This is a genomic window from Brevundimonas sp. (assembly GCF_036400995.1).
In the GTDB taxonomy this organism is placed as follows: Bacteria; Pseudomonadota; Alphaproteobacteria; order Caulobacterales; family Caulobacteraceae; genus Brevundimonas.
The window spans coordinates 1-54,526 of sequence record NZ_DASWWG010000038.1 but is presented as its reverse complement, the minus strand read 5'-3'; the positions used below and the strand labels follow the sequence as shown (position 1 = coordinate 54,526).

The 54,526-nt window shown below is 68.4% G+C and carries 61 protein-coding genes (1 of these 61 cut by a window edge); 39 read left to right on the top strand and 22 right to left on the bottom strand.

What is annotated here, in order from left to right; genetic code table 11:
• Positions 1 to 355, bottom strand: the 5' portion of a protein-coding gene (locus VGE03_RS05305; RefSeq protein WP_331045430.1) for a hypothetical protein. 176 nt of this gene lie to the left of the window's left edge; 355 of the gene's 531 nt are visible here — the first part of the coding sequence; the start codon lies at positions 353 to 355; its stop codon lies beyond the left edge, outside the window.
• Between the two features lie 212 nt (positions 356 to 567).
• Here VGE03_RS05305 and rpsB point away from each other — a divergent pair, with 212 nt between their 5' ends.
• Together rpsB and tsf are read left to right on the top strand one after the other, a co-directional pair.
• The gene (rpsB, locus tag VGE03_RS05300; RefSeq protein ID WP_331045429.1) at positions 568 to 1,407 is read left to right on the top strand and encodes a 30S ribosomal protein S2; all 840 of its coding nucleotides are present in this window, start codon (positions 568 to 570) and stop codon (positions 1,405 to 1,407) included.
• 106 nt (positions 1,408 to 1,513) lie between these two features.
• Positions 1,514 to 2,455, top strand: coding sequence for a translation elongation factor Ts (gene tsf, locus VGE03_RS05295; protein ID WP_331045428.1), 942 nt, complete (start codon positions 1,514 to 1,516; stop codon positions 2,453 to 2,455).
• Between the two features lie 64 nt (positions 2,456 to 2,519).
• Here the strand turns inward: tsf and VGE03_RS05290 are convergent, their stop codons facing one another.
• Positions 2,520 to 3,008 carry a hypothetical protein gene (locus VGE03_RS05290; RefSeq protein ID WP_331045427.1) on the bottom strand — a complete coding sequence of 163 codons (489 nt, stop codon included), beginning with the start codon at positions 3,006 to 3,008 and terminating at the stop codon, positions 2,520 to 2,522.
• A gap of 67 nt (positions 3,009 to 3,075) precedes the next feature.
• On the opposite strand from VGE03_RS05290, the gene VGE03_RS05285 reads away from it, so the two are divergent.
• The 12 genes from VGE03_RS05285 (at position 3,076) to VGE03_RS05230 (ending at position 15,771) form a co-directional block, all read left to right on the top strand.
• Positions 3,076 to 3,489 carry a hypothetical protein gene (locus VGE03_RS05285; protein ID WP_331045426.1) on the top strand — a complete coding sequence of 138 codons (414 nt, stop codon included), beginning with the start codon at positions 3,076 to 3,078 and terminating at the stop codon, positions 3,487 to 3,489.
• Between the two features lie 81 nt (positions 3,490 to 3,570).
• Complete coding sequence (locus tag VGE03_RS05280) at positions 3,571 to 5,187, top strand: M20/M25/M40 family metallo-hydrolase (RefSeq protein WP_331045425.1); 1,617 nt, start codon at positions 3,571 to 3,573, stop codon at positions 5,185 to 5,187.
• Positions 5,188 to 5,281: 94 nt separating this feature from the next.
• Complete coding sequence (mce, locus tag VGE03_RS05275; protein WP_331045424.1) at positions 5,282 to 5,707, top strand: methylmalonyl-CoA epimerase; 426 nt, start codon at positions 5,282 to 5,284, stop codon at positions 5,705 to 5,707.
• Positions 5,707 to 5,967, top strand: coding sequence for a DUF1467 family protein (locus VGE03_RS05270; RefSeq protein WP_331045423.1), 261 nt, complete (start codon positions 5,707 to 5,709; stop codon positions 5,965 to 5,967). The genes mce and VGE03_RS05270 overlap by 1 nt, the downstream gene beginning before the upstream one ends.
• Positions 5,968 to 5,977: 10 nt before the next feature.
• Positions 5,978 to 6,316, top strand: coding sequence for a DUF3088 family protein (locus VGE03_RS05265; RefSeq protein ID WP_331045422.1), 339 nt, complete (start codon positions 5,978 to 5,980; stop codon positions 6,314 to 6,316).
• A 183-nt stretch (positions 6,317 to 6,499) separates the two neighbouring features.
• Positions 6,500 to 7,816, top strand: a complete 1,317-nt coding sequence (gene proS / locus VGE03_RS05260) for a proline--tRNA ligase (protein WP_331045421.1) — start codon at positions 6,500 to 6,502, stop codon at positions 7,814 to 7,816.
• Positions 7,813 to 9,132, top strand: a complete 1,320-nt coding sequence (locus VGE03_RS05255) for a lipoprotein-releasing ABC transporter permease subunit (protein WP_331045420.1) — start codon at positions 7,813 to 7,815, stop codon at positions 9,130 to 9,132. Before proS ends, VGE03_RS05255 begins: the two co-directional genes overlap by 4 nt.
• Entirely contained in the window at positions 9,125 to 9,853 is a 729-nt protein-coding gene (locus VGE03_RS05250; RefSeq protein WP_414644892.1) for an ABC transporter ATP-binding protein, read from the top strand. The genes VGE03_RS05255 and VGE03_RS05250 overlap by 8 nt, the downstream gene beginning before the upstream one ends.
• A 183-nt stretch (positions 9,854 to 10,036) precedes the next feature.
• Entirely contained in the window at positions 10,037 to 10,477 is a 441-nt protein-coding gene (locus VGE03_RS05245; protein ID WP_331045418.1) for a hypothetical protein, read from the top strand.
• Between the two features lie 83 nt (positions 10,478 to 10,560).
• Positions 10,561 to 11,433, top strand: a complete 873-nt coding sequence (locus VGE03_RS05240; RefSeq protein ID WP_331045417.1) for a hypothetical protein — start codon at positions 10,561 to 10,563, stop codon at positions 11,431 to 11,433.
• A 412-nt stretch (positions 11,434 to 11,845) separates the two neighbouring features.
• Positions 11,846 to 15,316 (top strand): DNA polymerase III subunit alpha, encoded by a 3,471-nt coding sequence (dnaE, locus tag VGE03_RS05235; RefSeq protein ID WP_331045416.1) that lies wholly within the window; start codon positions 11,846 to 11,848, stop codon positions 15,314 to 15,316.
• Complete coding sequence (locus tag VGE03_RS05230) at positions 15,316 to 15,771, top strand: DUF3224 domain-containing protein (RefSeq protein WP_331045415.1); 456 nt, start codon at positions 15,316 to 15,318, stop codon at positions 15,769 to 15,771. The genes dnaE and VGE03_RS05230 overlap by 1 nt, the downstream gene beginning before the upstream one ends.
• On the opposite strand, the gene VGE03_RS05225 is transcribed toward VGE03_RS05230, so the two are convergent.
• The 4 genes from VGE03_RS05225 to VGE03_RS05210 all read right to left on the bottom strand — a co-directional run bounded on the left by VGE03_RS05225 (position 15,772) and on the right by VGE03_RS05210 (position 20,076).
• Positions 15,772 to 16,926, bottom strand: a complete 1,155-nt coding sequence (locus VGE03_RS05225) for a PDZ domain-containing protein (RefSeq protein WP_331045414.1) — start codon at positions 16,924 to 16,926, stop codon at positions 15,772 to 15,774.
• Positions 16,927 to 16,992: 66 nt separating this feature from the next.
• The gene (locus tag VGE03_RS05220) at positions 16,993 to 17,790 is read right to left on the bottom strand and encodes an RNA methyltransferase (protein ID WP_331045413.1); all 798 of its coding nucleotides are present in this window, start codon (positions 17,788 to 17,790) and stop codon (positions 16,993 to 16,995) included.
• Positions 17,787 to 18,686, bottom strand: a complete 900-nt coding sequence (locus VGE03_RS05215) for a class I SAM-dependent methyltransferase (RefSeq protein WP_331045412.1) — start codon at positions 18,684 to 18,686, stop codon at positions 17,787 to 17,789. The genes VGE03_RS05220 and VGE03_RS05215 overlap by 4 nt, the downstream gene beginning before the upstream one ends.
• Positions 18,592 to 20,076: a glycosyltransferase family 2 protein gene (locus VGE03_RS05210; RefSeq protein WP_331045411.1), complete on the bottom strand. Its 1,485-nt coding sequence runs from the start codon at positions 20,074 to 20,076 to the stop codon at positions 18,592 to 18,594. Before VGE03_RS05210 ends, VGE03_RS05215 begins: the two co-directional genes overlap by 95 nt.
• Before the next feature lie 151 nt (positions 20,077 to 20,227).
• Between VGE03_RS05210 and VGE03_RS05205 the strand changes: the two genes are divergently transcribed.
• From VGE03_RS05205 to VGE03_RS05190, 4 genes are read left to right on the top strand one after another with little or no spacing between them, the layout of a single operon-like run.
• A complete protein-coding gene (locus VGE03_RS05205; protein WP_331045410.1) occupies positions 20,228 to 20,857 on the top strand; it encodes a TetR/AcrR family transcriptional regulator in 630 nt (209 codons plus the stop codon).
• Positions 20,858 to 20,898: 41 nt separating this feature from the next.
• Entirely contained in the window at positions 20,899 to 21,657 is a 759-nt protein-coding gene (locus VGE03_RS05200) for an ABC transporter substrate-binding protein (RefSeq protein WP_331045409.1), read from the top strand.
• A complete protein-coding gene (locus tag VGE03_RS05195) occupies positions 21,654 to 22,634 on the top strand; it encodes an iron ABC transporter permease (protein WP_331045408.1) in 981 nt (326 codons plus the stop codon). Before VGE03_RS05200 ends, VGE03_RS05195 begins: the two co-directional genes overlap by 4 nt.
• Entirely contained in the window at positions 22,622 to 23,410 is a 789-nt protein-coding gene (locus VGE03_RS05190) for an ABC transporter ATP-binding protein (protein ID WP_331045407.1), read from the top strand. Before VGE03_RS05195 ends, VGE03_RS05190 begins: the two co-directional genes overlap by 13 nt.
• Here VGE03_RS05190 and VGE03_RS05185 read toward each other — a convergent pair.
• A complete protein-coding gene (locus VGE03_RS05185; RefSeq protein ID WP_331045406.1) occupies positions 23,377 to 25,470 on the bottom strand; it encodes a transglycosylase SLT domain-containing protein in 2,094 nt (697 codons plus the stop codon). The two genes, VGE03_RS05190 and VGE03_RS05185, sit on opposite strands and share 34 nt — an antisense overlap.
• A 112-nt stretch (positions 25,471 to 25,582) precedes the next feature.
• Here VGE03_RS05185 and dapA point away from each other — a divergent pair, with 112 nt between their 5' ends.
• Together dapA and smpB are read left to right on the top strand one after the other, a co-directional pair.
• Positions 25,583 to 26,464 carry a 4-hydroxy-tetrahydrodipicolinate synthase gene (dapA, locus tag VGE03_RS05180; RefSeq protein ID WP_331045405.1) on the top strand — a complete coding sequence of 294 codons (882 nt, stop codon included), beginning with the start codon at positions 25,583 to 25,585 and terminating at the stop codon, positions 26,462 to 26,464.
• Between the two features lie 16 nt (positions 26,465 to 26,480).
• Entirely contained in the window at positions 26,481 to 26,951 is a 471-nt protein-coding gene (gene smpB, locus VGE03_RS05175) for an SsrA-binding protein SmpB (protein ID WP_331045404.1), read from the top strand.
• A gap of 19 nt (positions 26,952 to 26,970) precedes the next feature.
• Here the strand turns inward: smpB and VGE03_RS05170 are convergent, their stop codons facing one another.
• Entirely contained in the window at positions 26,971 to 27,168 is a 198-nt protein-coding gene (locus VGE03_RS05170; protein ID WP_331045403.1) for a hypothetical protein, read from the bottom strand.
• Positions 27,169 to 27,382: 214 nt separating this feature from the next.
• On the opposite strand from VGE03_RS05170, the gene VGE03_RS05165 reads away from it, so the two are divergent.
• On the top strand, positions 27,383 to 27,832 hold the full coding sequence (locus VGE03_RS05165) for a surface-adhesin E family protein (RefSeq protein ID WP_331045402.1): 450 nt from the start codon (positions 27,383 to 27,385) through the stop codon (positions 27,830 to 27,832).
• A gap of 24 nt (positions 27,833 to 27,856) precedes the next feature.
• Here the strand turns inward: VGE03_RS05165 and VGE03_RS05160 are convergent, their stop codons facing one another.
• Entirely contained in the window at positions 27,857 to 28,423 is a 567-nt protein-coding gene (locus VGE03_RS05160; protein WP_331045401.1) for an NYN domain-containing protein, read from the bottom strand.
• Here VGE03_RS05160 and folK point away from each other — a divergent pair.
• The 7 genes from folK to acpS all read left to right on the top strand — a co-directional run bounded on the left by folK (position 28,422) and on the right by acpS (position 34,362).
• The gene (folK, locus tag VGE03_RS05155) at positions 28,422 to 28,991 is read left to right on the top strand and encodes a 2-amino-4-hydroxy-6-hydroxymethyldihydropteridine diphosphokinase (RefSeq protein ID WP_331045400.1); all 570 of its coding nucleotides are present in this window, start codon (positions 28,422 to 28,424) and stop codon (positions 28,989 to 28,991) included. The genes VGE03_RS05160 and folK overlap by 2 nt on opposite strands.
• 171 nt (positions 28,992 to 29,162) lie before the next feature.
• Positions 29,163 to 29,522 carry a DNA-directed RNA polymerase subunit omega gene (gene rpoZ / locus VGE03_RS05150; protein ID WP_331045399.1) on the top strand — a complete coding sequence of 120 codons (360 nt, stop codon included), beginning with the start codon at positions 29,163 to 29,165 and terminating at the stop codon, positions 29,520 to 29,522.
• Positions 29,523 to 29,740: 218 nt separating this feature from the next.
• Positions 29,741 to 31,807: a RelA/SpoT family protein gene (locus tag VGE03_RS05145; protein WP_414644893.1), complete on the top strand. Its 2,067-nt coding sequence runs from the start codon at positions 29,741 to 29,743 to the stop codon at positions 31,805 to 31,807.
• A complete protein-coding gene (locus VGE03_RS05140) occupies positions 31,804 to 32,622 on the top strand; it encodes a TIGR00730 family Rossman fold protein (RefSeq protein WP_331045397.1) in 819 nt (272 codons plus the stop codon). The genes VGE03_RS05145 and VGE03_RS05140 overlap by 4 nt, the downstream gene beginning before the upstream one ends.
• Positions 32,623 to 32,631: 9 nt before the next feature.
• Positions 32,632 to 33,216, top strand: coding sequence for an orotate phosphoribosyltransferase (pyrE, locus tag VGE03_RS05135; protein ID WP_331045396.1), 585 nt, complete (start codon positions 32,632 to 32,634; stop codon positions 33,214 to 33,216).
• Positions 33,217 to 33,226: 10 nt separating this feature from the next.
• The gene (locus VGE03_RS05130; RefSeq protein WP_331045395.1) at positions 33,227 to 33,964 is read left to right on the top strand and encodes a pyridoxine 5'-phosphate synthase; all 738 of its coding nucleotides are present in this window, start codon (positions 33,227 to 33,229) and stop codon (positions 33,962 to 33,964) included.
• Positions 33,961 to 34,362, top strand: coding sequence for a holo-ACP synthase (gene acpS, locus VGE03_RS05125; RefSeq protein WP_331045394.1), 402 nt, complete (start codon positions 33,961 to 33,963; stop codon positions 34,360 to 34,362). The genes VGE03_RS05130 and acpS overlap by 4 nt, the downstream gene beginning before the upstream one ends.
• On the opposite strand, the gene VGE03_RS05120 is transcribed toward acpS, so the two are convergent.
• Positions 34,363 to 34,884: a hypothetical protein gene (locus VGE03_RS05120; RefSeq protein WP_331045393.1), complete on the bottom strand. Its 522-nt coding sequence runs from the start codon at positions 34,882 to 34,884 to the stop codon at positions 34,363 to 34,365. It abuts the gene before it with no gap.
• A 45-nt stretch (positions 34,885 to 34,929) separates the two neighbouring features.
• On the opposite strand from VGE03_RS05120, the gene lepB reads away from it, so the two are divergent.
• The 4 genes from lepB to VGE03_RS05100 are packed head-to-tail and all read left to right on the top strand — an operon-like array spanning position 34,930 to position 38,717.
• The gene (gene lepB / locus VGE03_RS05115; protein WP_331045392.1) at positions 34,930 to 35,811 is read left to right on the top strand and encodes a signal peptidase I; all 882 of its coding nucleotides are present in this window, start codon (positions 34,930 to 34,932) and stop codon (positions 35,809 to 35,811) included.
• Positions 35,811 to 36,527 (top strand): ribonuclease III, encoded by a 717-nt coding sequence (rnc, locus tag VGE03_RS05110; RefSeq protein WP_331045391.1) that lies wholly within the window; start codon positions 35,811 to 35,813, stop codon positions 36,525 to 36,527. The genes lepB and rnc overlap by 1 nt, the downstream gene beginning before the upstream one ends.
• Positions 36,524 to 37,471 (top strand): GTPase Era, encoded by a 948-nt coding sequence (gene era, locus VGE03_RS05105; RefSeq protein WP_331045390.1) that lies wholly within the window; start codon positions 36,524 to 36,526, stop codon positions 37,469 to 37,471. The genes rnc and era overlap by 4 nt, the downstream gene beginning before the upstream one ends.
• Positions 37,472 to 37,484: 13 nt before the next feature.
• Positions 37,485 to 38,717: a serine hydrolase domain-containing protein gene (locus tag VGE03_RS05100; protein ID WP_331045389.1), complete on the top strand. Its 1,233-nt coding sequence runs from the start codon at positions 37,485 to 37,487 to the stop codon at positions 38,715 to 38,717.
• Here VGE03_RS05100 and VGE03_RS05095 read toward each other — a convergent pair.
• From VGE03_RS05095 to VGE03_RS05075, 5 genes are all read right to left on the bottom strand, one after another.
• Entirely contained in the window at positions 38,714 to 39,382 is a 669-nt protein-coding gene (locus tag VGE03_RS05095) for a dihydrofolate reductase family protein (RefSeq protein ID WP_331045388.1), read from the bottom strand. The genes VGE03_RS05100 and VGE03_RS05095 overlap by 4 nt on opposite strands.
• A gap of 111 nt (positions 39,383 to 39,493) precedes the next feature.
• Positions 39,494 to 39,937 carry a VOC family protein gene (locus VGE03_RS05090; RefSeq protein ID WP_331045387.1) on the bottom strand — a complete coding sequence of 148 codons (444 nt, stop codon included), beginning with the start codon at positions 39,935 to 39,937 and terminating at the stop codon, positions 39,494 to 39,496.
• Between the two features lie 26 nt (positions 39,938 to 39,963).
• Positions 39,964 to 40,440 (bottom strand): SRPBCC domain-containing protein, encoded by a 477-nt coding sequence (locus tag VGE03_RS05085; RefSeq protein WP_331045386.1) that lies wholly within the window; start codon positions 40,438 to 40,440, stop codon positions 39,964 to 39,966.
• Positions 40,441 to 40,465: 25 nt separating this feature from the next.
• Positions 40,466 to 40,969, bottom strand: coding sequence for an SRPBCC family protein (locus tag VGE03_RS05080; protein WP_331045385.1), 504 nt, complete (start codon positions 40,967 to 40,969; stop codon positions 40,466 to 40,468).
• The gene (locus tag VGE03_RS05075) at positions 40,953 to 41,303 is read right to left on the bottom strand and encodes a metalloregulator ArsR/SmtB family transcription factor (RefSeq protein ID WP_331045384.1); all 351 of its coding nucleotides are present in this window, start codon (positions 41,301 to 41,303) and stop codon (positions 40,953 to 40,955) included. The genes VGE03_RS05080 and VGE03_RS05075 overlap by 17 nt, the downstream gene beginning before the upstream one ends.
• Before the next feature lie 221 nt (positions 41,304 to 41,524).
• On the opposite strand from VGE03_RS05075, the gene VGE03_RS05070 reads away from it, so the two are divergent.
• Complete coding sequence (locus VGE03_RS05070; RefSeq protein ID WP_331045383.1) at positions 41,525 to 42,004, top strand: nuclear transport factor 2 family protein; 480 nt, start codon at positions 41,525 to 41,527, stop codon at positions 42,002 to 42,004.
• Here VGE03_RS05070 and VGE03_RS05065 read toward each other — a convergent pair.
• Positions 42,001 to 42,909 carry a hypothetical protein gene (locus VGE03_RS05065; RefSeq protein ID WP_331045382.1) on the bottom strand — a complete coding sequence of 303 codons (909 nt, stop codon included), beginning with the start codon at positions 42,907 to 42,909 and terminating at the stop codon, positions 42,001 to 42,003. The genes VGE03_RS05070 and VGE03_RS05065 overlap by 4 nt on opposite strands.
• A 128-nt stretch (positions 42,910 to 43,037) precedes the next feature.
• On the opposite strand from VGE03_RS05065, the gene recO reads away from it, so the two are divergent.
• On the top strand, positions 43,038 to 43,769 hold the full coding sequence (gene recO / locus VGE03_RS05060; RefSeq protein ID WP_331045381.1) for a DNA repair protein RecO: 732 nt from the start codon (positions 43,038 to 43,040) through the stop codon (positions 43,767 to 43,769).
• On the opposite strand, the gene VGE03_RS05055 is transcribed toward recO, so the two are convergent.
• Complete coding sequence (locus VGE03_RS05055; protein WP_331045380.1) at positions 43,766 to 44,827, bottom strand: nitronate monooxygenase; 1,062 nt, start codon at positions 44,825 to 44,827, stop codon at positions 43,766 to 43,768. The genes recO and VGE03_RS05055 overlap by 4 nt on opposite strands.
• 100 nt (positions 44,828 to 44,927) lie before the next feature.
• Between VGE03_RS05055 and parC the strand changes: the two genes are divergently transcribed.
• The 3 genes from parC (at position 44,928) to VGE03_RS05040 (ending at position 48,820) form a co-directional block, all read left to right on the top strand.
• The gene (gene parC, locus VGE03_RS05050; protein ID WP_331045379.1) at positions 44,928 to 47,129 is read left to right on the top strand and encodes a DNA topoisomerase IV subunit A; all 2,202 of its coding nucleotides are present in this window, start codon (positions 44,928 to 44,930) and stop codon (positions 47,127 to 47,129) included.
• A gap of 92 nt (positions 47,130 to 47,221) precedes the next feature.
• On the top strand, positions 47,222 to 47,791 hold the full coding sequence (locus VGE03_RS05045) for a LemA family protein (protein ID WP_331045378.1): 570 nt from the start codon (positions 47,222 to 47,224) through the stop codon (positions 47,789 to 47,791).
• Between the two features lie 9 nt (positions 47,792 to 47,800).
• Positions 47,801 to 48,820, top strand: coding sequence for a M48 family metallopeptidase (locus tag VGE03_RS05040; RefSeq protein WP_331045377.1), 1,020 nt, complete (start codon positions 47,801 to 47,803; stop codon positions 48,818 to 48,820).
• Here the strand turns inward: VGE03_RS05040 and VGE03_RS05035 are convergent.
• Positions 48,817 to 49,551 carry an arginyltransferase gene (locus VGE03_RS05035; protein WP_331045376.1) on the bottom strand — a complete coding sequence of 245 codons (735 nt, stop codon included), beginning with the start codon at positions 49,549 to 49,551 and terminating at the stop codon, positions 48,817 to 48,819. The two genes, VGE03_RS05040 and VGE03_RS05035, sit on opposite strands and share 4 nt — an antisense overlap.
• Before the next feature lie 127 nt (positions 49,552 to 49,678).
• Positions 49,679 to 50,581, bottom strand: a complete 903-nt coding sequence (locus VGE03_RS05030) for a flagellar motor protein MotB (RefSeq protein ID WP_331045375.1) — start codon at positions 50,579 to 50,581, stop codon at positions 49,679 to 49,681.
• Positions 50,582 to 50,704: 123 nt separating this feature from the next.
• Between VGE03_RS05030 and VGE03_RS05025 the strand changes: the two genes are divergently transcribed.
• Complete coding sequence (locus VGE03_RS05025; RefSeq protein ID WP_331045374.1) at positions 50,705 to 51,211, top strand: flavin reductase family protein; 507 nt, start codon at positions 50,705 to 50,707, stop codon at positions 51,209 to 51,211.
• Positions 51,208 to 52,074: an NAD(P)-dependent oxidoreductase gene (locus VGE03_RS05020; protein ID WP_331045373.1), complete on the top strand. Its 867-nt coding sequence runs from the start codon at positions 51,208 to 51,210 to the stop codon at positions 52,072 to 52,074. The genes VGE03_RS05025 and VGE03_RS05020 overlap by 4 nt, the downstream gene beginning before the upstream one ends.
• A gap of 158 nt (positions 52,075 to 52,232) precedes the next feature.
• On the opposite strand, the gene lpdA is transcribed toward VGE03_RS05020, so the two are convergent.
• The 3 genes from lpdA to VGE03_RS05005 form a co-directional block, all read right to left on the bottom strand.
• Positions 52,233 to 53,639, bottom strand: a complete 1,407-nt coding sequence (lpdA, locus tag VGE03_RS05015; protein WP_331045372.1) for a dihydrolipoyl dehydrogenase — start codon at positions 53,637 to 53,639, stop codon at positions 52,233 to 52,235.
• Positions 53,640 to 53,641: 2 nt separating this feature from the next.
• Complete coding sequence (locus tag VGE03_RS05010; protein ID WP_331045371.1) at positions 53,642 to 54,121, bottom strand: glutathione peroxidase; 480 nt, start codon at positions 54,119 to 54,121, stop codon at positions 53,642 to 53,644.
• Between the two features lie 15 nt (positions 54,122 to 54,136).
• A partial coding sequence (locus tag VGE03_RS05005; protein ID WP_331045370.1) for a 2-oxo acid dehydrogenase subunit E2 occupies positions 54,137 to 54,526 on the bottom strand: 390 nt, incomplete at its 5' end.

The window sequence follows — 54,526 nt, the reverse complement described above, 5'->3', positions numbered from 1 at the left end:
GCGCCTGGCCGGCGGCCTCCCACTCGGGCGAGGACATGGGATTGCCCGGCTGCAGCTGGTCCAGCGGGACGTGGCGGGCGACGACCGCGGCGATGCGGGCGCCGATATCCTCGGCGGTCGAGGCGGCTTCCTTGTCGAAGGCGACGCGCAGGGCCGCCAGTTCCCGTTCCGACACCGGCAGTTCCGCCGTGGCGCTCCAGATCGGCTCGATGGTGCTCGCGGCCATCTCGTCCAGCATCGGCTGGAGCAGGCGACGGGCGGCGGCCTCACGCTCGGCGAGGTCGGCCTGCGGCGCGGCGAGCGACGGCCCGGCGGCGAGAAGGAGCGCGGCCGCGACGGCCAGTGATCTGAACATGATGACATCCCCCGGATTGCCCGTGTTGTGTCGGCGAGCGGTGATCCGATGTCCAGACTTGCTTTCCGGGCCCATCCCGACTAAACGGCCCGCGCACTTCGCACGTGGGCGTGGTGCTTTCGGGGGAGAAATCCTCGTCAGCACCGTTCCGAGGGGCCATCCGGTCCTTTAACCGCCCACGCAACGTCTATCGGAAAAAGGACAAGACGATCATGGCTCTGCCTGAATTCTCCATGCGTTCGCTGCTCGAAGCCGGCGCGCACTTCGGTCACCAGACCCACCGCTGGAACCCGAAGATGGACCGCTACATCTTCGGCGCCCGCTCGAACATCCACATCATCGACCTGTCGCAGACCATCCCGCTGCTGCACCAGGCCCTGGTTGAAGTCCGCAACGTCGCCGCCAAGGGCGGTCGCGTCCTGTTCGTCGGCACCAAGCGCCAGGCCGCTGACCCGGTCGCCGAGGCCGCCAAGCGCTGCGCCCAGTACTACATGAACAACCGCTGGCTCGGCGGCACCCTGACCAACTGGAAGACGGTCTCGGGTTCGATCGCCCGCCTGCGTGAACTGGACGCCCTGCTGGAAGCCGGCGGCGAAGGCCGCGTGAAGCGCGAGCTGCTGAGCCTGCAGCGCGAGCGTGACAAGCTGGACGCCTCGCTGGGCGGCATCAAGGACATGGGCGGCATCCCGGACATCATGTTCGTCATCGACACCAACAAGGAGTCGATCGCGATCCAGGAAGCCCGCAAGCTGAACATCCCGATCATCGCGATCCTGGACACCAACTCGGATCCGGACGGCATCACCTACCCGGTCCCGGGCAACGACGACGCCGCCCGCGCCATCCAGACCTACTGCGACCTGATCGCCGACGCCGTCCTGGACGGCCTGGCCGCCGGCGCCGGCGCTGCCGGCGTCGACCTGGGCGCCTCGGTGAACCCGGACGAGCCGATGCTGCGCGCCTCGGCCGAGCCGGCCGTTGCTGACGAAGCCGCCCAGGAAGCGACCTCGGAAGCCAACGACGCCGTCGAAACCGACCAGGCCGCGGTCTGAGGATCGCACCGCGGCTTTCTGTGAAAGCCGTGCGTTGAACTGACACACGGCCCGGCTAACAGCCGGGCCGTTACCGCATACGAATACCCCTCCAAGGAGACTGAACATGGCCGAGATCACTGCCGCCCTCGTCAAGGAACTGCGCGAGCGTTCGGGCGTCGGCATGATGGACTGCAAGAAGGCCCTGCAAGAGAACGACGGCAACATCGAAGCCGCGATCGACTGGCTGCGCGCCAAGGGCCTGTCCAAGGCCGCCAAGAAGGCTGACCGCGTCGCCGCTGAAGGCCTGGTCGCCGTCGCGTCGAAGGAAGACGGCAAGGGCGAAGTCGCCGCCGCCATCGAATTCAACGCGGAAACCGACTTCGTCGCCCGCAACGAGCTGTTCCAGAACGCCGCCAAGCAATTCGCCCAACTGGGCCTGGAGCACCACACCGTGGAAGCTCTGCACGGCGCTGAACTGGAAGCCGGCAAGACCGTCCAGGACGAAGTCACCAACATGATCGCCACCATCGGCGAGAACATGCAGCTGCGCCGCGCCGCCCGCCTGTCGGTGTCGGAAGGCGTCGTCTCGACCTACGTCCACAACGCCGTCTCGCCGGGTGTCGGCCGCATCGGCGTGCTGGTCGCCCTGGAAGGCGAAGGCGACAAGGCTGTGCTGCGCGAGCTGGGCCGCAAGATCGCCATGCACGTCGCCGCCACGGCGCCGCTGTCGCTGAACACCGACGACCTGGACCCGGCCGCCATCGAGAAGGAACGCGCCGTTCTGATCGAAAAGGCCAAGGAAGAAGGCCGTCCGGAAGCCATGATCGAGAAGATCGTGGAAGGTCAGATCAACAAGTTCCAGAAGGACGTCGTGCTCTCGAAGCAACCGTTCGTCATGGACCCGGACGTGACCATCGAGCAGCTGGTCGCCAACTCGGCCAAGGAACTCGGCTCCTCGAACCTGCACCTGGCCGGCTTCGTCCGCCTGGCGCTGGGCGAAGGCGTCGAGAAGGTCGAAGGCCCGGACTTCGCTTCGGAAGTCGCCTCGATGATGGGCGGCAACTAAGCCGTTCGTCCTTCGGGACTGAAATCAGGCCGGCGCTCGAAAGGGCGCCGGCCTTTTTCTTTGGTCAGTTCCAGAACTTCCACCAGGGCCGCGGGGCGACCACCACCTCAGGCAGACCGGTTCCCGACACGGCGTGCTGGTACACGCCAGGGACGGGCTCTTTCAGATGTGCCGGGCGGGGAAACGGCTTGGGCTCGCGCAGCAGCAGAACGTGCACCAGAAAATCCAGCAGTTCGGCCTGATAGTCCGCGCTGCTCGTCCCGACGACGCTGGCCGCGCAATACGCCTCCACTACGACCTTGCTCTCGCCGTCATCTTCGATCCTGAACCGATAGACGCCCTGTCCGGTCCAACTGCGGTGCAGGAAGACACTGTGGTCCTCCAGATAGGCGAACCATTTGTCTTCCATGACCTCCGGAATGACGCCCTGCGCCAGCTTCTCGTATTGCGAGCGGGTAAAGACCGCCTTGTACGGGATGGCGACCACCTCCTCGAAGGGGAGGCGTTTCCAATCATCCGGCCTGGCGGTCATCGGCGGCCCTTCCTTGCCCATCGAACGCCTGCACTCTGACGCCATCCGCTGTATGTTGTCCCGCCCAAACCTGACTCGGAGTCCCCCGGTGAAAGGCCCAGACTATTTCCTCGAGCCTGACGATGAAGACGGCGGCGGCTATGACGCCGACGACTGGTCCCGCCTGACCGCCTTCGCCGGGCGCATCGCCACGCTCGACGACGTGCAGGCCAAACAGGCCGTGTTCGCGCTGGACGACACCGAAGACCCGCGCGTCATCGACATGGAGCTGCCCCAGCCGGTGATCTGGTGGGAGGAGGGCGGCGAACAGGCCGCCGTGGCCGTGCAGGCCGAGAGCCACATCGGGCCCGAGGGCGACGAGATGGACGTGCTCGGCCTGATCCTGCCCGACGGCTCGGCCGCGGTGGCCCTGCTGGAGGACTGTGATCTGGTCGACGACACCGATCCGGTCTGGCGCAAGCTGGTCGAGGACGCGATCGACATGGACGACGCGACGGACTGACGCGTTCCGCACGTTCTTCCTTTGCACAACGGTCAGGCTTGGGGTCCTATCGCCGCCGTTCCGTGATTCAGGGGAGTTTCCATGCGTCTTGCCGCCTTGTTGTCCGCCACCGCCCTTGCCTTGACCGCGCCCATGGCCGCGGCCCCGGCGCTGGCCCAGTCGCCCGATCTCGTCGCCATCAACGGCATCATCGATCAGGGCTTCAACCACAGCGAGGTGATGAGCACCGCGGGTTATCTGACCGACCGTATCGGCGGCCGCATGACCAACTCGCCCCAGATGCGCCAGGCCGAGGCCTGGACCGCTCAGCGCTTCCGCGACTGGGGCCTGACCAACGTCCGCGCCGATCCGTTCGACTTCGGCCGCGGCTGGTCGGTCGTCCGCTCGAGCGTCCGCATGGTCGAGCCGCGTCCGCTGGACCTGCGCGCCATCCCGATCGCCTGGACCCCGTCGACGAACGGCGTGGTGCGCGGCGAGGTGATCGTCGCCCCGATGAGCAGCGCCGCCGACTTCGCCAAGTGGCGCGGCAAGCTGGCCGGCAAGATCGTACTGGTGTCGCGCCCGAACGCCGGCTCCGAGCCGACCGATCCGGCCTTCCGCCGCCTGACGGCCGAGGACCTCGAGAACGCCGGCAACGTCTACAACATCCCCAACCATTCGGCCCAGTCGACCGACAGCCTGCGCGGCCCGGACTTCGCCCGCCAGCTGGACGCCTTCCTGCAGGAAGAGGGCGCCCTGGCCTGGGTCCGCATGTCGCAACGTGACGGCGGCCTGCTGCACGGCAACGGCACCGGCTACCGCATGGACGACCAGCGCCGCACCCCCGGCCTCGAACTGGCCGCCGAGGACTACCGCCGCCTGTGCCGCCTGGCCCTGACCGAGGACGCCAAGCCCACGCTCGAGCTGATGAGCGAGGTCCAGTTCCACGAGGAAGACACCAACGGCTACAACATCCTGGCCGACATCCCGGGCACCAGCCGTTCGGGCGAATATGTGATGGCCGGCGCCCACCTGGACAGCTGGGCCGCCGCCGACGGCGCTGTCGACAACGCCGCGGGCAGCGCCGTGGTCATGGAGGCCGCCCGCATCCTGCGCGCCCTGGGCGTGCGTCCCAAGCGCACCATCCGCTTCGCCCTGTGGAGCGGGGAAGAGCAGGGGCTGTGGGGCTCGCTGGCCTACACCGACCGCTATCTGGCCACCCGCGCCCCCCTGGGCGACGAGGCGCTGGACGCCCTGCCGAACAACCGCACCTGGCGCCAGCGCTGGCCGATCCAGCCGCGTGAAGGCCACGGCTCGCTGGTCGCCTACTTCAACCTCGACAACGGCTCGGGCAAGATCCGCGGCATCAACGCCGAGGGCAATGTCGCCGCCGCCCCGATCTTCGCCCAGTGGCTGGAGCCCTTCCACGCCATGGGCGCCGAGACGGTGTCGATGCGCACCTCGGGCGCGACCGACCACGTCTATATGCAGACCGTCGGCGTCCCCGGCTTCCAGTTCATCCAGGACCCGCTCGACTACGGCGCGCGCCTGCACCACACCTCGATCGACACCTACGATCACATGCGCGCCGAGGACCTGCGTCAGGCCGCCGTCATCCTGGCGACCTTCCTGCTGAACGCCGCCAACTCGGACGAGCCGCTGCCGCGCATGCCGATGCCGACCCGGCCGACCCCGACGGACCCGTTCCCGTTCCAGTAGGATCGAACTGAAGACTGACATGAGGGCGTCGCGGCGAAGGCTGCGGCGCCCTTTCTCTTTGAGCGGCCCCGCGACACAGTCTAAACCCGCCCTCATGATCGGAAGACTGAACCACGTCGGGGTCGCCACCCCCTCCATCGAGGCCAGTGTCGCCCTGTATCGCGACCTCCTCGGCGCCACGAAGGCTCATGAGCCGTTCGACCTGCCGGCCCAGGGGGTGCGGGTCTGCTTCGTCGACCTGCCCAACAGCCAGATCGAATTCATCGAACCGCTCGGCGATGACAGCCCGATCCACGGCTTCCTGGCCAAGAACCCCAAGGGCGGCCAGCACCACATCTGTTTCGAGGTCGAGGACATCCTCGCCGCCCGCGACGCCCTCAGGGCGAAGGGCGCGACCATCCTCGGCACGGGCGAGCCGCGCATCGGCGCCCACGGCACGCCGATCATCTTCCTGCATCCGAAGGACATGGGCGGCGTCCTGGTCGAGCTGATGGAAACCCCGAAGGACGGAGACCACTGATGCCCATCGGCCCGCTGACGATGTTCGCCATCTATGTCGTGGTCTGGTGGACGGTGCTGTTCGCCGTCCTGCCCCTGGGCATGAACCAGCAGGGGCAGGAGAAGCCGACCGACGGCGCCCAGTGGGGCGCGCCCGAGAACCCGCAGCTGAAGAAGAAATTCATCACCACCACCTGGGTCTCGGCCATCGTCTGGCTGGTGATCATGGTCATGGTCTTCTTCGGCTGGATGCCCCTGCCGCCCATGGCGCCGCCGGTCTAGGGGAGGGCGCATGACCGACCGTCTCTACCTGCTGAACGCCGACTGGCACGACGACGCCGGCGGCCCGTGGTTCTGCCCGGCGGGCGCCTTCGTCGAGGGCATGCTGTCCTTCTATCCGGTCCTGCGCGAGCAGCTCCTGATCACCTATCTGGATCACCCGCGGCCGCGCCCGCCGGTCATCGCCGAGGTGGGCGAGGATCACCAGAGCTGCCCGCTGCTGGTGCTGGACGGCGGCTTCGACTGGCCCGACGCCGCGACCAGCGCCGCCACCGGCCGCCGTTTCCTCCAGGATCACGCCATCGCCCCGTATCTGGCGGCGCGCTACGGCATCGGATTGCCTCATCCCTGAGGGATTAGGGTCGAGGTTCGAGGGGCGAGGACGGATCAAGGGTTGGAACACGGGGCGCCTTCGCGCCTTCTTCCTTCCCTCGGCCCTCGAACCTCCTCCCTCGACCCCAGTCCGGCCTAGCTTTCGCCCCCACGTCCCGGCTACATCAGCCGTTCCCACGCCTGTTCTCGCGGATTCCCGACCATGCGCCTGTCGCGCTACTTCCTGCCCACGCTGAAAGAGGCGCCTTCGGACGCCCAGATCGTTTCCCACCAGCTGATGCTGCGCGCCGGCCTGATCAAACAGGAAGCGGCGGGCATCTACGCCTGGCTGCCGCTGGGCCTGCGGGTGCTGCGCAAGATCGAGCAGATCGTCCGCGAGGAGCAGGTCAAGGCGGGCGCCGTCGAGCTGCTGATGCCGACCCTTCAGCTGGCCGACCTGTGGCGCGAGTCGGGCCGCTACGACGCCTACGGCCCGGAGATGCTCCGCATCACCGACCGCCACGAGCGCGAACTGCTGTACGGCCCGACCAACGAGGAGATGATCACCGACATCTTCCGCGGCTTCGTGAAGTCCTACAAAGCCCTGCCGCTCAACCTCTTCCACATCCAGTGGAAGTTCCGCGACGAGCGCCGTCCGCGCTTCGGCGTGATGCGCGGCCGCGAGTTCCTGATGAAGGACGCCTACTCGTTTGACATCGACGAGACCGCGGCCCGCGTCGCCTACAACCGCATGTTCGCGGCCTATCTCAACACCTTCGCCCGCCTGGGCCTGAAGGCGGTGCCGATGCGCGCCGACACCGGCCCCATCGGCGGCGACCTGTCGCACGAGTTCATCGTCCTGGCCGACACCGGCGAGAGCGAGGTCTTCTGCGACCGCAAGCTGGTCGAGATGGCCGCCCCGGGCCACGACTTCAGCCCCGAGGCCGTACAGGCCGTCTTCGACGAGCGCACCGCCCTGTACGCCGCCACCGAGGAAATGCACGACGCGGCGGCCTTCGAGGCCCAGACCGCCGAGGGCGACCGCCTGTCGGCCCGCGGCATCGAGGTCGGCCACATCTTCTATTTCGGCACCAAATACTCCGCCGCCATGAAGGCCAACGTCCAGGGTCCCGACGGCAAGGAGGCCCCGGTGCACATGGGCTCCTACGGCGTCGGCGTGTCGCGCCTGCTGGGCGCCATCATCGAGGCCAGCCACGACGCGGGCGGCATCATCTGGCCGGACGCCGTCGCCCCGTTCGACGTGGTGGTGATCAACCTGCGCGCCGGCGATGAAGCCGTCTCGGCCGCCTGTGAGGACGCGGTCGCCAAGCTCGAGGCCGCTGGCAAGGACGTCCTCTACGACGACACCGACGAGCGCCCGGGCGGCAAGTTCGCCACCGCCGACCTGATCGGCGTGCCCTGGCAGCTGACCATCGGGCCCAAGGGTCTGGCGGACGGCGTGGTCGAACTGAAGCGCCGGGCCACCGGCGAGAAGCTGTCCCTGCCGCTGGACGAAGCCATGTCGAGGCTCATCGGATGACCAACGCCGCGCCGGCCGCCCAGCCGACGAAGCCGACGAAGCCCGCGGGTCCCTTCTCCGCCTGGGAGCTCGGGCTGGCCTTCCGCTACCTCCGCGCCAAGCGCAAGGAGGGCGGCATCGCCCTGATCGCGATCATCTCCTATGTGGCCATTGCACTCGCTGTGATGGCCCTGATCACGGTGATGAGCATCATGGCCGGCTTCCGCGCGACGCTGTTGGACCGGATGCTGTCCTTCAACGGGCACATGTACGTCTCCGGCGACCTGCTGCGCTCGCCCGAGCGGGACGCCGCGGTGGCCCGGCTCAAGGCCGTGCCGGGCGTGACCTTCGTCACCCCCATGACCAACGACCAGAGCATCGTCCGCGCGGGCGGGGCGACCACGGGCGCCATCGTGCGCGGCGTGGCGCCCGGCGACCTGAAGTCGATGTCCTATGTCTACGACAGCCTCGCCGAGACCCCGGCCGCCCTGCGGAGCTTCGGCCAGGGCGAGCACGGCGGTGACAACGTGCTGATCGGCAAGGCGCTGGCGGAGGGCCTCGGCCTGCGCGTCGGTGACCCGATCACCCTCTATTCCCCCACCGGCGCCACCAGCGCCTTCGGCAATCTGGGCGGTCTGGAGAAGACCTACCGCGTCGGCGGCGTGTTCAGCTCGGGCACGGCCGACTTCGACCAGGCCTTCATCTTCATGCCGCTGGAGCAGGCCCAGCTCTTCTACGGCAAGGATTCCGTCTGGGACGTGATCGAGCTGAAGATCGCCGAGCCCGACCGCGTCGCGTCCCTGCGCGCGCCCGTCCAGCAGGCCGTCGGCCGCAGCGGCATCGTCACCGACTGGCGCGACCGCCTGGCCGCCTTCTGGGGCGCGCTCAAGGTCGAGCGCGTGGCCATGAGCATCATCCTCGGCCTCGTCGTCGCCATCGCCGCGCTGAACATCATCTCCGGCATCGTCATGCTGGTGAAGAACAAGACCCGCGACATCGCCATCCTGCGGACGGTCGGGGCCAGCCAGTCGTCGATGCTGCGCGTCTTCTTCCTGTCCGGCGCCATGATCGGCGTGGCGGGGACCCTGACCGGCCTGCTGCTGGGCCTGCTGTTCTGCCTGAACATCGGCTCGATCCAGCACTTCCTCGAAGGCCTGTTCCGGGTCCAGCTGTTCAACGCCGACGTCTACATGCTGGACGCGGTTCCGGCCCTGGTCGACCCGACCGATGTCTTCTGGGTCACCGTCTGGTCCTTCTTCATGAGCTGCGTCGCCGGGCTGATCCCGTCCTGGCAGGCCGCCAAGCTCGATCCGGTCGAGGCCCTTCGTTATGAGTGAGACGACCGTGGCTCCCGTCCTTTCGGCCCCCGTCCTGTCGGTCCGCAACCTGACCCGTACCTACGATACCGCCACCGGCGGTCTGACCGTGCTGCGCGGGGTGAACCTCGACATCATGCCGGGCGAGATCGTCGGCCTGATCGGGCCCTCGGGCTCGGGCAAGTCGTCGCTGCTGCACGCGGCGGGCCTGCTGGAGCACCCGACCGAGGGCGAGGTGAAGATCGACGGAGAGGCCGTCGCCGACCTCAGCGACCGCGAGCGGACCCGCATCCGGCTGGACCGCATCGGCTTCGTCTACCAGTTCCACCACCTGCTGCCCGAGTTCGACGCCCGCGATAACGTCGCCCTGCCGCTGCGCATCGCCGGCTGGAAACAGGCCGATGCCCGCGTCCGCGCCGGGGAGCTCCTGACCGGGCTCGGCCTCGGCGATCGCCTGACCCACCAGCCGTCCCAGATGTCGGGCGGCGAGCGCCAGCGCGTGGCCGTGGCCCGCGCCCTGGCCAACCGTCCGCGCCTGCTGCTGGCCGACGAGCCGACCGGCAACCTCGATCCGGCCACCAGCCAGACCGTGTGCGAGGCCCTGCACGACGTGGTCAAGCAGACCGGCGTCGCCGCCCTGATCGCCACCCACAACATGGAGCTGGCCGGTCACATGGACCGCGTCTTCGCCATCAAGGACGGCCATCTGGAAGAGCGTCCGGCCGAAAGCCACGAGTACTAGAGCGAAATCGGTTGAGTTGGACGCAGTCCAACTCAGCTCAGATTTCGCTCCAGCATAATTCTGGAGCCTGATTCACGGCATCAGCGGAATCGCGAAGCGATTCCACCTCAGCCGATCAGGCTCTAGGCAGACGGCGCGCGCCGTCGCACACTCGACCTGCGCAGCCTTGGGGGGAAGTCGCGGATGACGTTCATGATCGGCCTTGCGGCCCTGAGCCTCCTGACGGGCCAGGCGGAGAACCCGACCGGGGACTTCCGCGTCGTTGCGCGTCAGGCGGACGGGGTGATGAACATCGACGCCGCCTCCTGGAGCCGGGAAGGGGACGTCGCCCGCGCCCGGGGCGCCGTCTATCTGCGGGTGTCGGCCGAGCGCCGCGTGGTCGGTTTGGGCGACATCCAGGTCAACTGCGCCGACAGCACCATCCGCGCGGCGGGCGGGGCCTTCTACGAGACCGACATGACCTTCATCATGCCGCGCGAGCCCGAGACCCAGTGGTACCCGATCAACACCGCTGGCGACCGCAAGATCGTCGACTTCATGTGCGGCAGCGATGAAGGCCGCCGCGCCTCCATCCGCGAGCGCTACAGCGACGTCCGCGCCGGGTTCGCCGTTCTGGACCGGTAGGGCGGATCGCGCGGCCGCTGGGCGAAAGCCTGAAAGAGCGCTCGGCGGCGAAGGGGAGTAGTAAGCGGGAGGCGCGTAGCCAAATGGACAAGGCTCAAATCAAAGCTTTGTTTCACCAACGTGTTCTCGGCGCGTACGAACGCTATCGTGACCTCCGAGATGCTCGCAGAACAGGCATGAATCGGCTAAAGGCCGCCGCCCTTGAGCTCGCTACAGCGCTGCACCACTTCCCAGAGCTTCTTCCGACAAACCTCGGCTGGCGGCCGTTGCAATCCGCCGAACTGACTTTCGTAGCGGAGCTATCGAACGCGGCAAAACACGGTGTTCGAGAACGGGGGAAGCAGACCTACGTCAATCGCCTTGATTCAATCAATGAAGTCGCGATTGAGACCCTCTATGAAGACGAAATTGGTCGATACTCGGACGCAGAAGTTCGGGTGATTGTGTCGTGCCTGGACGGAGAGCAGCGAGATGCAGATCCATTTCTGATCTCATCGCTCAATCAGTGGATTGCATATCTATCCAATCTCAATGTCACGCCGGCTCTCGAGTTGATCAGCCCTCCATTCCCAGGTTCGGCCATCGTCCTCAGAGAGAACATTCGTTCATGTGTCGTAGAGGTCAATCTACAGACCGACCTCAGCTCCACCTTTCAGCTGCAACGTTTCGATCCAGTCACGTCAACATCTCATGCCCTTCCCCGCGAGGGCGGAGATTTCCAGTTCAGAGTGTACGCTCCCCCGCCCGTTGAGCTCGTACTGACGCTGACGAGCGGCGATGGAAGCCAGAAAGTTGAGGCTGCGATTATCCTGACTGCCGCCGAAGCCGCCGATCTGCGCGTGGCCGACAAGCTGGGACTCAGAGAAGCGATGATGGCCAAAATTGCGGATCATCGCCGAGAGGAAATTCAGGCAGTGATTTCGCAAAAGCTTCAGGCCTTGACGCGAACAGAATGAGAACATAGAACATACCCGGAACATCAATCCGGGAGCGGTCTTATGGCGCGTTGGGTTCGGGAGTCTTTGTCGCTGGCCTCGTGCGCCGGGTTCGTGCTGCTGGTCTGGCAAGCGGTCCTGCTTCTGCCGGCGGCCTGAACCGGAAGGGGTGAAAGTGCACGCCGAATTGGGCGCGAAAGTGCACTGTGCACATTCTTCGCCTCTCATGTTTTCAAAGGCTTGAGACCAATTTGTGCACGATGTGCACTCCGTTTTTTCCAGAGTGCACATTTCGGCGTTCGACCCTTTCGGCCCATCCACAAACCATCCCCCGTTGGCTGGGGCGTTCAGGCGGTTTCCGGTGTTTCCGGCGGGCCGGATGTGAGACTCGGTTCACCATGTGCGGATGGCGGACGAACGGAGTGACGGCGCGGTGAGCGAGGCGTTGAACAGTCAGGGCTTCATCCACCTGCGGGTCCGCTCGGCCTATTCGCTGCTCGAAGGCGCGATCAAGGCGGGCAAGATCCCGAAGATGGCGGCGGACAACGGCATGCCTGCCGTCGCGGTGGCCGACCGCGCCAACCTGTTCGGCGCGCTGGAGTTCAGCCAGGCCGCCAAGGATGCGGGCGTCCAGCCCATCGTCGCCTGCGCCCTGCCGGTCACCGGGATCGGCGGGCAGGGGACCGACCGCTGGACCAAGGTCCCCACCGTCGTCCTGATCGCCCAGAACGAGGCCGGCTGGCTGAACCTGTGCAAGCTGTCGTCCTCGGCCTATCTCGACATCGCCCCGACCGATGAGCCGGGCGTGCCGTGGAACACGGTCGTCGAGCATTCGGACGGCCTGCTGCTGTTGTCCGGCGGCCCCGACGGTCCCGTCGATCCCCTCTATGTGCAGGGCAAGACGACGGCGGGGAACGCCGCCCTGAACGAGATGTTCGCCACCTTCGGCGACCGCATGTACGTCGAGCTCCAGCGGCACGGCCTGCCGACCGAGGCGCAGGCCGAGCGCGGCCTCGTCGCCTGGGCCTATGAGAATGACGTCCCGCTGGTGGCCACCAACGACGTCTATTACGCCAAGGCCTCGCAGGCGAAATCGCACGACGCCCTGCTGTGCATCGCCGACGGCGCCTTCACCGGTCAGGAGGATCGCCGCCGCATCACCGGCGAGCACTGGTTCAAGACGCCCGCCGCCATGCGAGAGCTGTTCGCCGACCTGCCCGAGGCCTGCGACACCACCCTCGACATCGCCCGCCGCTGCGCCTTCCTGGTGAAGACCCACGCGCCGATCCTGCCCCGCTTCGACACCGGCGCGGGGCGCTCCGAACCCGACGAACTGGCCCACCAGGCCCGCGAGGGGCTGAAGCTGCGCCTGCAGCAGGTCACCCCCGCCGTGCCCGAGAAGGACTACTGGGACCGCCTGGAATGGGAGGTCGGGATCATCACCCAGATGGGCTTCCCCGGCTACTTCCTGATCGTGTCGGACTTCATCAAATGGGCGAAGATCCACGACATCCCGGTCGGGCCGGGCCGGGGTTCGGGCGCCGGTTCGCTGGTCGCCTGGGCCCTGACCATCACCGATCTGGACCCGCTGCGGTTCGGCCTGCTGTTCGAGCGCTTCCTGAACCCGGAACGCGTCTCGATGCCCGACTTCGACATCGACTTCTGTCAGGAACGGCGCGAAGAGGTCATCACCTACGTCCAGCAGCACTACGGCAAGGACCGGGTCGCCCAGATCATCACCTTCGGCACCCTGCAGGCCCGCGCCGTGCTGCGCGACGTCGGTCGGGTGCTGCAGATGCCGCTCGGCCAGGTCGACCGCCTCTGCAAGATGGTGCCGAACAACCCGGCCAATCCGGTCACCCTCGCGCAGGCCATCGACCTGGAGCCGCGCCTGAAGGAGGCCCGGGACGCCGAACCGGCCGTGCGCAACCTGCTGGAGACCGCGCTGGAGCTGGAGGGGCTGTACCGCAACGCCTCGACCCACGCGGCGGGCATCGTCATCGGCGACCGGCCCCTGACCGAACTGGTGCCGCTCTATCAGGACCCGCGCTCGGACATTCCGGCCACCCAGTTCAACATGAAGTGGGTCGAACCGGCCGGTCTGGTGAAGTTCGACTTCCTCGGCCTGAAGACCCTGACTACGCTGGACCGCGCCCACGGCTACCTGTCGCGGCGCGGCCTGGCGCCGGTCTGGAACCAGCTGCCGCTGGACGACGCCCGCACCTATGAGCTGATGGCCTCGGGCCAGACGGTCGGGGTGTTCCAGCTGGAATCCCAGGGCATGCGCGACACCCTGCGCAAGATGCGCTGCGGCTCGATCGAGGAGATCACCGCCCTGATCTCCCTCTACCGGCCCGGGCCGATGGAGATGATCGACACCTACATCGACCGGAAATTCGGCCGGGCCGAGGTCGACTATCTCCACGACACGCTGAAGGAGACCCTGACCGAGACCTACGGCGTCATCATCTACCAGGAACAGGTGATGAAGATCGCCCAGATCCTGGCCGGCTACTCGCTCGGCGAGGCCGACCTGCTTCGTCGGGCCATGGGCAAGAAGAAGAAGGAGGAGATGGATTTCCAGCGCCTCCGCTTCGTCAAGGGCGCAGCCGAGAAGGGCGTTTCCGAGGCCCAGTCGGGCGGCATCTTCGATCTGGTGGCCAAGTTCGCAGGCTACGGCTTCAACAAGTCGCACGCCGCCGCCTATGCCCTGATCTCGTTCCAGACGGGCTGGCTGAAGGCCAACCACCCGGTCGAATTCTTCGCCGCATCGATGAGTCTCGATCTCAGCAATACCGACAAGCTGGCTGTTTTCTATCAGGATTGTCGTCGTTTCGAGGTCCCGGTGAAGTCGCCGGACGTCAACCGCTCCTCGGCCGACTTCGACGTCGAATGGCGCGAGGGCAAGGATGGGCCCGAGGGCGCGGTCCTCTATGCGCTGGGCGCCATCCGCAACGTCGGCCTCGAGGCGATGAAGCATCTGGTCGAGGTGCGCGAGGCGGGCGGCCGCTTCACCGACATCTTCGACTTCCTCGAACGGGTCGACCCCCGCTACGTCAACAAGCGCGCGCTGGAGAACCTGGCCCGCGCCGGCGCCTTCGACAGCTTCCACTCCAACCGCCGCCAGCTGTTCGAACAGGCCGACAAGCTGATCGCCTACAGCCAGAGCGTGGCGGCCGAGCGCGCCTCCTCGCAGGTGTCCCTGTTCGGCGGGGACCAGGTCGCCGCCGGCCGTCCGCGCCTGTCGCCGGTCGAGCCCTGGGTCGGTCCCGAGAAGCTGGACCAGGAACTGGCCGCCGTCGGCTTCTACCTGTCCGGCCACCCGCTGGAGGACATGGCGCCCGCCCTGAAGCGCAAGCGCGTCACCTTCGTCGCCGAGGCCACGGCCCTGGCCGAGAGCGGCCACGAGGCCTTCATGATGGCCGGGGTCGTCCGCCGCCGTCAGGAGCGGGCCAGCGCCAAGACGGGCGAAAAATTCGCCTTCGTCACCTTCTCCGACCCGACCGGCGAGTTCGAATGCCTGTTCCCGCCCGAGCAACTGCGCAAATGCCGCGACGTGCTGGAGACGGGGGCCTCGGTCATGGTCAAGGTCCGCGCCAAGAGCTCGGACGGCGAGGTCCGCTTCTTCGGCGATGACGCCAGCCGTCTCGACGCCCTGATCGATGACGGCCGGATGGGGCTGCGCATCCACGTCTCGGCCCGCGCCGCCGACGCCGGGGCCCTGCGCAGCCGTCTGGAACGCGCCGCCGCCGAGGGCGGGAAGGGCGGGGAGGTCTTCCTCGTCGCCACCCTCGACGGCCGTCGCGAGGTCGAGATGAAGCTGCCCGGTCGCTACCGCCTCGACGGCGCCCTGCGCGGCGCCCTGAAGTCCGCTCCCGGCGTCAGCTATCTGGAGGACGCGTGATGCTGGCTCCGGTTCTCGCCGCCGCTGTTCTCGCCCTCGCTCCGCAGGAGGCTCCCGTGGGCCATCAGGCTTCCGGAACGTTCAACGTCACCATCACCCCGGTCACGCCCGCCGACGGCGCCGCGACCGACCTGCCCGGCCGCATGACCCTGACCAAGACCTTCCACGGCGGTCTGACCGGAACCGGCGAGGGCGAGATGCTCGGCGCCATGGGGCCGGACCAGTCCGGCGCCTATGTCGCCATGGAGCGGGTGCGCGGCGCCCTCGACGGCCGTGAAGGGACCTTCCTGCTGGTCCATCGGGGCGTCATGGACCGCGGCGCGCAGGACCTGTCGATCACCATCGTCCCCGGTTCGGGCACAGGCGCGCTCGAAGGCCTCACTGGCGTCTTCCACCTGACCATCGCCGGCGGCGAGCACCGCTACGTCCTCGACTACACCCTGCCGGGCCATTGATCAGCGGGTCGGGACGAAGGCCTCCCGGGGCGTCCCGTCCACGGCGTAGAGCCGCTCCACCGGCAGCTTGATCATCAGTCCGGAGTGCTCCAGCCGGAGATCATGGACGGCCCCCAGCAGGCCCGCCATCCGGTCGCCCTCGACCCGCGCGCCCAGGGCGTCCATCCCGATGGCCAGCCCTTCGCCCATGCTGCCGGTCCAGCGCCCCACATGGACCACGACCGGCCCCTCGAACCGCTTGCCCGGCCGCGGCAGGACCTGTTCGACCCATTGCCGGGGCACGCCCGTCTCCCGCCCTTCGGAGGGCAGGTTGTGAATCTGGTAGGGCCGGGCCTCGCTGACGAACCAGCCCATCACGCCCCGCGCGACGGAGGTGTTGCCCCCGCTGGCGGTGTCGGTCAGGTCCAGCACGACCGTCTGCCCCGGCCGCGCCTGCGCCATGGCCGCGTCGAAGGCCGCGATGGTGTCACTGTCCCCCAGCGAGTCATTGAAGCGGATGATCAGCCGGTCGCCGGCGCGGCTCACCGTCACGGGCGGCCGGTCGCCCGGGCCGGCGGCGTACAGATTGGGCAGGGTCAGCCGCCGTCCGGAGACTGTCAGATCGCGCGGACGATCCCGGCGCCCGGCCGCCAGCACCCGCGCCGCATGGCCGTCCCGGTCTCCGCCGGGCTCCAGACCCAGTTCCGCCCAGAAGGCGCGCACCGCCTCGGTCGTGGCCACGCCGCCCACCGCATCCAGCGTCTCGCCGATGCGCACACCCGCCGCCTCGGCCGGAGAGCCTTCGCGCACCGCGGTGATGCGCCAGACGGCGCCGTCCCGCTCCACCCAGAGGTCCGAATAGCTTGGGACCAGCCCCCAGTCGTCGGCGAACGAACTGCCGGTGATCGCGTGAGGGTCGGCCAGGGCCGTGATCGCATGCCCGGCGTAGCGCAGCAGGCTGGACCGGTCATGCACCGCCGCCGCCTCGGCCCGCAGGACGTCGCTCATCGGCATGACGCCGCCGGGGAAGCGGTCCAGATAGGCGTACCGGCTGTTGATCACCCCCTCGATCGACAGGGCGTCGGCCCGATAGGCCTCGGGCGACAGTTCCGGCGTCTGGGCCTGAGCCGGCGTGGCGAAGGGCAGGAGGGCGGCAAGCAGCAGGAGGAGGCGCATGGGCCGAAGCTTCACCCGTCCCGCCGTCCGGGCAAGTGAAACTCCCGTCACCTTCCGGCGAGGCCCCTAGGCGGCGTCGGTCACCGCATAGACCATGACGCCCGTCGCGATGGCCAGGTTCAGGCTGTCGGCTCGTCCCCGCATCGGGATCTTGACGTTGACGTCGCAGGCGGCGGCCAGCGTATCCGTCAGCCCTGCCTGCTCATTGCCCATCAGGATCAGGGCCGGATGCTGGATCGCTGCGTCCCGATAGCCGTGGGTCGCGTCCAGCCGGGTGCCGATGACGCTGCCGGGCCATGACTGCCGCCAGGCGATGAACTCGGCGGAGGTCGCCTTCGCGATGGCGACGGCGAAGACCGACCCCATGGTCGCCCGCACCGCCTCGGTGGAGTAGGGGTCCACGCAGTCGTCGATCAGAATGACCCCGCCACAGCCCGCCGCGTCGGCGGTGCGGATGATGGTCCCCAGATTGCCCGGGTCACGGACCTGCTCCAGCGCAACCCAGCAGGGGGCGCTCTTCGGATTGATCGCCGACAGGGGCGTATAGACCTGCTCGAACACGCCCAGAACGGTCTGCGGATTGTCCCGGCGGCTGATCTTCTCGAGGATCGGGTGGGTGACCACGATCACCTCGCCGCCCGCCTTGCGGGTCTCGGCCCTGGCGCGGTCCAGCAGCGGATGCTCCCGCGCCTCCATCCCGACCAGCAGCAACTTCGGCGTCTGGCCCTGATCCAGCGCCTCGCCGATGAACTTCAGTCCTTCGGCCAGGAACCGCCCCGTGGTCTCGCGCTCCTTGCGCATGTTCAGGGCGCGCACGGCCTTGACCGTGTCATTGGTCAGGGAGGTGATCAGGCGGTCGCTCATTGGCCGCTCCATCTGGCGAAGAAACTCAGGCCTATGGCCCGCCCGTCCGTCCCATGCTCGGCCAGGGCCAGTTCGCCCCAGTCGATGACGCCGCCCCGATCCGCCGTTGCCTCGGCCATCAGATGGGCCAGCGACAGGCCCGAGATGCGGGCGGCATAGGCGTTCAGCAGCAGGAAGGAGGCGTCATCCGACAGCAGGGCCGCGCAGTCCTTCAGCAGGCCCGGCAGGTCCTCGAACAGCCGCCAGACCTCGCCCGTCGGCCCGCGTCCGTACTTCGGCGGGTCCAGGATGATGCCGTCATACTTCACGCCACGACGGACCTCGCGGGCCACATATTTGCGGCAGTCCTCGACGATCCAGCGGATCGGCCGGTCCGCCAGCCCCGACTGTTCGGCGTTCTCGCGGGCGTAGGCGACCGACTTCTTGGAGGCGTCGACATGGGTGACCTCGGCGCCCGCCGCCGAACAGGCCAGCGAGGCCACGCCGGTGTAGCCAAACAGGTTCAGCACCTTCGGGCGCTTCAGGGTTCGCACCCGCGCGTCCAGCCACTCCCAGTTCGCGGCCTGCTCCGGGAAGAAGGCCAGGTGGCGGAAGGGGGTGAAGCGGCCGGTGAAGCGCACGTCGCGCCAGGCCAGGGGGAAGGTCTCGACCGGCTTTCCGGAGAACCGCCAACGGCCGTCGTCATCCTCGTCCTGGGCCTGCGGGGCGAAGGTGGCGTCGGCCTTATCGAACGCCGCCGGATCGCGCGGCGACCAGAAGCACTGGGGCTCCGGGCGCACGACGGTGAAGCGGCCGTAGCGTTCAAGCTTGAGCCCGCCGCCGCTGTCCAGCAGGGCGTAGTCCTCCCACCCCCGGGTGACGAGTGTTTCGGGTGACGGGTTCAGGCGCGGCGACATGGGCCGCTGATAGGCCGGGCAGGGCGGTTTCGTCCAGCGCGGCGTCACTGAAGGGCGTCTGGACGTCGGGGCGGTGCCGCGTCTTGTCCCAGGCGAACGGCTCCGCCAGAAGCCGCCAGACCGCGTGGGTGAAGGCCAGGCTCAGCAGGGACCAGTAGATCGGCCCCCGTATCATGTCCCACAGGCCATAGGGCGCTCCGGCCCGGCGCGCGCCGACCTTGCAGCACAGCCAGGCCGTCATCGCGCCGAGGATCAGGACGGTGAGGGCGAGCGCCGGTGTCGCGGGCGGAAGTCCGGCCAGCAGCGCCACCAGGATCGAGGCGGCGACCCAGCACAGGGTCGGGCCGTAAAGCCCGGCGGACGCCAGCGCCAGCCCGAGGGTGATGAGCAGGGAGAACAGGCCCCGCGGCCCCAGCCCGAGCGGATTGCGCGTATGCACGCCCCAGGTCTGCATGTATCCCTTCAGCCAACGGGTCCGCTGGGGCAGCCAGTCGCGCAGCGGACCCGGCGGCGTTTCCCAAGTCGGGCGACGAAGGACGCCGATCCGCCAGCCGAAACGCCAGAGCCGGAATCCGAGATCGGCGTCCTCCGTCACGTTCCAGGAATCCCAGCCGCCGACGGCCCGCAGGACATCCACCCGGAAGTGGTTGCTGGTCCCGCCCAACGGGAAGGGAAGGCCCAGACGGACCATGCCGGGCAGGGTGATCTCGAACAGGGCCGCGTACTCGGCCGCGAACTGTCGGTCGATGAAGCGCGAGACCGAGCCTCTCGCGGGGCGGATGCGCAACGGCGCCTGCAGGCAGGCCAGTCGACCGGTCGCGTCGCCGTCGAAGCGGGCCGCAGCCTCCTTCAGCTGGCCGGGGTCCGGCGCGTCCTCGGCGTCATAGACCGTCAGCAGGTCGCCGGTGACATGCGGCAGGGCGCAGTTGAGCGCCCGGGGCTTGGTGCCGGGCTGCCCGGGAGGCGCGACGAACACCTCGAGCCACGGCGGCCTAGCCGCCGCCATTGCCGCCGCCCGGGTCTCCGTGTCCCGCTCCTCCAGGACCAGAAACCCCTGCAGACGGTCCGGCGGATAGTCGATCGCCGCCAGGCGTCCGATCAGTTGCTCCACCACCTCCGCCTCATCGTAAAGCGCCGCCAGGATGGTGTAGCGGGGCCAGATTTCCGGGGCCGGGGCCGGTTCCGCGGGCGGTTTGCTGAGAACCACCAGCAGGCACCGCCACCCGGCGATGAACAGGAAGACGACGCCCGCGGCTGCGGCTACTTGCGCCAGCAAGGTCCGGGACAGGTGTTGCGCGCCCCAGAAGGCGCCGAAGGCGAACAGGACCAGAAGAGCCCATTGGAACAGGGACAGGTTCCGGTCGGCCGCGCAGAGCTCGGGACGAAGCACGGCCGCAGGCGACGCCTCACCGACTTTCCCGTCATTGATGTGCGCTTGCCATTCCACACGCAATGGTTAACGCAAGGTTGTATTCGATGGCAACCGCTTGGCGGGCCGGGGGGAATGCCGCTATTCAGGGGGCAGACCTCCGGAGTCGCGCGTGAACGCCACAACCGCCAGCGCCAAGTCCGCCCGCAAGCCCAAGGGCGAAGGCCACGAACGGCGCGCAGAAATCCTCGCCGCCGCTGAACGCATCTTTGTCGAGCACGGCTATGAGGGCGCGACCATCCGCAAGATCGCGGACGAGGTCGGCCTGTCCTCGACCGCGCTCTACATGCATTTCTCGGAGAAGGGCGAGATCCTTCAGGAGATCTGCCGGCAGGCCTTCGAGTCGCTGCTGGAGGCCAATCGCTCGGCCATTGCCGAGGCCGGCTCACCCGAGCAGCGCATGCGCAAGATGATGCGCGCCTACATCGACTTCGGCTTCGCCAATCCCAATGCCTATCGGCTGGTCTACATGACCCGCCCTGCCGAGCTCCGGGAAGGCGCGCAGTCGGCCGCCCGTGAAATGGGCGCCGAGCTGTTCGCCACCTTCCAGCAGGTGGTCGAGGAACTGGAGACCGCCGGGCGGCTGAACAGCGATGCCAAGACCACGGCCCAGGCCTTCTGGGCCGGCGGCCACGGCGTCATCTCCCTGATTATCGCCAAGCCCTATTTCGACTGGGTCGACCACGACCAGCTGGCCACCACCATGCTGGAGGGGCTGTTCGCGGGCCTGCTGAAGCCTTGAGGCGACGGGCGGCCTGCGCCGCCGCGGGGGTTCTGTTGTCATTGACCGGCGGAGTCGCGGAGGCTCGCCCGCTTCGGGTCCTGTCGCTGGACCAGTGCGCGGACCAGTATGTGCTGGCGCTGCGCCCTGACGCGGAACTGGCCCTGTCTCCCCGCGCGGATGATCCGGACGCCTGGCTTCGCGAGGCGGCGAAGGGCAGGGCGCGCGTCCGCCCGACGCTCGAAGCGGCGGTGTCGTTTCAGCCGGATGTGGTGGTGCGCTACTGGGGCGGCGAGCCCCGCCTGCTGACCCGCCTTGAGGCCCGCGGCACGTCTGTCGCCGTCATCGCGGATGCGACGGATTTCGACGGTATACGCGCCAACATTCGATCGGTCGCGCAGGCGCTGGACGCGCGCGAGCGGGGCGAAGCCCTGATCGCCCGCATGGACGCCCGTCTGGCCGAGGCGGCGCCGGCGACGAGACAGGCACCGACCGCCCTCTATCTGACCGCCGGCGGGTTCACGGCGGGCCGGGAGACCCTGATCGACGCCATCTTCCGGGCGGCCGGCTTCCGCAACGCCGCCGAGAAGCCCTACTTCAACCCGGTCAGCGTCGAACGGATCGCCCTGTCGCCCCCGGTCCTGTTCGTGCTCGGCTTCTTTGATCAGGCGCGCGGCGACTGGCGCGGCCCCGGCCGTCATCCGGTCGTGCGCAAGGCGGCGAAGGGGCGGGTGGCGGCCAGCCTGGCGGCCTCGACCCTGACCTGTCCGGCCTGGTTCGCCGCCGACGCCGCGGCGATGCTGAGGGACGGCGCGGCGTGAACCGGTTGTCCCTGATCCTGCTGGCCGCCATCGCGGCCGCCCTCGCCCTGGCCGTAGTGTTCGGCGAGAGCCCGCTGTCCGCCGCCCAGTTCGGCCAGGCCTTCGCCGATCCGGCCTCCGGCCCGGCTGAGGTGCTCTGGCAGGTGCGTGCACCGCGAGCGGTGACGGCCCTCCTGGTCGGGGCGGCGCTGGGGCTCGCCGGCGCCGTGATGCAGGGGCTGTTGCGCAATCCGCTCGCCGATCCCGGCGTGCTGGGCGTCTCGGCCGTGGCGGCGCTGGGCGCGGCGACCGCCATCGTCGGCGGCGTGGCCGCCATCCCGGGCGCGGTCGAGATTTCGGCCCTGTTCGGGGCCGGAGCCGCGGGTGGGCTGCTGATCCTGTTCTCCAGCCGGGTGCGGTCGCCGGAAGCCCTGATCCTGTTCGGCGTCGCCCTGTCCAGCTTCGCGGGCGCGGCGACCGCCCTGATCTTCAATCTGTCCCCGTCGCCGATCGCCTCGGCGGAGGTGATGAGCTGGCTGCTGGGCTCGGTGCAGAACCGCAGCTGGATCGACGTCCTCTGGGTCGCCCCGGTCCTCGCCCTCTCGGCTGGTCTGTCCGTCCTCGCGGCCCCGGGCCTGAAGATGCTCAGCCTCGGCGAGGAGACCGCCCGGACGTCCGGGCTGCCGATGGGACGGCTCCGGCTTCTGGCGCTGCTGGCGGCGGCGCTGGCGACCGGCGCGGCCGTGGCGGTGTCCGGCGTGATCGGCTTCGTCGGCCTGGCGGCGCCCCATCTGGTGCGGGCAGCGGTGCGGGGCGACCCCGCGCGCCTGCTGGCCCCGGCTGCGTTGACCGGGGGGCTGATGCTGGTCGGGGCGGACCTGCTGGCGCGGATCACCCCGACGGATCAGGAGCTGAAGCTGGGCGTCTTCACCGCCCTCGTCGGCGCCCCCCTGTTCGCCCTGATCGCCTGGCGCGCGGCGCGGGAGTGGCGGCTGTGAGAGCGCTGGAGCTGGCCCACGCCTCGGCGCGACTGGGTGGCCGCCCGGTCCTGGACGGCGTCAATCTCAAGGTCGGGGCCGGAGACCTCGTCGCCGTCGTCGGTCCGAACGGGGCCGGCAAGTCCAGCGTCATCCGCGCGTTGGCCGGTCTTCTGCCGCTCGAGGCGGGCGAGGCGCGGCTGGCCGGAGAGCCCGTGGCGCGCCTGTCGCCGGGCGCGCGGGCCGGGCGGGTCGCCTACCTCCCGCAGGAAGGCCGGATCGCCTGGAACCTGCCCGCCGTCGAGATCGCCGCCCTCGGCGCCCCCTTCCTGTCGGCCACGGCGGCCCTGACCGCCGCGCGCGGGGCGCTGGAGGAGGTCGAGGCCGGTCATCTGGCGGATCGCGGCGTCGCCGAGATGTCCGGCGGCGAGCGGGCGCGGGTGCTTCTGGCGCGCGCCCTGGCGACCGGGGCGAAGGCCTTGCTGGCGGATGAACCCGTCGCCGGTCTCGATCCCGATGCCCAGTTGCTGGTGCTTGAACGTCTCAGGGCGCGGGCGCGGGCGGGACAGGCGGTGCTGGTCAGCCTGCACGACCTGACCCTGGCCGCCCGTTACGCCGATCGGGTCGTGGTCCTGCACGCCGGAACCGTCGTCGCCGACGCCGCGCCCCTGAGGGCGCTGACGCCGGACGTCATGGCCCGGGTCTTCGGCCTGGACGCCCGCTGGATCGAGGGCCCGGACGGCCCCCTGCTGTCCAGCGTCCGTTACTCGCCGGCTTCCGGCTCCGGCGTCCGGTAGGGCTCCTCGCCCGGGGTCACGACCGTGTAGGGCTGCGGACCGCGGGGGATGCCGCGCCGGAGGTCCTGGGTCAGGGTCAGGGGCGCCGCGCCGCCGTTCAGACGCGCCTTGTAGATGGTCATGTTCTCCATGACCCGCATCATGTAGTTCCGCGTCTCGGTGAAGGGCGCGCATTCGATGAAATCGATGGGATCGGTCGATCCGGCGCGCGGGTCGCCACAGCGCGCGATCCACTGCGGCGGCCGGGCCGGACCGGCGTTGTAGGCCACCGTCGTCAGCAGCATCGAGCCGTTGAAATTGTTCATCAGGTCGCCGAGGTGGAAGCTGCCCAGCGTCATGTTGAAGTCGGGATCGTACAGCCGCTCGTCCGAGAACGGCAGGCCCAGCTGGCGGGCGACGCTGCGGCCGGTGGCCGGCAGGAATTGCATCATGCCGCGGGCGTTGGCGTGCGAGCGCGCGCGCGGGTCGAAGCTGGACTCCTGCCGCGTGATCGCCTGGGTGAACTCCAGCGGCGCGGCGCCCGGAACGACCGGCGGGACGCGGATCGGATACTGCCGCTCGGGCATCAGATAGCCGCGCTGGCTGGCCGCGCGGCCGATCATCATGGCGGTGAAGCCCTCGCCGTAGCCGCGCGAGGTGTCCATCATCAGCGCCAGTTGCTCGATGGTCGGGACGTCGTCGTCCAGTTGGTAGGCGAACACCCGGAACAGGCTGGCCTCGCCGGTCTCGCCCAGCACCCGCCAGGCGCGGACGACCTCGTTGCGTTCGAAGGCCGCGCGGTCGGATTCGGAGGGCACCGGATCGACCGGCAGGTTGATCACGGTCTGCCCGGCCTTCTCGGCGGCCAGCTGGCCGTAGAAGGTCTGGAAGTGGCGCGCGCCGGCCCGATAGTACTCCACCGCGGCCGGGGTGTTGCCCTGGGCCTCGGCGGCGCGGCCGAGCCAGTAGAGGGCGCGACCCTGGGTGATCGGGGTGGTCGAGGTCTGGCGCAGGGTCTCGAAATGCTGGGCGGCCCGCGCCGGATCACGCAGTTTCACCAGGGCGACCCAGCCGGCGAAGAACTCGGCGTCCACCTTGCGGTCCCCGCCGGGGAAGCCGTGGCCGTTAAAGGCGTCATAGGCGGCCTGCCAGTTGCGGGCCTGCAGGGCGTCCAGGAAATAGTTGCGGCGCTCGGTCCACAGCGTGTTCTGCGCATCGGTCGAGGATGGCGCGGCGGGCAGGTAGCGCAGCAGCGGGAAGGCTTCCGACTGGCGGTTCTGCGACCGCAGGATCCGCACCCGCTCCAGCGCCACCGCCGGCTCAATGGCCTGCGACGGCGACAGGCCGGCGACGACGGCGTCGGGGCTGTAGGCGGTGCGAAGGGCGATGACGGCGTTGGCCACGGCCTGACGCTCGGGCGAGACCAGGGTGACCATGGCGCGGGTCGCCGGGCCGTGCGGTCCCAGCAGCAGCATGTTCAGCCGCGCCTCGTGGTCGTCCTGCGTCAGGGTCGAGCCCCAGCGGGTCAGGATGCGGGCCTGCTGGTCCGCCTCGAAGCTGCGGGTGCGCCACCAGTCGCGGATGAGGCGGCGGGCCTCATCGCCGCGACCCCGCTGGTCCAGCGCCTCGGCCAGGGCGATGGCGCCCTGAACGGTCGTCGGCGCATCACGGCTGAACAGGGCGAGGGCCGCGTCCGGCCCGGCGTAGGACCGGTCCAGCGCGCGTTCGACGGCCTGACGGCGGCTGTCGCTGCGGGGCCAGCCCGCGAAGCGCTCCTGAACATCCGCCAGCTCGCCCCAGGTCATGCGGTCGGCGCTGGTGTCCAGCAGCGCCCATTCGACCAGCTTGCGGGCGGCCGGGTCGCTGATCTGGGCCATGGCGGCGCGGGCGCCGGGAATATCGCGGGCCCGGGCGGCGGTCAGGCCCTGACGGAAGAGGGCGGTGTCCTGATCGTTCAGGGTGCGCGGCTGGTTGCTGGCCGGATTGACCGCGGTGGAGGCGTAGTAGGGGACCTCCTGAGACAGCAGCACCTCGGGCGCAGGGGCGAGGGCCAGTGCGGCCGCCAGGCTGATTCCGATCATTCCGTGTCCGATCCCCATTCGTCGCGGTTGCGGTCGGCGAACCGGCAACCTACCCTCCGGCGCTTCGCTTTCGGGCGAGTATCGCCCAATTCCACGCAGGACCATCGTTTCAATGACCGCCCCCTTGTTCAAGGGCGTGATCACCGCCCTGATCACACCACTTCGTGACGGAAAGGTGGACGAAGCCGCCTTCGCCACGCTGCTCGAACGCCAGATCGCCGCAGGAGTTCACGGCGTCGTGCCGATGGGCACGACCGGAGAGAGCGCCTCGCTGCATCTTGAGGAGCATCAACGGGTTGTCGAACTGTGTGTGCAGATCGCGGCCGGTCGCGTGCGCGTCATCGCGGGCGCGGGATCGTCCTCGACGGACAAGGCCATCGATCTGGTCCGGCACGCCAAGACCGTCGGCGCCGACGGCGCCCTGGTGGTGACGCCCTACTACAACCGCCCCTCGCAGGCGGGCATGGCGGCGCACTTCGAGGCGATCGCCGAGGCCGTCCAGCTGCCGATCCTGCTGTACAACGTCCCCGGCCGCACCGGCGTCGATCTGGCCAACGAGACCGTGGCCCGGCTCGCCGCCCATCCGAACATCGTCGGCATCAAGGACGCCACCGGCGACCTGGCGCGCGTCAGCTGGATGCGGGCCAACATCGATGGCCAGTTCGACCTGATCTCGGGCGATGATCCCAGCTACCTCGGCTATCACGCCCACGGCGGCGTCGGGGTGATCTCGGTGACGTCCAACGTCGCGCCGGAAGGCATGGTCGCCCTGCACGAGGCCGCACAGGCCGGCGACTACGCCGGCGCGCGCCAGTGGCAGGACCGTCTGATCGGCCTGCACAAGGGCCTGTTCCTGGACAATTCGCCGTCGCCCACCAAATACGCCCTCTCGCGTCTGCAGCTGTGCACCGAGGAGGTCCGCCTCCCGCTCGCCCCGACCGCCGACGCCGTGAAGCCCGCGATCGACCGCGCGATGGCCGACGCCGGGCTCTGACAGGACTGAAGGGCTGATGGCCTCCGACAAACCCAAGATGAAGGTGATCGCCGAGAACCGGCGGGCGAAGTTCGACTACTTCCTCGAGGACTACACCGAGGCGGGCATCGCCCTGCTCGGAACCGAGATCAAGGCGCTGCGCGACGGCCGGGCCAACATCGCCGAATCCTATGCGGCGGTGGAGGGCAGGGAGATCGTGCTCGTGAACGCCGACATCCCGCCGTACAAGCAGGCCAACCGGTTCAACCACGAGCCGCGCCGGCACCGGAAGCTGCTGCTGCACCGCAAGCAGATCGACAAGTTCATCGGCGCCGTCCAGCGCGACGGCCAGACGATCATCCCGGTCCGGCTCTATCTGAACGAGGCGGGCAAGGCGAAGCTCGAGATCGCCCTGGCCAAGGGCAAGAAGCTGCACGACAAGCGCGAGGCCAGCGCCGAGCGCGACTGGCAGCGCGACAAGGCGCGCCTGATGAAGGAGCGGGGCTGACCTGCTCCTTCGCCGGCGATCAGCCGTTGAACGGAATGGCGTCCAGAACACCCGGCGCGGCGGCCGGCGCATAGGCGTCGACACCGCCCGGGCCGAGCGACGGCTTCAGCAGCGGCTGAAGCAGGAATCCTGCCGCGGTCAAAGCGGCGGCGACCAGCAACGCGACCAGCGCGGTTCTCCGTTCACGGGGGGAGAAGACCCCGTCACCCCTGTTCATGACAGCCTCCAAAGCTGCCGGATCAACGTCGCCGATGAGGGGGCGTTCCGTGTTTCCCGATCACGGTTTTACGGCGCGTGATTCGCGTGGCAGGAGAGCCACACCGGCCGCAGAGTGAGCCGCCCGACGCCCGATGAGCGGCGCGTTTGGCGCTTTGTCGGTGGGGTTGCAACCGTGGCTCCCGATCTCCATCGGGCGCGAAGTGGAGGGGCGTATGAACATGATATCGCTGGCCGTCATCGGTCTGCTTGCGGGAACCAGCCCCGCGCAATCCGGGCAGGTCTGGAGCTTCGTTACCCAGACCGACACCGTCGTGATGGGCGTGGATCGGACCTCGGTCCGGAAGGTCGGTGATGAAGCCACCTTCATGATGCTCAACGCCTGGAACGGAAACCCGGCGGCCGCCTACGCCATCACGACGATAAGGTTGGACTGCGCCGCCCGCACTCTTCGGATCGGAGAGCGCCGAAGCTATGATGCAACAGGAGCCGAAACAGGTCTGTTCACCAGGGAAGGCCCGGCCATGCCGGTCGAGCCCGGATCGACCATGTCCAAGGTCGCTGCTGCGGTGTGCAATGACGTCTGGCCGGCGGGCCACGATTCCACCTCGACAAGCTTCGAGTTCTATCAGCGGTCCATGTCGGCGTTGCCCCCCGGAAACTAGGCGGGTCTTGCATTGATCTCCGGTTCAGCCGCGTTCATCTCTCAACGACGTCCCGCCTGAGTGCCGCGGCCGCCCGATTTCCGGCAGCAGGTCATTCAGATCGACAAACAGGTCCGCCTGCCGCCGGAGTTCATCGGCGATCTGCGGCGGCTGGCTCTTCACCGTCGAGACCACGGTCACCTTGACCCCCTTGGCCTGCACCGCCTGCACCAGGCGCCGGAAATCCCCGTCGCCCGAAAACAGCACCACGTGGTCCAGCCGGGGTGCCAGCTCCAGCATGTCGACCGCGATCTCGATGTCCATGTTTCCCTTGGTCCGGGTATGGCCCTGCGCGTCGGTGAACCGCTTGACCGGCTTCTTCACGACGGTGAAGCCGTTGTAGTCCAGCCAGTCGACCAGCGGCTTGATCGGCGAGAACTCCTCGCCCTCGACCACGGCGGTGTAATACAGCGCGCGGACCAGATCGCCCTTCGCGCGATACATCTCGACGAGCTTGCGGAAATCGAGGTCAGTATTCAGGGCCTTGGAGGCGGAGTAGAGGTTGGCTCCGTCGATGAACAGGGCGGTGCGGTCGGACGGATTGGGCGTCATGGAAAAGGCTTCCTCTGAAAAAGGCGTCCCGCTCCCCGTCGAAATAGACGGCGAACCCGATGCGGACACCGCCGTCATCGTCGCGCTGGGCTGCAATGACAAGGGGCCGTGGAGCGACTGCCGCGAGGCGCTGGAGGCGGCGCTGGCCCGCTTTCGGACCGAAGGGATCGACATCGTCGCCCGGTCGTCCTGGTGGAGTTCGGCCGCCTGGCCGGACCCGACCGACCCTCCGTTCCTGAACGGCGTCGTCATGGTGCGGACCGAGCACGACGCCCACGCCCTGATGGCGGCGCTCGGCCGGATCGAGGACGCCTTCGGTCGCCAGCGGTCCGTCGCCAACGCGCCCCGGACGCTCGACCTCGATCTGATCGCCTACGGCCGTCTGACCGGCGACCTGGACGGCCTGATCCTGCCGCATCCACGCGCCTGGCAACGCCTGTTCGTGATGGGACCGCTCGCGGAGATCGCGCCGGACTGGATCCATCCGGACAAGGGCGAGACCGCGCGGGCGCTGGCCCGGGCCCCCACGGTCGGGACGGACGCCACGCCGGTCGGGGGAGGGCGCTGACGCGGCGGCGTTACAGGCATTCGCCGGACAGGCGAGGTTGATCTGGTCCTGATCATCGCCTATCCGCTGGCCGAAAGGGCCCGCTGACGCCGTATTTGCGCCTATGTGGCGTTGCACAAGCGCGCCCGCATCTATATTTTGCGCGGTCGTACCCCGCGTCCGAGGAAATTCATGGCCCGCGTCACTGTCGAAGATTGCATCGAGAAGGTGCCGAACCGTTTTGGTCTGGTTCTGCTGGCCGGTCACCGCGCCCGCAACATCGCCAACGGCGCCGCCCTGACGATCGACCGTGACAACGACAAGAACCCGGTCGTCGCCCTGCGCGAACTGGCGGACGACACCGTCCAGCCGGACGACCTGCAGGAAAACATCATCACCACGCTGCAGCGTGTCGATGAGCGGACCGAGGCCGAGGATGAGGCGGAAACCGTCGCCCTGCTGGCCGAACCGCAGCACATGAACATGGCTGAAGCCGAGCTGATCCGTGCGCTGCAAAGCGACCGCGACGGCGGGCAGGAGGAGCGATACTGACGGCCGACCCCGCCAACGGTATCACCATCCTGCCGGCGCGGCAGTCCGCGCCGACCCCTGAAGCTGCCAATCTGAACGACCCCGACGGCGCGGCTCCGGTCAAGACCCCGGAGCCCGCGCGCAGCAAGGTGCTGCGCCAGTTCGAACTGGTTGAGGCGGTTCGCGCCTATGACCCGACCGCGGACGAGAACCTTCTCAACCGCGCCTACGTCTATGCGATGAAGATGCACGGCTCGCAGCTGCGGGCCTCGGGTGATCCCTACTTCGCCCACCCGATCCAGGTCGCGGGCATCCTGACGGACTACCGGCTGGACACGGCCACCATCGTCACGGCCCTGCTGCACGACGTGGTCGAGGACACCTCGGCCACCCGGGACGACATCGCCCGCATGTTCGGCGAGGAGATCGCCGTCCTCGTCGAGGGCGTGACCAAGCTGTCGCGGCTCGAGCTCCAGGCCGAGCACACCCGGCAGGCGGAGAACCTGCGCAAATTCATTCTCGCCATCAGCAGGGACGTGCGCGTCCTGCTGGTGAAACTGGCCGACCGTCTGCACAACATGCGGACGCTCCAGTACGTGAAGCCCGAGAAGCGCGAGCGCATCAGCCGCGAGACGCTGGAAGTCTATGCGCCGCTGGGCCGCTCCATCGGCATCCACTCCATCGCCTCCGAGCTGGAGGAGCTGGCCTTCACCTTCCTGAACCCGACCGCCAAGACCGCCATCGAGCGGCGGCTGGAGGCGTTGAAGCTGGAGCACGGCCGGGCCATCGGCGGGGTGTCGCGCGAGGTCGAGCGGGTCCTGCAGGAGGCCGGGGTCAACGCCCGGGTCGTCGGGCGGGAGAAGACGCCCTACTCGATCTGGCGCAAGCTGCAGCGCAAGTCGGTCGGCTTCTCGTCCCTATCCGACATCTACGGCTTCCGCGTGATCGTCGAGGCCGAGGACGACTGCTACCGCGCACTCGGCGTGATCCATCGCGCCTGGCCGATGGTGCCGGAGCGGTTCAAGGATTTCATCTCGACGCCCAAGTCGAACAACTATCGCTCCCTGCACACGACCGTCGTCGGTCCCTCGGGCCTGCGCATCGAGATGCAGATCCGCACCGAGGCCATGGATCGCGTGGCCGAGGACGGGGTGGCGGCGCACTGGGCGTACAAGAACCATTCCTACGGCTTCGACCGCGAGGCCATGGCCCGCGACGGCGGCCGCGACCCGCTGCAGAACCTGCGCCACCTCGTGCAGGTGATCGAGCATGGCGAAGGCGGCGAGGACTGGGTCGAGCACGCCAAGCTGGAGATGTACCTCGACCAGGTCTTCGTCTTCACGCCCAAGGGGTCGCTGATCACCCTGCCGCGCGGCGGCATGCCGCTGGACTTCGCCTACGCCGTCCATACCGAGGTCGGCGATTCCGCCGTCGGAGTGAAGGTCAACGGCGAGCTGAAGCCGATGCGCACCCAGCTCCAGAACGGCGACGTGGTCGAGATCATTCGCGGCGCCAAGCGCGAGATTCCGGCGGACTGGCGCTCCCTGACCGTGACCGGCCGCGCCCGCTCGGCCATCCGTCGTCACATCCGCACGTCCGAACGCGGCGAGTTCCAGAAGCTGGGCCGGGCGACCCTCGAGCAGACGCTTTCGCGCGCAGGCAAGACCATGGCCGAGGTCTCGCTCAAGCCCGCGATCGAGACCCTCGCCGTCGAAAATGATGACGACCTGTTCGAGGCGATCGGCCGTGGGCGTCTGTCGGCCGCCAAGGTCGGCGAGACCCTGTTCCCCGCGCTGAAGGGGCGGCTGAAGGCCGGGCCGGACCGCAAGCGGATCGCCGATGACCAGGCCCGCCTGTTCGTTCGCGGCGGCGGCCTGACCCCGGGCGTCAGCGTTCACTTCGGCCAGTGCTGCTCGCCGGTCCCGGGCGACCGGATCGTGGGCATCATGGAGCCGGACGTGGGCCTGACGGTCCACACCATCGACTGTCAGCGTCTGGCCGACTTCGCCGATGACGACTCGGTCTGGCAGGACCTTCAGTGGACCCCGCAGGCCGAGCAAGGCGCCGTCGCCGCGGCCCGCTTGCGCGCCACGATCAGGAACGCGCCCGGCGTGCTGGGCCAGGTCGCCACCCTGATCGGTGAAGCCGGCGGAAACATCCTGAACCTGGTCATGAGCCACCGGCAGCAGGACTTCTTCGACGTCGAGATCGACGTGGAGGTGGAGGACGCCCGCCACGCCACGATGATCATGGCCGCCCTGCGCGCCAATCCGTCCGTGGAGTCTGTGGAGCGCGCCCGCGGGTGAGTGAAGAGCGTCCCTCCAACGCCGCCCAGTTGGCGTCGCCGTCCTACCGAATCGCCGCGCTGGATCAGGACTTCGTGCTCAGCGAGGCGATGCGCGGCGCCCGCTTCCTGATGGAGTACGAGAAGGCCGAGCAGGCGCTGAAGGCCTGGGGCGTTCGCTCCACCATCGTCGTCTTCGGCAGCGCCCGCGTGGGCGAGGACGCCGGTCCGAACCACGCCCGCTGGTACGCCGAGGCGCGCAAATTCGGTCGCATCGCCTCCGAACGGGGCGGGGCCATGCGCGGCGATGTCGGCCACCCGCGCGACAACGTCATCGCCACCGGCGGAGGGCCGGGCATCATGGGCGCCGCGAACCGGGGCGCCCACGACGTCGGCGCGCCGTCGATCGGCTTCAACATCACCCTGCCGCACGAGCAGGAGCCCAATCCCTGGTCGACGCCGGAGCTGACCTTCCGCTTCCACTACTTCGCCATGCGCAAGATGCATTTCGCCATGCGGGCCAATGCGCTGGTGGTCTTCCCGGGCGGCTTCGGCACCTTCGACGAACTGTTCGAGATCCTGACCCTGCGCCAGACCGGCAAGGAGCGGGCGATCCCCATCGTGCTGGTGGACGAGGCCTACTGGAAAGCTGTCGTCGGCTTCGACGCCCTGGTCGAGCACGGCATGGTCGCCCCGGCCGACCTCGAGCTGATCAGCTTCGCCGAGGACGCCGAGGGCGCCTGGGCCGAGCTTCTGGCGCGCGGCCTGAACCCCGGCGGTGAAAACAGCACCGATCCGCATCAACCGGCCCTTCAAAGCGGGACGGCTAGAGAGTAGGGGAGGGGCATGACCTCCGAAGACGTTCTCAACGAATTCCGCGACGCTGGCGCCCTGCGAGAAGGCCACTTCGTCCTCTCGTCCGGCCTGCACAGCCCGACCTTCCTGCAGAAGAACCTCGTCTTCATGGACGCGGAACGCTGTGGCCGCCTGTGCAGGGCGCTGGCCGAGAAGATCACGGCCGCCGTCGGCCCGGTCGACGTGGCCATCTCGCCCGCCGTGGGCGGGATCATCCCGGGTTACGAGACCGCCCGCTGGCTGAAGGTCCCTTCGATGTACGTCGAGCGCGTCGACGGCGAGTTCAAGCTGCGTCGCGGCTTCCACGTCGAGCCGGGCCAGAAGGTCGTGATGGTCGAGGACATCGTCACCACGGGCCTGAGCTCGCGCGAATGCATCGCCGCCATCAATGCGGCCGGCGGTGAAGTCGTCGCCGCGGCCTGCATCGTCGACCGCTCGGGCGGCCGCGCCGACGTCGGCGTGCCCCTGATCGCCCTGGCGACGCTGGACGTGCCCGCATACCCCGCCGACGCCCTGCCGCCCGAACTGGCCGCCATCCCGGTCGAGGACCCGGGCAGCCGCCGGCTTTCGAAGTAGGGGCGGGACGATGTCCGGTCCCGTTCGCCTGGGGGTCAACATCGATCACGTCGCGACCGTGCGGAACGCACGCGGCGGCGTTCATCCGGACCCGGTCCGCGCCGCCCGTGAAGCTCTGGCGGCCGGAGCCGACGGCATCACCGCCCACCTGCGCGAGGATCGCCGGCACATCACCGACGCCGACATCGCCGCGCTGAGCGACCTGTGCGCGAACGCGGGCAAGCCGCTGAACCTCGAGATGGCCGTCACCGACGAAATGCTGGCCATCGCCCTGCGCCACCGCCCGCACGCCGCCTGCCTGGTGCCGGAGCGGCGCGAGGAGGTCACGACCGAGGGCGGTCTGGCCGTCGCCGGTCACGAGGCCCGGATCGAGCCCGTGGTGCGCAGCCTGTCCGAAGCGGGCGTGCGGGTGTCGCTGTTCATCGAGCCCTCGGCCGATCAGGTCCGCGCCGCCGCCGCGGTCGGAGCCCAGGTGGTCGAGTTCCACACCGGCCGCTACTGCCACCTGTCCGGCGATGATCGCGCCGTCGAGTTCGAGCGGCTGCAATCCGCCGCGAGCCTGGCCGTCGATCTCGGGCTGGAAGTCCACGCTGGCCACGGCCTCGACTACGGAACCGCCGCCGAAATGCTGGCCATCGCCGAGGTTCGCGAACTGAACATCGGCCATTTCCTGATCGGCGAGGCCGTGTTCATCGGCCTGACCCCGGCCATCCAGCGGATGCGGGCCGCGATGGACGCCGCGTCATGATCCTGGGCGTCGGCGCCGATCTGTCGGACATCCGGCGGATACAGGAGACGCTGGATCGCTTCGGCGACCGCTTCAAGGAGCGGTGCTTCACCGAGCTGGAGCGCACCCGGTCGGATCGCAAGCCTGACCCCGCCTGGAGCTACGCCAAACGCTTCGCCGCCAAGGAAGCCTGCGCCAAGGCGCTGGGCACCGGGATGCGGGCCGACGTCTACTGGCGCGACATGGGGGTGGTGAACCTGCCCTCCGGCCAGCCCACCCTGGCGCTGACCGGACATGCCGCCGAACACCTGGCCCGGATGACGCCCCCCGGACATACCGTCCGTATCCATCTGACTCTCAGCGACGAGCACCCGTACGCCCTGGCCTTCGTCGTGATCGAAGCCTTGCCCGGGGCTTAATCACGTTATACCGCTTTGGCCGCTGAAAGACCGCGTCGGCGGCTGGGGGATGAGACGAAGATGAGCGACGAGCACAAGCCGCACGACGACCACGCCCACGATGCGGGTCACGATGCCGGCCATGACAACGCCCACGACGCCGCGCACGGTGGCGATCACGGGCACGGCCATGCCGATGATCATGGGCACGGTCACGACGCCCACGCGGCGCCGGCCGAGCCGCACCACGAGGAATCGGCGCACGCCGAAGAGACCCCTTCGCACGACGACCATGGCCACGCTGATGCGGCGGCGCATGACGATCACGCCGCCCCGACCGAGGCGGCCGCCCACCACGACGACCACGATACTCACGCCGCACCGGCCCATGACGAACCGGCCCATGACGCGCCGGCGCACGCCGAGGCCGCTCATGGCGACCACGGGCATGACGACCACGCCGGTCACGAGGCTCACGCCTCGGATGAGCACGCCGCTCCCGCCGAAACCCACGACGATCATGCGCACCACGACGCCCATCACGAGCCCGCTCACGTCGAACCGGAAACGGTCGCGGCCGCTGCTGCCGTGACCGCCGCCGCCGCGACGGCCGCCCAGCCCGAGAAGCGTCCCGTGTGGAGCGATTCCGGCGACGCCCCCTTCGAGGACGTCGATGCGACGCCCGTCTACGCCCGCACGAAGAAGGACAAGAAGGCGAAGAAGGCCTCCGGCGGCCTGTTCGGCGAGATCTGGGAGATCGCCAAGACCATCGCCGTCGCCCTGCTGATCGCCTTCGTCCTGCGGACGATCGCCTTCCAGCCCTTCACCATCCCGTCGGCCTCGATGGAGCCGAACCTGTACCAGGGCGACTACATCGTCGTGTCCAAATGGTCGTACGGCTATTCGAAGCACTCGATCCTGGGCAGCCCGTCGATCTTCGACGGCCGCATCCTGGATCGCGCGCCCAAGCGCGGCGACATCGTCGTCTTCAAGCTGCCGAGCGACAACAAGACTGACTACATCAAGCGCCTGATCGGTCTGCCGGGCGACCGGATCCAGATGATCAACAACGTGCTGCACATCAACGGCGCGCCCGTGCGTGACGTGGTGGTGTCGGCCCAGGACCTGACCGACGCCTTCGGTCGTCCGCTCATCCAGGCGGACGAGACCTTCCCGGACGGCTCCAGGACCTTCCGCGTGCAGGACTTCGGCCCGGGCAACCTGCTGGACGACACCCCGGTGTTTGAAATCCCGGCCGGCTACTACTTCATGATGGGCGACAACCGCGACAACTCGGTCGACAGCCGTGTCGACCCGTCGCAGAGCGGCGTCGGCCTTGTCCCGGCCGAGAACCTGATCGGCAAGGCCGAGATCATCCTGTTCTCGTGGAACGAGGGCGCCTCGCTGCGCAATCCGGTGTCCTGGTTCACCAAGGTGCGCCTGAGCCGCTGGTTCAAAGTCCTGCATTGATGACGGACCGCCGGGCCGAGGCTGTTCGTGCGCTCACGCGCAACCTCGGCCATGACTTCGCCGACCCGGGCCTGCTGGAACAGGCCCTGACCCACGCCAGCGTGGGCGAGGGGGCTGAACGCGACGCTCGCGGACGGCCCTTCGTCGACAACCAGCGCCTCGAGTTCCTGGGCGACCGGGTTCTGGGCCTGCTGGTCGCCGACCGGCTGATGCGCGATTTCCCCGAGGCGGATGAGGGCGACATGTCCGCCCGCCTGCACGCCCTGGTCGACAAGGCCGCCTGCGCCCGCGTCGCCGAACGCCTGGGCGTCGGCCCGGCCATGCGCCTGTCCCCCGGCGAGGCCAAGCAGGGCGGGCGCCGCCGGGAGGGCGTTCTCGGCGACGCCATGGAGGCGATCCTCGCGGCCCTCTGGCTGGACGGCGGCATCGAAACGGCCCGAAAGGTCTTCGACCACGCCTGGCAGCCCGAGTTCGCCGCCAACCCGAAAAAGGCCCTGACCAACCCGAAATCCGCCCTGCAGGAGTGGGCGCTGGGCCAGGGACGGGCGCTTCCGACCTACCGGATTGTCGAGCGAACGGGCTCCGATCACGCGCCGACATTCACTGTCGAAGCAAGCGTAGCCGGATATCCGCCCTTGACCGCACAGGGGCGATCACGTCAGGACGCGGAGAAAGCGGCCGCGACGGCCCTTCTCCAACGTGAAGGCGTGATTTGACCGAGATCCAGAACCAGCGCGCAGGCTTCGCCGCCATCATCGGCGCCCCCAACGCGGGCAAGTCCACGCTGGTCAACCGATTGACCGGGACCAAGGTCTCGATCGTCACCCAGAAGGTGCAGACCACGCGCTTCCCCGTGCGCGGCATCGCCATCTACGGCGACGCCCAGATCGTGCTGGTCGACACCCCCGGGATCTTCAGCCCGCGTCGCCGTCTGGATCGCGCCATGGTCGCCTCGGCCTGGGGCGGAGCGGATGACGCCGACATCGTGGTGCACCTGATCGACGCCGCCTCGCACATCGCCGCCGAGGGCAAGGACGGCACGGCCGCCGACCGTCGCTCGGCCGAGGACACCGAGACCATCATCGCGGCCCTCAAGGAAGCCGGGAAGCAGGTCATCCTCGCCCTGAACAAGATCGACGGCATGCGTCGGGACACTCTGCTGGCCCTGTCGCAGTCGCTGTACGACACCGGCGTCTACAGCGAGGTCTTCATGATCTCCGCCCTCAGCGGCGACGGGGTCGATGATCTGGGCCAGCGGCTGGCCGAGGCCATGCCGGAAGGTCCCTGGCTCTATCCCGAGGACCAGTCCGCCGACGTGCCGATGCGCGTGCTGGCCGCCGAGATCACGCGCGAGAAGGTCTATCTGCGCGTCCACGAGGAGCTGCCGTACTCGGCCGCCGTCGAGACCACCTCGTTCGAGGACAAGCCGGACGGGTCGGCCCGGATCGAACAGACCATCTATGTCGAGCGCGAGAGCCAGCGCCCGATCGTCCTGGGCAAGGGCGGCCAGACCCTGAAATGGATCGGCCAGAAGGCGCGCGAGGAGCTGACCGAGCTTCTGGACCGTCAGGTCCATCTGTTCCTGACGGTGAAGGTCGATCCCAAGTGGCAGGACAGCCGCGCCCTGTATGCCCAGTTCGGGCTGGACTACGACGTCTGAGAGTTCGGGTTCCTTGTTCCACGTCCCCCGTCGCGCCGGAAACCACCCCCGGCTGGCAATCGGCTTCCTGATCGCCGTCGTGCTCGCCGCCGGCGGGCTGGGCGGTTGGGCCATGCTGCGCAAGCCGTCGTCCCCGGCGGAAACGGTCTCCGCCCCGCTGCCGCCGCGGCCGCCGCTGGTGGTGGTCGAGGACCTGCCCGGGCTGAAGGAACAGCTGGATCGCTGGGGCGCCTCCGGACAGTTCACCGGCGGCGTGCTGGTGGCCAAGGGCGATCAGGTTCTCTACCGGCAGGTCCATGGCTGGGCGGATCGCAGCCTGATGAAGCCGCTGGAACTGAACTCACGGTTCCGGCTCGCCTCGGTCAGCAAGCAGTTCACCGCCGCCGCCATCCTGCGCCTGCAGGACGAGGGCAAGCTGTCGGTGGACGACCCGGTCTGCAAATACATCCAGCCGTGTCCGGCCGCCTGGGCGTCGATCCGGCTGCATCACCTGCTGTCGCACACCTCCGGCATCCCCGACCTGATGGCCCGGCCCGGCTGGGGGCTCCGCCGCGTGACCCCGGCGACCCCGGAAGAGCTGACCGCCGACTCCATGCGCTTCGGCCTCCAGTTCGCGCCGGGCAGCAAGGTCCGGTACGACAACGCCGGCTACAACCTGCTCGGCGCCGTGGTGGAGAAGGTGTCGGGCCTGGGCCTGCACGACTTCCTGCAGGAAGCCTTCTTCAAGCCGCTGGGCATGACCGACACCGGCTATGACGACGGCGTGTCCGATGTCGTCATGGGCTACGCCAACCTCGCCGGCGGTCCCACGCCCCAGCCGGACGCCAACGTCAGCATCATCTATGGCGCGGGCGCGCTGTATTCGACGCTGGACGATCTGCTGATCTGGGAACGCGCCCTGCATCGGGGGCATCTGCTGTCGGCGCAAAGCTATCAGCAGATGATCGCCGACCACGCCCCGGCCGACACGCCCGACGAACGCGGCAAGCCGCGTCGCCTGTGGGGCTACGGCGTCTATGAGAAGGAACTGGGCCTGCAGGTACGGCCCTCGTTCGCCGACAACCAGATATTCCACACCGGCAGTTGGTCCGGCTTCCGCAATCTGATGACCTATCAGCCGGACGAGGACGTCACCGTGATCGTCCTGTCGAACAACTATCACCAGCGTGAGGCGGTCTTCCTGCTGTCCCAGCAGGGCATGGCCGAGGCTCTGGGCCGGGACTTCCCGAGAGCTGTCTCCCGCTAGGACCGGCGGTCCTCGCGGGCCCAGCGTTCACGGCGCGCCAGTTCGGCGGGACCGGGGTCCTGTTCGGCGAAGGAGCCGGTCGGGACCTCGCCGGCGCGGCGATAGCGGTTCACCACCACGCCGCTGTCCGATCGGATGCTCTTCTCCAGCGTCCAGGCCCGGGGACTGGAGCCGGCGTCGAACAGCCGCTTTCCCCGCCCCAGGATGATCGGGAAGGTGAGGGTGGTCAGCTCGTCGATCAGATCCGCCGCCAGCAGCGCGTGGACCAGCTCGCCGGAGCCCTGGATCAGGAGGTCGCGGCCTTCGCTGGCCTTCAGCGCCCTTACGGCCGCCGCGACCTCGCCCTCCAGCCGATGGCTGTGCGCCCAGCTCATCGGCGTCTCCGGCCCGGCGGCGACGTATTTGTTGATGGCGTTGAAGGTGCGGCCGATCTCGTCGTCCATCGTCGGCCAGTAGGCGGCGAAGATCTCGTAGGTCCGCCGTCCCAGCAGGAGATCGTAGTCCTGCCCCATCGCCTCGCCCATCAGCCCCCCGGACGTCTCATCGAAATGGGGCCAGACCCAGCCGCCGAAACCGAAGCCGCCGGTCGTATCCTCGTCGGGCCCGCCGGGCCCCTGCATCACGCCGTCGATGGAGATGAAGCTGGCCAGCCGGATGGTGCGCATCAGGAGACTCCGTGTGTCGGAACAGTCCGCGACCGGTCGCGCGGCGCGGCCTTGCCGGGAAGGGGCATCGGAAAATGAAACGGGGCGGCCGCAGCGACCGCCCCGTGAGTTTCAGCCCTGCGAAGGCGCCCAGTCCGCGCCCGGGACGGTGTTGACCATCCACGGCACGCCGAACCGGTCGATGAAGTTGCCGTACCCGGGCGACCAGAAGGTCTCGCCGAACGGCATCACCACCTGACCGCCTTCAGACAGTTCATCGAACCAGCGCTTCGCCTCGACGCCGTCCTCGGTGTGCAGGGTCACGTCGAAGCCGTTCCTGGGCTTGTCGATGTTCGGGGCCCAGTCGGTGTCCATGTCCGCGCCCATGATCGCCTGATCCCCGACCTCCAGCCAGGCGTGCATCAGCCAGTCCTTGTACTGGGGGCCGACAGGCATGTCGGGCGGCCCCTCGCCATAGGGGAAGGCCGCGGTGATCTTGCCACCCAGCACCTTGGCGTAGAACTCGAAGGCTTCCTTGCACTGCCCGCGGAAGCTGAGGCTCGTCACGATCTTCATGCGTCGTCTCCTCGTTGGGGACCGGTTCAGTCCCTGTTGGCCGCCAGCCAGGCCTCCAGCCGGTCGGCGGTGCTGTTCCAGCCGTGCTTGTGGCCGGTCAGACTCTGTTCGGACTTCAGCCCCTCATGGGTAAAGTCCATGTGCGTCCGCCCATCGGCGGTTTCGGTCAGGACCATGGTCACCAACGTGTCCACCGGCGGTCCGTCCTCGTGGGACTCGTCCCATTTGAAGGTGAAGACCAGCCGCTCGGGCGGGACGATCTCGCGATAGACGCCGCCCTGCCACAGGTCCTGTCCGGTGTCCGGGGAGCGCAGGCAGGCCCGCCACTCGCCGCCGACCCGCAGGTCCTGCTTCACGCTGACGGCGGGCCACTCGACCGGACCCAACCAGAGAACCATCGCTTCCGGGTTCGTCCACGCCCGCCAGACCAGGGCCCGCGGCGCGTCGAACACGCGCTGCATGTTCAGGGTCGGGCGGCCGGCGAACTCTTCGGTCAGGCTCATGGGCGGGTCCGGTCGTCGGGGAAGGTCAGTGGGTCTTCAGCAGTTCAGCCAGCTGGTCCGCGCAGGTTCCCCAGCCCTCGTGGAAGCCCATCGCCTCGTGCTGCTTCATCGTCTCGGCGTTCCAGTGGCGGGCGGTGGCGACGTATTCCGTCTTGCCGTCCGCGGTCGGGGTCAGTTCGACCGTCGCCACCATGAACGGCTGGCCCGCCGGTTTCCAGTCCGGCGTCAGCGCGTCGGTCGTGATCCAGCGCTTGCCGGGCTCGACGTGCAGGAAGACGCCGCTGTTGGGCATGAGCTCGCCATCGGGTCCGTGCATCACGAAGTTGAACACGCCACCCGGGCGCGGATCGATCTGCACGTCCGAGAGGGTCCAGGGCCGCGGCACGAACCACTGCTGCAGGATCTCGGGCGTCATCCACGCCTTCCAGATCTGCTCGGGGGTCGCGTCGATGACGCGACGCAGGGTCAGGGCGTGCTCGTGCGCCACGCCGTCGGTGTGGCAGGGGTTGGCGTCAGTGTCCTTGGCCATCGGTCGGGTCTCCCATCTGGATTTTCTGAAGGTAGGCGTCGAGGCGGTTGAAGCTGGAGTCCCAGTACCGGCGGTAATGTTCCAGCCAGTCCGCCACGGTCTTGAGCGCCTCGGGTTCGAGGCGGGCGGGCCGCCATTGCGCGGCCTTGCCCCGGCTGATCAGCCCGGCCTTCTCCAGCACCTTGAGGTGTTTCGACACCGCCGGAAGGCTCATGTCGAAGGGCTGGGCCAGCTCGTTCACGCTCGCCTCGCCCTCGGTCAGACGCGCCAGGATGGCGCGCCGGGTCGGGTCGGCGAGAGCGGCGAAGCGGACAGAGAGAAGGTCGGTTTCCATGGCGGGGCTTCGTATCTAACTGACAGGTTAAATGCACCCGGACATCCCACTTGTCAACCGTTCGGTTAAATATGCCGATGAACGGATTGAAGCGTGCATCGGTCCGGTCCCGACAAGGTGGAGGCGCCGGGGAGACCCACGCTCCGCCCAGCCGGTGATGTTCGCAGGCGACAACCGGCCTGCGCCGGGTCAACATGGCGCATCACGGGGAGAACAACGTCATGAAAGCCATCGCCGCCGTCACGCTCGCCGCCGCCCTGCTGGCCGCGCCCGCCGTGCACGCCCAGGACGCCGAGGTCGAGATCGGCCGGGTGCTGGACCAGTTGAACGTCGCCTCGACCGCCGCCGACACCGCGGCCTATTTCGGCCTGTTCACCCCGGACGCCCGCTTCATCGGCACGGACGCGACCGAGCGTTGGTCGCTGCCCGAGTTCCGCGCCTATGTGGAGCCCTATTTCTCGCAGGGGCGGGGATGGACCTATACGCCGCGCGACCGGGTCATCACGATCGCCCCGATCGACTGCCGTTGCGTGGCCTGGTTCGACGAGGTGCTGGACAACGCCAGCTACGGCGTCACCCGCGGCTCCGGCGTGCTGCGCAAGACCGCTGACGGCTGGAAGATCGAACAGTACGTCCTCAGCTTCACCATCCCGAACGAGCGCGCGCGCGCCGTGGTCGAGGCGGTTCGCGCCGGCGACTAGCGGCGCTGGCGGGACTCTTCGATCTTCCGCTCACGCGCCTCGGCCCGTTCGTCCAGCGCGTCGGAGATTTCGTCGATGCGCCGGACGTGCATGTTGAAGGCGTTCATGTCCGACGTGCTGGTGAAGGCGATCTCGCCGTACTGGACCACCCAGCGGCGGCGCTCCAGGATATCCAGCTGGGCGTCCATCTCGTCGAAGAGCATCAGGCTCAGATCGGCGCCGATTTTCGTGTCCGCCTTCTCGGCGACCACGCCGGCGTCGAACTCGCGCAGGATGATCGCGCGCCGCGGCCCCGACACCGGCAGCGCCGCGATCTCGGCGCGGGCCTGGGACCGCAGGCGGTCGTCCTCGGCCTCGGACTGGGCCACCATCTCGCGAAGGGTCTGGACCTTCCGCCGGGCGCGGGCCAGGCCGCCCGCCTCGATCAGGGCGGCCGTCTCGAAGAAGTCTTCCTTGACCAGCGCGTCACGGGCTTCACGCAGCCGCTCCGTGGCCGCATCGCGCCGCGCGTCGGCGCGGGTCCGGATGGTGTCCTGCGCCGACTGTTCGGCGCCGAACGCGGCGCCGACGACCTTCAACCCCGAGGCCGGAAGGGCGCCCGCGGCGGCGATCAGCATCATCACGCCTAGCAGGGTGACGCCGCCCGGGGTGTGACGGCGGCCGAAGACGAAGAACAGGATCAGCCAGACCAGCAGTGCGCCGGCCAGCCCTCCGATCAGCCCTACGCCGATCCCCATGACCAGATCCAGCGGCAGGTTGGCCGTTCCGGTCACCTTGGTCAGCGACTGGGCGACCGAGAAGATGAAGGCCCAGAGGAAGACGACGATCCCGCCGAACACCGGGCCCGAATAGCCCTTCCGGCGGCTCTTCTGGCGACGCGAGTTGGAAGTCGGAAAATCGGTCACCAAACGCCCCCCCGGCGAACTCTGCACCGCTCCAGCCTAGCCTACCGCAAGGCCGGCTCACAAGGCGCGGAGACGACGGGGAAAACCGACGGCTGTTCCCGGGACGTTCCACAGGCTAGATCAGGGGCATGGACTTCACCGAAGACGCCTTCGTCCTCTCCGCCCGCGCCCACGGCGACACCGGCGTGGTCGTGGACCTGTTGACCGAGGGGCAGGGGCGGCGGGCCGCCTATGTCGCAGGCGGAGCGTCCCGGAAGATGAAACCCTTCCTCCAGCCCGGCGCCCGGGTCGTGGCCGACGTCCGCGCCCGCACCAGCGAGCATCTGGGCACGGCCCGGCTTGAACCGGTAGGCGAGGGGCCCAGCGCCCTGTTCGACGATCCCCTGGCCCTCACCGGCCTCGCTGCCGCCGCCGCCGTGGCGCAGGGCGCCCTGCCGGAGCGCGAGCCGCATCCGGGCGCCTTCCTGGCGTTCGAGGCCCTGATGGGCGCCTTCATCCTGCCGGAGGTCTGGCCCGCCGTCTTCGTGCGGTTCGAGGCCGGCCTGCTGGAAGACCTCGGCTTCGGCCTGGATCTCAGCCGCTGCGCCGCCACCGGCTCGACGGATGACCTCTGCTGGGTCAGCCCCCGGACTGGTCGCGCGGTCAGTCGCGAGGCGGGCGAGCCCTATGCCGGAAAGCTTCTGAAGCTGCCCCCCTTCATGCTGGGCGCCCAGGCGGGACTGGCGGACGGCGACATCGGCGACGGTTTCGACCTGACCGGCCACTTCCTCGAGCAGTTCGTCTTCCATCCGATGGACCGGCCGCTGCCGCCCGCCCGGGTCTGGATGATCGACAAGCTGCGCGAGGCCGGCCGCCTCTAGCGCAGGCGCGCCAACGCCGTGTCCAGCTCCGCCGCCAGCATCTCCACCAGTTCGCCCGTCGGCATCGCCCGGCTCATCGGCGCGCCCTGTCCCACCCAGTTCGGCATATAGCCCGTGTCTCCCGCCGCCGTGGCCGCCGCGTTCAGCGCCTTGCCGATGTCATAGGCGAAGGGATAGGGCGCGATCCGGCTTTCCTCCGCGCGGCGCATGAAATCGTTCTCCAGTCCCCGCGCCGGGCGGCCCGAGATCGCGGCGCTGACCCGGGTGCGGCCCGCATCCTGTCCCGCCAGTTTAGCGCGATAGACGTCGCCCGCCGCGCTCTCCGGACAGGCCACGAAGGCCGTGCCCAACTGCGCCCCGGCCGCGCCGAGCGCCAGCGCCGCCGCGACACCGGCGCCGTCCATGATCCCGCCCGCCGCGATCACAGGGATATCCAGCACCGTCGCCAGCAGCCGGCTCAGGGGCAGGGTGGCGAACCGCGGATCGTCCGCCGGATCGAACACGCCGCGATGCCCGCCCGCTTCGAACCCCTGCGCCACCACCATGTCGATCCCCGCCGCCTGCGCGGCCCGGCCTTCCTCCGGCGAGGTGACGGTCGCCAGAAGCACGATCCCGACCGCCTTCAGCGCCGCGATCCGGTCCGCGTCCGGCAGGCCGAAATGGAAGCTGACCACGGCGGGCCGTTCCTCGATCAACAGAGCCAGGGCGTCATCATCCACGCGGAAGCTGCGATAAATGTTCCTCAGATCGACCGGGGGCTCCGCGCCGAACCGCGCGAACAAGGGCCTCAGGCTCTCGATCCAGTCGGCGTTTCGGGCGACATCAGCCTCCGCCGGGTCATGACAGAAGACGTTCACATTGAACGGCCCGGTCGTCAGGGTCCGGGTCGCCCGGATCGCCGCGCGAGCCTCCTCCACGCCGACCGAGCCGATGGCGACGGAGCCCAGCGCGCCCGCGTTCGTCACCGCAGCGGCCATGTCCGGCGTCGAGGTCCCGGCCATCGGGGCCTGGATGATCGGGTGACGCAGGTCCAGGCGGCGGGTGAGGGCGGTCTGCATGCTTTTCGGTCTCCAATGATCCCCAGATAGGCGGTCCCCGGACGCCTGCCAGCGCTCGGCTGCGCTAGACTTCCGTCTTCAGATTGCCGATTCGGACCCTATGAGCATCCATACGCCTCCGCCCGAGGGCGGCCGCATCGTTGACGAGCCGATGGGCGACGCGCTGTCCAAGCGCTACCTCGCCTACGCCCTGTCGACCATCACCAACCGGGCTCTCCCGGACGTCCGCGACGGTTTCAAGCCGGTGCACCGGCGCATCATGTACGCCATGCACCAGATGCGGCTGAACCCGCAGGCGGCGGCGCGGAAATGCGCCAAGGTCGTCGGCGAGGTGATGGGCTCGTACCACCCGCACGGCGACGCCTCGATCTATGACGCCCTCGTGCGTCTCGCCCAGGACTTCTCGCAGCGCTATCCGCTGGTCGACGGGCAGGGCAATTTCGGCAACATCGACGGCGATAGCGCCGCGGCCATGCGCTACACCGAGTGCAAGCTGACACCCGCCGCCGTCCTCCTGATGGAGGGCATCGACCAGAACGCCGTCGACTTCCGCTCCACCTATGACGATCAGGACGAGGAGCCGGTCGTCCTGCCGGCCGGCTTCCCCAACCTGCTGGCGAACGGCTCGTCGGGCATCGCCGTCGGCATGGCCACCTCGATCCCGCCGCACAACGTCGGCGAACTGATCGACGCCTGCCACCTGCTGCTCGAAAAGCCCGAGGCGACGACCGAGGAACTGGTCCAGATCGTCCCGGGCCCGGACTTCCCGACCGGCGGTGTCGCCGTCGAAGGGCACGCCTCGATCCTGGACGCCTATGAGACCGGCCGCGGCGGCGTGCGCCTGCGCGCCCGCTGGGAAAGCGAGGACCTGGGGCGCGGCGTCTGGCGCATCGTGATCACCGAGATCCCGTACCAGGTCCAGAAGTCCAAGCTGATCGCCGATCTGGCCGACCTGATCGAGAACAAGAAGGCCCCGCTTCTGGCCGATGTCCGCGACGAGTCGGCCGAGGATATTCGCCTCATCCTTGAGCCCAAGTCCCGGACGGTTGAACCTGAAGTTCTTATGGAAAGCCTGTTCAAGCTTTCCGACCTGGAGGTTCGCTTCCCGATCAATATGAACGTGCTGGACGGCACCGGCACCCCGCGGGTGCTCGGCCTGAAAGCCTGCCTCCAGGCCTTCCTGGATCATCGCCGCGAGGTCCTGATCCGCCGCGCCCAATGGCGGATCGAGCGCGTCGAGAAGCGCCTGCACCTGTTGGAAGGCCTGCGGATCGTCTTCCTGAACCTCGACGAGGTCATCCGGATCGTCCGCGAGGAAGAACAGCCCAAGGCCGTCCTGATCGCGCGCTTCGGCCTGACCGAGATGCAGGCCGACTACATCCTCGACACCCGCCTGCGTCAGCTGGCGCGGATCGAGGAGATGGCGATTGAGAACGAATTCAAGGAACTGTCGGAAGAACTTGCCAACCTGCAGTCGCTGTCGACCTCGCCGGCGAAGCAGTGGAAGCAGATCGGCAAGGACCTCGAGGCCGTCCGCAAGGCCCTGATCTCTCCGCGCCGCACGACCATTTCCGAAGCCGTCGACACCTCGGCCTTCGCCCCGGTCGAGGCCTTCATCCCGCGTGAGGCGATCACCGTCATCCTGTCGGAACGCGGCTGGATCCGCGCCGCCAAGGGCAAGGTCGATGATCCGTCGGAGCTGAAGTTCAAGGAAGGCGACAGCCTGGCCTTCCTCGTCCCGGCCTACACCACGGACAAGCTGCTGATCGCCGCCTCGGACGGCCGTATCTTCACCGTCGGGGCGGACAAGCTCGCCTCCGGTCGCGGCCACGGCGAGCCGCTGCGCCTGATGATCGAGCTCGACGAGAAGGCCGAGATCATCAACCTGCTGGCCCACCAGCCGGGCGGCAAGCTGCTGATCGCCTCGAAGGCCGGCTACGGCTTCGTCGCCCCGGAGGACGACCTGCTGGCCCAGAAGCGCGGCGGCAAACAGGTGCTGAACGGCGACCTGCTGGCGGCCCTGCGCGTCACCGGTGATCACGTCGCCACCATCGGCGAGAACATCAAGGCGCTGATCTTCTCCCTCGCCGAACTGCCCGAAATGGGCCGCGGCAAGGGCGTGAAGCTGCAGAACTTCAAGCAGGGCGGTCTGGTCGACGTGGCGGTGTTCAACGCCGAACAGGGACCGGAATGGGCCGACGGCGGCGGCCGTCGCCGCAACTGGCCCGACTGGAAGGACTGGCTCGGCAAGCGCGCCCAGGCCGGCCGTCAGGGGCCGCGCGGCATGCGCAAATTCCGCTGACCATCCGCAGGTGACGCCGATTTCATTATCGAGCGGGGCCGTATCGCGCGATAATCACCACTGACCGGACGTCCGGTCGATTGGAGACCTACATGCTGACCTGGATCATCATCGGCGTCATCGTTCTGGTGCTGCTGTTCGTCGTCATCGGCGGCTACAACAAGCTCGTCGCGCTGGACCAGCGCGCGGACCAGTCGTTCGCCGACATCGACGTGCAGCTGAAGCAACGCCAGGACCTGATCCCGAACCTGGTCGAGACCGTGAAGGGCTACGCGACGCACGAGCGCGGCACCCTGGACGCCGTGACCGCCGCCCGCGCGGCCGCCGCCGGCGCCACCTCGGTCAACGACAAGGTCGCCGCCGAGAACATGCTGACCGGCGCCCTGGGCCGCCTGTTCGCCGTGTCCGAGGCCTATCCGGACCTCAAGGCCAACACCAACTTCCAGCAGCTCTCCGCCGAGCTGTCGGACATCGAGAACAAGCTCGCCGCCGCCCGCCGCTTCTTCAACAGCGCCGTCAGCGAGTTCAACGCCGTCCGTCGCCAGTTCCCGACCGTCCTGTTCGCCGGCCTGTTCGGCTTCGCGTCGGACAAGCCGTTCTTCGATCTGGGCGAGGGCGAGCGCGCCGCCCTGAACGCCGCCCCGCCGCAGGTGAAGTTCTAAGTCACGATCATGGGCGCCGTCGGGCTCCAGACCCACATCTGGGCGAACAACACCCGGTCGATCCTGCTGCTGGCGACCTTCCCCATCCTGGTGGGCTTCATCCTGTACGGGGTGCAGCTGATCCTGATGGGGATCGGCGTCCTGCCGGGCACGGGCAAGGCGCTGGTCGACGACATGGCCCTCGCCGCATCCTGGCTCGGCTGGACCGTTCCGGCGGCCTTCGTGATCGCCGGCATCTGGTTCGCCATCGCCTATTTCGGCAGCCAGACCATGGTCGACATGCTGACCGGCGCCCGCAAGGTCGAGCGCCGGACCGAGCCGGAGCTCTACAACCTGCTCGAAAACCTGGCGATCTCGCGCGGGCTGCGCACCCCGACCCTGCGGGTGATCGACAGCGACAGCCTGAACGCCTTCGCCACCGGCCTGCACGAAGGCCAGTACAGCGTCACCGTCACCCGCGGGCTGGTCCAGCAACTGACCCGCGACGAACTCGAGGCCGTGCTGGCCCACGAACTGACCCACGTCATCAACAAGGACGTGCGGACCATGATGATCGCCTCGATCTTCGCGGGCATCATCAGCGTCATCGCCGAGATGGTCTTCCGGGGTCTGCTCTATTCCGGCGGGCGTCGTCGGAGCAGCGAGGACAACAAGAACGCCATGCCGCTGATCCTGATCGGCATCGGCTTCGCCGTCGTCGGTTTCCTGCTGGCCATCGTCATCCGCATGATGCTGTCGCGCACCCGGGAGTATGTGGCCGACGCCGGGGCGGTCGAACTGACCAAGAACCCGGACGCCATGATCTCGGCGCTGCGCAAGGTCGAGGGGCGCTCCAGCCTCAAGGGCCCGGACGAACTGCAGCAGCTGTTCCTCGACAACCAGCCGGACGGCGTCGGTCTGGAAGGCCTGTTCGCCAGCCACCCGCCGATCCAGAAGCGGATCGACGCCCTGGTGAAGTTCGGGGGAGGGCGGGACGCCGGTCCGTGGGAAGCCCAGCCCTACGAGACCTCTGTCCCCTCGGCGGGCTAGTCCGTCAGCCGCGCCCAGCCGAAGCGGGTCAGCTGTTCCATCGGCCGGAACGAGGCCTTGTAGTCCATCTTCTGCGAACCGCGGACCCAGTAGCCCAGATAGACGTAGGGCAGGCCGATCGCCGTCGCCTGCCGGATGTGGTCCAGGATGGCGAACCGGCCCGGGCTGCGGTCCTCCAGCGCCGGATCGAAGAAGCTGTAGACCATCGAAAGCCCGTCCGAGAGCAGGTCCGTCAGGCACACGCCGACCAGATCGCCGGGCCCGCCGTCCGACGAGGGCAGCCGGTACTCGATCAGATGGGTGCGCACGGCCGTGTCCTCGACCATGGCCACATAGTCGGCCCAGCCCATGCCGTTCATCCCGCCCTCGGCGTGCCGGGCGGACAGATAGCGCCGCAGCAGCTCGAACTGCTCCGCCGTCGCCTCGGCCTCGACCAGATCCCGCGACAGGTCGTCGTTCCGCTTCAGGATACGGCGCTGCGATCGGGAGAAGGCGAACTCGCCCACGGGCACGCGCACCGACACACAGGCGTCGCAGGTCTCGCAGGCGGGGCGGTAGGCGATGTTCTGGCTGCGTCGGAAGCCCGCCTGGGTCAGTTCGTCGTTGACGTGGGCGCCGTCGCTGAACGGCAGGTTGGCGAACACCTTCCGCTCGGTCTGGCCGGGCAGATAGGGGCAGGGCGCCACGGAGGTCATGTAGAAGCGAAGCTGGCGCTGGGGAACGAAGGTCACGGCGCTATCTCCGCACCCGAACACGCCCGAATTCCGGCGAACCAGTCATGACCGTATCTGGCGCCGCATCGCAGCGAGGCGCAAGCCTGTTCGCCCGTCGCCCGAACCCGGCGCGACAGGCGGCCGGTCACAGGCTGGTGTCCGTCGGCAGGACCGGGGCCTCGCGCAGCAGCACGATGGCGATCCGGCGATTGCCGGCCAGCGTCGGATCATCCGGGTACAGCGGGTCGGACCCCGCCTTGCCGGACACCTGATAGACCCGGTCCGGATCGACGCCCGCCGCCTGCAGCACCAGTCGCGAGGCGTTGGCGCGTTCTGACGACAGGCTCCAGTCGTTCGGGCCGGTCGCGCGGTTCGAGCCCGGCGCGGCCGAGGTGTGGCCGGTGATCGAAATCCGGTTCGGCAGCTGGTTGATCACCCGCGCCACGGCTCGCAGCAGGACCTGCGCCCGCGCGTTCGGGCGCGAGGAGTTCTGCTCGAACATCGAGCGGCCTTCCTGATCGACCAGCTGGATACGCAGGCCTTCCGGCGTCTGGTCGATGATCAGTTGCTTCGACAGCTCGGCCAGTTCCGGCATGGACTGCATGGCCTGCCGCAGCGATTCGGCGGCGGAGGCGAAGTCGGCGGCTTCCCGGCGGGCGATCTCGTCCCGCAGCTGCTGCTCGCTGGCGCCGGCCAGATCCGAGCTCTGGCCGGCCTGCTGGTTCGGATTCATCGGCGCCTCGGGCGCCAGCTGGGTGATGACCGAATTGGAGCCCGACGACTTGGAGCCGTCGTTGCCCAGCGCCGTCCCGCCCAGGATGCCGCCCGAGCCCGAGGTCGTGGCCGACACGCTGGCGGGGGCGAAATACTCGGCGATGCCCTTCTTCTGCTCCGGATCGGTCGTGTTGATCAGCCACATCAGCAGGAAGAAGGCCATCATCGCGGTCACGAAGTCGGCGTAGGCCACCTTCCAGGCGCCGCCGTGGTGGCCGTGATCGCCACCCTTCTTGATCTTCTTGATGAGGATCGGGCGATCGCTCATGGACATCGGGGAGGGCCTTCGAAGCGCGAAACTGTCCGAACATGGGACAACAGGGTTAAGGCGACGTTTCCCATGTCGCCGCGGGTCCAAACCGCGCTTGTCTTGCCGGGCGAGGGACCGTAGGTCGGGGTGGTGACGCTCGAACCGCCCCCGGAACACCCGACCGACGAGACCCTGGCCTACCGCCGGGCCCTCGGTTCGTTCGCGACCGGCGTCTGCGTGGTCACAGCTGACAGCCCGCAGGGGCCGCTGGGCCTGACCATCAACTCCTTCACCTCGGTGTCGCTGGAGCCCCGGCTGCTCCTGTGGTGCATCGACGAGCGCTCCGAGCGCTGGCCGGTCTTCGCCGCCGCCGAACGCTTCGCGGTCCACGTCCTGCCGGCCACGGACCGCGACAAGGCGGCCCGGTTCGCCCGCGGCGTCGCCCTGCTGGAGCCGAATGAGTTCGAGCGCCGCCCGGACGGCCCGCCGTGCCTGCCCGAGGCCCTGGCCCGGTTCGAATGCGCGGTGCACGACCGCATCCAGATGGGCGATCACATGGTGGTGGTCGGCCGCGTCGAGGCCTTCTCGGCTTCGGACGGCGACGCCCTGACCTTCTGGCGCGGCCGCTACGGGTCGCTGGGAGCAGACGAATGAAGACGGCTTTCGCGGGACTGGGCGTCATGGGCGGCCCGATGGCCCGTCACCTGATCTCGGCCGGCTATCCGGTCACCGGCTACAACCGCTCGCCGGACAAGGCCCGCGCCTGGGCCGAGGCGAACGGCGGAACCTTCGCGCCCACCGTGGCCGAGGCCGCCGCCGGCGCCGAATTGTTCGTCCTCTGCGTCGGCAATGACGACGACGTCCGCCAGGTCGTGACCGAAGCCCTGCCGCACCTGGCGAAGGGCGCCGTGATCGTCGACCACACCACCACCTCGGCCAGAGTCGCCCGCGAGATGGCGGACCTCGCGGCGGGGCAGGGGGCCTTCTTCATCGACGCCCCGGTGTCCGGCGGTCAGGCCGGCGCCGAGAACGGCCAGCTCAGCGTCATGGCCGGTGGCGACGCCGCGGCCCTGTCGCGCGTCGAGGCCGCGCTGATGCGCTATTCGAAAGCCGTCAAGCACATGGGCCCGTCCGGCGCGGGCCAGTTAACCAAGATGGCCAACCAGATCTGCATCGCCGGTGTCGTCCAGGGACTCGCCGAGGCGGTGCATTTCGCCCAATCGGCCGATCTGGACACCGACGCCGTGCTGGACGCCATTTCCAAGGGCGCGGCCCAGTCCTGGCAGATGGACAATCGCTGGAAGACCATGGCCCGGGGTGAATTCGAGTTCGGCTTCGCCGTCGACTGGATGCGCAAGGACCTGGGCCTGGTGCTGGACGAAGCCCGCGCCAACGGCAGCCATCTGGCGCTGACCGCGCTGGTCGACCAGTTCTATTCCGAGGTCCAGGCCATGGGCGGCGCCCGCTGGGACACCTCGAGCCTCGCGGCGCGCCTCCAGGATCGCAAGCGCGGCTGATTTTGCGTGAGACCTGAAAAGTCAGGCTCAAGACGTTGAATGGCGGTCGATCTGGCGGCGGATCACCCCGGATCCACCAATCTGATTTCGCATAATATATCTTAGGCGACAAAGAGACGGATGAAAAAGGCCGACCCTGAGGCCGGCCCTTTCCGCGCTTACATGTGCAGCATGCGGCCGTAGGCGTCGAGCTGGGCCTCGTGCATGGCTTCCGACATCGTCGGGTGCGGATAGACGATGCCGTGCATGTCCTCCTCCGTCGCCTCCATGGTGATGGCGGTGACGTAGCCCTGGATCATCTCGGTGACTTCGTGGCCGATCATGTGGGCGCCGATCAGCGCCCCGGTCTTCGCGTCGAAGATGGTCTTCACGAAGCCCTCGGTCTCGCCCGCGGCGACGGCCTTGCCGTTGACCTTGAACGGGAAGCGACCGACCTTGACCTCACGCTTCTCGGCGCGGGCCGCCTGTTCGGTCACGCCGACCGAGGCCACCTGCGGCTGGGTGTAGGTGCAGCCGGCGATCGGCGACACGACGTTCGGGGTCTTGAAGCCGGCGATGTATTCGGCGGCGTGGATGCCCTCGTGCGAGGCCTTGTGCGCCAGCCAGGGCGCGCCGGCGCAGTCGCCGATGGCGAAGACGCCCTTCACATTCGTCTGGCAGTGGCTGTCGATCTTGATGTGGCCGCGGTCCAGTTCGACGCCCAGCGCCTCCAGGCCGATGCCGTCGGTGTTGGCGGTGATGCCCACGGCCGAGATGCAGACCTCGGCTTCCAGCGCCTCGGCCTTGCCGCCGACCTCGATGTCCACCTTCACGCCGGCGGCGGTCTTGGAGACCTTGGTCACCTTGGCGCCGGTGCGGAATTTGATGCCGCGCTTCTCCAGCGCCTTTTGGGCGGCCTTGGAGATTTCCTCGTCCTCGACCGGCATGATGCGCTCGACCGCTTCCACGACCGTAACTTCCGCGCCCAAGGCACGGTAGAAGCTGGCGAATTCCAGGCCGATTGCGCCCGAGCCGATGACCACGAAGGTCTTGGGCAGCTTCTTCGGCGCCAGGGCGTCGCGGTAGGCCCAGATCTTGTCGCCATCGGCTTCCAGACCGATCTGCGGCAGGGCGCGGGCGCGGGCGCCGACGGCCAGCATGACCGTCTTGGCTTCGATGGCGCGCGTGCCGCCGGCCTTCAGGGCGACGACGACCTTGGGCGCTGCGGCGCCCTTCTCGAGCGTGGCCGAGCCCTCGATCACCTCGATCTTGTTCTTCTTCATCAGGAAGCCGATGCCCTTGTTCATCGTCGCCGCCACCCCGCGCGAACGCTGGATGATGGCGTCGAAGTCAAAGGAGGCGCCGGAAGCCGACAGGCCGTATTCCTTGAGGTGGCTAAGGCTCTCGAACTTCTCGCCAGACTTCAGCAGGGCCTTGGTCGGGATACAGCCCCAGTTCAGGCAGATGCCGCCCAGGTTCTCGCGCTCGACAATGGCGACCTTCTGGCCCAGCTGGCTGGCGCGGATCGCCGCGACGTAACCGCCGGGGCCCGAACCGATGACGACGAGATCGAATTCAGCAGCCATGATCAGATCAACTTCTCGATGTCGGCCTTGATGGCCGCGGGTTCAGTCTGGGGCGAATAGCGCGCGACGACGCGGCCTTCGCGGTCGGTCAGGAACTTGGTGAAGTTCCACTTGATGGCCTGGGAGCCGAGAAAGCCGCGCTTCTGCTGGGTCAGCCAGGCGTAGAGCGGGTGCCGGTTCGGCCCGTTGACCTCCACCTTGTCGAACAGGGGGAAGGTGACGTCAAAACTGGTGGCGCAGAAGGCGGCGATTTCCGCCGCCCTGCCCGGCTCCTGGCCGCCGAACTGGTTGCAGGGAAAGCCCAGCACCTGGAACGGAGCGTCGACGAAGTCCCGGTGCAGCTTCTCCAGCCCGTCATACTGACCGGTGAAGCCGCACTTGGACGCCGTGTTGACGATCAGCAGCGCCTGACCGCGAAAGCGGTCCAGCGCCACATCCGTGCCGTCGATGGCGCGGGCGGAGAAGTCATAAACCGAGGTCATGACTTCACCCTCCCCCTAGGCCAGCATCGCCACGGGATCTTCGATCAGCGGCTTGAACGCCTGCAGGAAGCGAGCGCCCGTCGCGCCGTCGACCACCCGGTGATCGCAGGTCAGGGTCACGGTCATGACCGTGGCCGGCACGATTTGACCGTCCTTGACGACAGCTCGTTGCTCGCCCGCGCCCACGCTCATGATGCAGCCCTGCGGCTCATTGATGATCGAGGTGAACTGCTTGATGCCGAACATGCCCAGGTTGGACACCGAGAAGGTGCCGCCCTGAAACTCTTCAGGCTTCAGCTTGCGTTCGCGGGCGCGCTTGGCCAGGTCCTTCGACTCGGTCGCGATCTGGGCCAGACCCTTGGTCTCGGCCTTCTTGATGATCGGGGTGATCAGACCGCCGTCGAT

Excerpts from the sequence above, each read along its gene's own strand:
- rpsB (WP_331045429.1), top strand. The coding sequence starts at position 568 with ATGGCTCTGCCTGAATTCTCCATGCGTTCGCTGCTCGAAGCCGGCGCG.
- tsf (WP_331045428.1), top strand. The coding sequence starts at position 1,514 with ATGGCCGAGATCACTGCCGCCCTCGTCAAGGAACTGCGCGAGCGTTCG.
- VGE03_RS05290 (WP_331045427.1), bottom strand. The coding sequence starts at position 3,008 with ATGGGCAAGGAAGGGCCGCCGATGACCGCCAGGCCGGATGATTGGAAA.
- VGE03_RS05280 (WP_331045425.1), top strand. The coding sequence starts at position 3,571 with ATGCGTCTTGCCGCCTTGTTGTCCGCCACCGCCCTTGCCTTGACCGCG.
- mce (WP_331045424.1), top strand. The coding sequence starts at position 5,282 with ATGATCGGAAGACTGAACCACGTCGGGGTCGCCACCCCCTCCATCGAG.
- VGE03_RS05270 (WP_331045423.1), top strand. The coding sequence starts at position 5,707 with ATGCCCATCGGCCCGCTGACGATGTTCGCCATCTATGTCGTGGTCTGG.
- VGE03_RS05265 (WP_331045422.1), top strand. The coding sequence starts at position 5,978 with ATGACCGACCGTCTCTACCTGCTGAACGCCGACTGGCACGACGACGCC.
- proS (WP_331045421.1), top strand. The coding sequence starts at position 6,500 with ATGCGCCTGTCGCGCTACTTCCTGCCCACGCTGAAAGAGGCGCCTTCG.
- VGE03_RS05255 (WP_331045420.1), top strand. The coding sequence starts at position 7,813 with ATGACCAACGCCGCGCCGGCCGCCCAGCCGACGAAGCCGACGAAGCCC.
- VGE03_RS05250 (WP_414644892.1), top strand. The coding sequence starts at position 9,125 with ATGAGTGAGACGACCGTGGCTCCCGTCCTTTCGGCCCCCGTCCTGTCG.
- VGE03_RS05245 (WP_331045418.1), top strand. The coding sequence starts at position 10,037 with ATGACGTTCATGATCGGCCTTGCGGCCCTGAGCCTCCTGACGGGCCAG.
- VGE03_RS05240 (WP_331045417.1), top strand. The coding sequence starts at position 10,561 with ATGGACAAGGCTCAAATCAAAGCTTTGTTTCACCAACGTGTTCTCGGC.
- VGE03_RS05230 (WP_331045415.1), top strand. The coding sequence starts at position 15,316 with ATGCTGGCTCCGGTTCTCGCCGCCGCTGTTCTCGCCCTCGCTCCGCAG.
- VGE03_RS05225 (WP_331045414.1), bottom strand. The coding sequence starts at position 16,926 with ATGCGCCTCCTCCTGCTGCTTGCCGCCCTCCTGCCCTTCGCCACGCCG.
- VGE03_RS05220 (WP_331045413.1), bottom strand. The coding sequence starts at position 17,790 with ATGAGCGACCGCCTGATCACCTCCCTGACCAATGACACGGTCAAGGCC.
- VGE03_RS05215 (WP_331045412.1), bottom strand. The coding sequence starts at position 18,686 with ATGTCGCCGCGCCTGAACCCGTCACCCGAAACACTCGTCACCCGGGGG.
- VGE03_RS05185 (WP_331045406.1), bottom strand. The coding sequence starts at position 25,470 with ATGATCGGAATCAGCCTGGCGGCCGCACTGGCCCTCGCCCCTGCGCCC.
- dapA (WP_331045405.1), top strand. The coding sequence starts at position 25,583 with ATGACCGCCCCCTTGTTCAAGGGCGTGATCACCGCCCTGATCACACCA.
- smpB (WP_331045404.1), top strand. The coding sequence starts at position 26,481 with ATGGCCTCCGACAAACCCAAGATGAAGGTGATCGCCGAGAACCGGCGG.
- VGE03_RS05170 (WP_331045403.1), bottom strand. The coding sequence starts at position 27,168 with ATGAACAGGGGTGACGGGGTCTTCTCCCCCCGTGAACGGAGAACCGCG.
- VGE03_RS05165 (WP_331045402.1), top strand. The coding sequence starts at position 27,383 with ATGAACATGATATCGCTGGCCGTCATCGGTCTGCTTGCGGGAACCAGC.
- folK (WP_331045400.1), top strand. The coding sequence starts at position 28,422 with ATGGAAAAGGCTTCCTCTGAAAAAGGCGTCCCGCTCCCCGTCGAAATA.
- VGE03_RS05160 (WP_331045401.1), bottom strand. The coding sequence starts at position 28,423 with ATGACGCCCAATCCGTCCGACCGCACCGCCCTGTTCATCGACGGAGCC.
- rpoZ (WP_331045399.1), top strand. The coding sequence starts at position 29,163 with ATGGCCCGCGTCACTGTCGAAGATTGCATCGAGAAGGTGCCGAACCGT.
- VGE03_RS05145 (WP_414644893.1), top strand. The coding sequence starts at position 29,741 with ATGAAGATGCACGGCTCGCAGCTGCGGGCCTCGGGTGATCCCTACTTC.
- pyrE (WP_331045396.1), top strand. The coding sequence starts at position 32,632 with ATGACCTCCGAAGACGTTCTCAACGAATTCCGCGACGCTGGCGCCCTG.
- VGE03_RS05130 (WP_331045395.1), top strand. The coding sequence starts at position 33,227 with ATGTCCGGTCCCGTTCGCCTGGGGGTCAACATCGATCACGTCGCGACC.
- acpS (WP_331045394.1), top strand. The coding sequence starts at position 33,961 with ATGATCCTGGGCGTCGGCGCCGATCTGTCGGACATCCGGCGGATACAG.
- rnc (WP_331045391.1), top strand. The coding sequence starts at position 35,811 with ATGACGGACCGCCGGGCCGAGGCTGTTCGTGCGCTCACGCGCAACCTC.
- VGE03_RS05095 (WP_331045388.1), bottom strand. The coding sequence starts at position 39,382 with ATGCGCACCATCCGGCTGGCCAGCTTCATCTCCATCGACGGCGTGATG.
- VGE03_RS05090 (WP_331045387.1), bottom strand. The coding sequence starts at position 39,937 with ATGAAGATCGTGACGAGCCTCAGCTTCCGCGGGCAGTGCAAGGAAGCC.
- VGE03_RS05085 (WP_331045386.1), bottom strand. The coding sequence starts at position 40,440 with ATGAGCCTGACCGAAGAGTTCGCCGGCCGCCCGACCCTGAACATGCAG.
- VGE03_RS05080 (WP_331045385.1), bottom strand. The coding sequence starts at position 40,969 with ATGGCCAAGGACACTGACGCCAACCCCTGCCACACCGACGGCGTGGCG.
- VGE03_RS05075 (WP_331045384.1), bottom strand. The coding sequence starts at position 41,303 with ATGGAAACCGACCTTCTCTCTGTCCGCTTCGCCGCTCTCGCCGACCCG.
- VGE03_RS05070 (WP_331045383.1), top strand. The coding sequence starts at position 41,525 with ATGAAAGCCATCGCCGCCGTCACGCTCGCCGCCGCCCTGCTGGCCGCG.
- recO (WP_331045381.1), top strand. The coding sequence starts at position 43,038 with ATGGACTTCACCGAAGACGCCTTCGTCCTCTCCGCCCGCGCCCACGGC.
- VGE03_RS05055 (WP_331045380.1), bottom strand. The coding sequence starts at position 44,827 with ATGCAGACCGCCCTCACCCGCCGCCTGGACCTGCGTCACCCGATCATC.
- parC (WP_331045379.1), top strand. The coding sequence starts at position 44,928 with ATGAGCATCCATACGCCTCCGCCCGAGGGCGGCCGCATCGTTGACGAG.
- VGE03_RS05045 (WP_331045378.1), top strand. The coding sequence starts at position 47,222 with ATGCTGACCTGGATCATCATCGGCGTCATCGTTCTGGTGCTGCTGTTC.
- VGE03_RS05040 (WP_331045377.1), top strand. The coding sequence starts at position 47,801 with ATGGGCGCCGTCGGGCTCCAGACCCACATCTGGGCGAACAACACCCGG.
- VGE03_RS05030 (WP_331045375.1), bottom strand. The coding sequence starts at position 50,581 with ATGTCCATGAGCGATCGCCCGATCCTCATCAAGAAGATCAAGAAGGGT.
- VGE03_RS05020 (WP_331045373.1), top strand. The coding sequence starts at position 51,208 with ATGAAGACGGCTTTCGCGGGACTGGGCGTCATGGGCGGCCCGATGGCC.
- lpdA (WP_331045372.1), bottom strand. The coding sequence starts at position 53,639 with ATGGCTGCTGAATTCGATCTCGTCGTCATCGGTTCGGGCCCCGGCGGT.
- VGE03_RS05010 (WP_331045371.1), bottom strand. The coding sequence starts at position 54,121 with ATGACCTCGGTTTATGACTTCTCCGCCCGCGCCATCGACGGCACGGAT.